The sequence below is a fragment of the Arcobacter sp. CECT 8989 genome (genome assembly GCF_004116715.1).
GTDB lineage: Bacteria > Campylobacterota > Campylobacteria > Campylobacterales > Arcobacteraceae > Halarcobacter.
This window is the reverse complement of the sequence record NZ_PDKE01000015.1, coordinates 1-57,671: the sequence shown is the minus strand read 5'-3', so window position 1 is coordinate 57,671 and position 57,671 is coordinate 1. Positions and strand designations below refer to the sequence as shown.

General features: G+C 25.3%; 46 protein-coding genes and 1 pseudogene (1 of these 47 running past the window's edge). 39 read left to right on the top strand and 8 right to left on the bottom strand.

All coding sequences use genetic code 11. From position 1 onward, the window contains the following. Positions 1-1,148: the 3' portion of a tyrosine-type recombinase/integrase gene (locus CRV02_RS12925; protein WP_129090675.1), read on the top strand. It extends 724 nt beyond the left edge of the window; 1,148 of the gene's 1,872 nt are visible here — the last part of the coding sequence; its start codon lies off the left edge, out of view; its stop codon occupies positions 1,146-1,148. 10 nt (positions 1,149-1,158) lie between these two features. Beyond that, positions 1,159-2,436 (top strand): SH3 domain-containing protein, encoded by a 1,278-nt coding sequence (locus CRV02_RS12920; RefSeq protein ID WP_129090674.1) that lies wholly within the window; start codon positions 1,159-1,161, stop codon positions 2,434-2,436. A 2-nt stretch (positions 2,437-2,438) separates the two neighbouring features. Here CRV02_RS12920 and CRV02_RS12915 read toward each other — a convergent pair whose 3' ends face one another. After that, the gene (locus CRV02_RS12915) at positions 2,439-2,690 is read right to left on the bottom strand and encodes a helix-turn-helix domain-containing protein (RefSeq protein ID WP_129090673.1); all 252 of its coding nucleotides are present in this window, start codon (positions 2,688-2,690) and stop codon (positions 2,439-2,441) included. A gap of 95 nt (positions 2,691-2,785) precedes the next feature. Between CRV02_RS12915 and CRV02_RS12910 the strand changes: the two genes are divergently transcribed. The 6 genes from CRV02_RS12910 to CRV02_RS12885 all read left to right on the top strand — a co-directional run bounded on the left by CRV02_RS12910 (position 2,786) and on the right by CRV02_RS12885 (position 7,067). Next, positions 2,786-3,355 (top strand): hypothetical protein, encoded by a 570-nt coding sequence (locus tag CRV02_RS12910; protein ID WP_129090672.1) that lies wholly within the window; start codon positions 2,786-2,788, stop codon positions 3,353-3,355. Positions 3,356-3,363: 8 nt separating this feature from the next. Beyond that, entirely contained in the window at positions 3,364-3,879 is a 516-nt protein-coding gene (locus CRV02_RS12905) for a hypothetical protein (RefSeq protein WP_129090671.1), read from the top strand. An 11-nt stretch (positions 3,880-3,890) separates the two neighbouring features. Continuing rightward, the gene (locus tag CRV02_RS12900) at positions 3,891-4,319 is read left to right on the top strand and encodes a hypothetical protein (protein ID WP_129090670.1); all 429 of its coding nucleotides are present in this window, start codon (positions 3,891-3,893) and stop codon (positions 4,317-4,319) included. A 72-nt stretch (positions 4,320-4,391) separates the two neighbouring features. Beyond that, positions 4,392-5,540 (top strand): hypothetical protein, encoded by a 1,149-nt coding sequence (locus CRV02_RS12895; RefSeq protein WP_129090669.1) that lies wholly within the window; start codon positions 4,392-4,394, stop codon positions 5,538-5,540. Between the two features lie 2 nt (positions 5,541-5,542). Beyond that, complete coding sequence (locus CRV02_RS12890) at positions 5,543-5,806, top strand: hypothetical protein (protein WP_129090668.1); 264 nt, start codon at positions 5,543-5,545, stop codon at positions 5,804-5,806. 1 nt (position 5,807) lies between these two features. Next, positions 5,808-7,067 carry an FtsK/SpoIIIE domain-containing protein gene (locus CRV02_RS12885; protein ID WP_129090667.1) on the top strand — a complete coding sequence of 420 codons (1,260 nt, stop codon included), beginning with the start codon at positions 5,808-5,810 and terminating at the stop codon, positions 7,065-7,067. Between the two features lie 73 nt (positions 7,068-7,140). Here the strand turns inward: CRV02_RS12885 and CRV02_RS12880 are convergent, their stop codons facing one another. Both CRV02_RS12880 and CRV02_RS12875 read right to left on the bottom strand, forming a co-directional pair. Further along, positions 7,141-9,078 carry an SMEK domain-containing protein gene (locus CRV02_RS12880; RefSeq protein ID WP_129090666.1) on the bottom strand — a complete coding sequence of 646 codons (1,938 nt, stop codon included), beginning with the start codon at positions 9,076-9,078 and terminating at the stop codon, positions 7,141-7,143. A 290-nt stretch (positions 9,079-9,368) separates the two neighbouring features. After that, positions 9,369-9,908, bottom strand: a complete 540-nt coding sequence (locus CRV02_RS12875; protein WP_129090665.1) for a hypothetical protein — start codon at positions 9,906-9,908, stop codon at positions 9,369-9,371. 151 nt (positions 9,909-10,059) lie between these two features. Here CRV02_RS12875 and CRV02_RS12870 point away from each other — a divergent pair, with 151 nt between their 5' ends. The 5 genes from CRV02_RS12870 (at position 10,060) to CRV02_RS12850 (ending at position 15,456) form a co-directional block, all read left to right on the top strand. Then, entirely contained in the window at positions 10,060-10,284 is a 225-nt protein-coding gene (locus CRV02_RS12870) for an AlpA family transcriptional regulator (RefSeq protein WP_129090664.1), read from the top strand. A gap of 156 nt (positions 10,285-10,440) precedes the next feature. Continuing rightward, on the top strand, positions 10,441-11,199 hold the full coding sequence (locus CRV02_RS12865; protein ID WP_129090663.1) for a Lin1244/Lin1753 domain-containing protein: 759 nt from the start codon (positions 10,441-10,443) through the stop codon (positions 11,197-11,199). A gap of 39 nt (positions 11,200-11,238) precedes the next feature. After that, positions 11,239-11,466, top strand: a complete 228-nt coding sequence (locus tag CRV02_RS12860; RefSeq protein WP_129090662.1) for a hypothetical protein — start codon at positions 11,239-11,241, stop codon at positions 11,464-11,466. Continuing rightward, positions 11,459-11,653 carry a hypothetical protein gene (locus CRV02_RS12855; protein WP_129090661.1) on the top strand — a complete coding sequence of 65 codons (195 nt, stop codon included), beginning with the start codon at positions 11,459-11,461 and terminating at the stop codon, positions 11,651-11,653. Before CRV02_RS12860 ends, CRV02_RS12855 begins: the two co-directional genes overlap by 8 nt. Positions 11,654-11,664: 11 nt before the next feature. Beyond that, positions 11,665-15,456 (top strand): conjugal transfer protein TraG N-terminal domain-containing protein, encoded by a 3,792-nt coding sequence (locus CRV02_RS12850; protein ID WP_129090660.1) that lies wholly within the window; start codon positions 11,665-11,667, stop codon positions 15,454-15,456. Between the two features lie 212 nt (positions 15,457-15,668). Here CRV02_RS12850 and CRV02_RS12845 read toward each other — a convergent pair whose 3' ends face one another. Next, complete coding sequence (locus tag CRV02_RS12845) at positions 15,669-16,076, bottom strand: gamma-glutamylcyclotransferase family protein (protein ID WP_129090659.1); 408 nt, start codon at positions 16,074-16,076, stop codon at positions 15,669-15,671. Between the two features lie 9 nt (positions 16,077-16,085). After that, entirely contained in the window at positions 16,086-16,922 is an 837-nt protein-coding gene (locus tag CRV02_RS12840; protein ID WP_164969004.1) for an AraC family transcriptional regulator, read from the bottom strand. Positions 16,923-17,238: 316 nt separating this feature from the next. On the opposite strand from CRV02_RS12840, the pseudogene CRV02_RS15145 reads away from it, so the two are divergent. From CRV02_RS15145 to CRV02_RS12825, 4 genes and pseudogenes are all read left to right on the top strand, one after another. Further along, positions 17,239-17,594 (top strand): annotated as a pseudogene (locus tag CRV02_RS15145) (type I restriction-modification enzyme R subunit C-terminal domain-containing protein); the annotation flags it as partial. 35 nt (positions 17,595-17,629) lie between these two features. Beyond that, a complete protein-coding gene (locus CRV02_RS12835) occupies positions 17,630-18,745 on the top strand; it encodes a DUF262 domain-containing protein (protein ID WP_258239308.1) in 1,116 nt (371 codons plus the stop codon). Next, positions 18,732-19,925 carry a DUF3696 domain-containing protein gene (locus CRV02_RS12830; RefSeq protein ID WP_129090657.1) on the top strand — a complete coding sequence of 398 codons (1,194 nt, stop codon included), beginning with the start codon at positions 18,732-18,734 and terminating at the stop codon, positions 19,923-19,925. The genes CRV02_RS12835 and CRV02_RS12830 overlap by 14 nt, the downstream gene beginning before the upstream one ends. Further along, a complete protein-coding gene (locus CRV02_RS12825; RefSeq protein ID WP_129090656.1) occupies positions 19,919-20,845 on the top strand; it encodes a hypothetical protein in 927 nt (308 codons plus the stop codon). The genes CRV02_RS12830 and CRV02_RS12825 overlap by 7 nt, the downstream gene beginning before the upstream one ends. Before the next feature lie 668 nt (positions 20,846-21,513). On the opposite strand, the gene CRV02_RS12820 is transcribed toward CRV02_RS12825, so the two are convergent. Further along, the gene (locus CRV02_RS12820; protein ID WP_129090655.1) at positions 21,514-22,116 is read right to left on the bottom strand and encodes a site-specific integrase; all 603 of its coding nucleotides are present in this window, start codon (positions 22,114-22,116) and stop codon (positions 21,514-21,516) included. Between the two features lie 358 nt (positions 22,117-22,474). Here CRV02_RS12820 and CRV02_RS12815 point away from each other — a divergent pair, with 358 nt between their 5' ends. From CRV02_RS12815 to CRV02_RS12710, 22 genes are all read left to right on the top strand, one after another. Beyond that, positions 22,475-23,071, top strand: a complete 597-nt coding sequence (locus CRV02_RS12815) for a ParA family protein (protein WP_129090654.1) — start codon at positions 22,475-22,477, stop codon at positions 23,069-23,071. A gap of 1 nt (position 23,072) precedes the next feature. Continuing rightward, a complete protein-coding gene (locus tag CRV02_RS12810; RefSeq protein WP_129084439.1) occupies positions 23,073-23,351 on the top strand; it encodes a hypothetical protein in 279 nt (92 codons plus the stop codon). 1,272 nt (positions 23,352-24,623) lie between these two features. Next, positions 24,624-34,592 (top strand): chitobiase/beta-hexosaminidase C-terminal domain-containing protein, encoded by a 9,969-nt coding sequence (locus CRV02_RS12805; protein ID WP_129090653.1) that lies wholly within the window; start codon positions 24,624-24,626, stop codon positions 34,590-34,592. Beyond that, positions 34,592-42,040 carry an RHS repeat-associated core domain-containing protein gene (locus CRV02_RS12800; protein ID WP_129090652.1) on the top strand — a complete coding sequence of 2,483 codons (7,449 nt, stop codon included), beginning with the start codon at positions 34,592-34,594 and terminating at the stop codon, positions 42,038-42,040. Before CRV02_RS12805 ends, CRV02_RS12800 begins: the two co-directional genes overlap by 1 nt. A 965-nt stretch (positions 42,041-43,005) precedes the next feature. Continuing rightward, positions 43,006-43,386, top strand: a complete 381-nt coding sequence (gspG, locus tag CRV02_RS12795) for a type II secretion system major pseudopilin GspG (RefSeq protein WP_129090651.1) — start codon at positions 43,006-43,008, stop codon at positions 43,384-43,386. 8 nt (positions 43,387-43,394) lie between these two features. Beyond that, positions 43,395-43,916 (top strand): hypothetical protein, encoded by a 522-nt coding sequence (locus CRV02_RS12790; RefSeq protein ID WP_129090650.1) that lies wholly within the window; start codon positions 43,395-43,397, stop codon positions 43,914-43,916. Continuing rightward, positions 43,906-45,123 (top strand): type II secretion system F family protein, encoded by a 1,218-nt coding sequence (locus tag CRV02_RS12785; RefSeq protein WP_129090649.1) that lies wholly within the window; start codon positions 43,906-43,908, stop codon positions 45,121-45,123. The genes CRV02_RS12790 and CRV02_RS12785 overlap by 11 nt, the downstream gene beginning before the upstream one ends. 3 nt (positions 45,124-45,126) lie before the next feature. Continuing rightward, positions 45,127-45,795 carry a hypothetical protein gene (locus tag CRV02_RS12780; protein WP_129090648.1) on the top strand — a complete coding sequence of 223 codons (669 nt, stop codon included), beginning with the start codon at positions 45,127-45,129 and terminating at the stop codon, positions 45,793-45,795. Continuing rightward, a complete protein-coding gene (locus tag CRV02_RS12775) occupies positions 45,782-46,705 on the top strand; it encodes a hypothetical protein (RefSeq protein ID WP_129090647.1) in 924 nt (307 codons plus the stop codon). Before CRV02_RS12780 ends, CRV02_RS12775 begins: the two co-directional genes overlap by 14 nt. Next, positions 46,698-47,090, top strand: a complete 393-nt coding sequence (locus tag CRV02_RS12770) for a hypothetical protein (protein ID WP_129090646.1) — start codon at positions 46,698-46,700, stop codon at positions 47,088-47,090. The genes CRV02_RS12775 and CRV02_RS12770 overlap by 8 nt, the downstream gene beginning before the upstream one ends. A gap of 1 nt (position 47,091) precedes the next feature. Continuing rightward, positions 47,092-47,619 (top strand): hypothetical protein, encoded by a 528-nt coding sequence (locus CRV02_RS12765; RefSeq protein WP_129090645.1) that lies wholly within the window; start codon positions 47,092-47,094, stop codon positions 47,617-47,619. Continuing rightward, positions 47,603-48,073, top strand: coding sequence for a hypothetical protein (locus tag CRV02_RS12760; RefSeq protein ID WP_129090644.1), 471 nt, complete (start codon positions 47,603-47,605; stop codon positions 48,071-48,073). Before CRV02_RS12765 ends, CRV02_RS12760 begins: the two co-directional genes overlap by 17 nt. Next, positions 48,070-50,055: a secretin N-terminal domain-containing protein gene (locus CRV02_RS12755; protein ID WP_129090643.1), complete on the top strand. Its 1,986-nt coding sequence runs from the start codon at positions 48,070-48,072 to the stop codon at positions 50,053-50,055. The genes CRV02_RS12760 and CRV02_RS12755 overlap by 4 nt, the downstream gene beginning before the upstream one ends. Then, a complete protein-coding gene (locus CRV02_RS12750) occupies positions 50,045-51,550 on the top strand; it encodes a GspE/PulE family protein (protein ID WP_129090642.1) in 1,506 nt (501 codons plus the stop codon). The genes CRV02_RS12755 and CRV02_RS12750 overlap by 11 nt, the downstream gene beginning before the upstream one ends. 2 nt (positions 51,551-51,552) lie before the next feature. Further along, entirely contained in the window at positions 51,553-51,945 is a 393-nt protein-coding gene (locus tag CRV02_RS12745) for a hypothetical protein (protein WP_129090641.1), read from the top strand. Further along, positions 51,942-52,451: a type II secretion system protein J gene (locus CRV02_RS12740; RefSeq protein WP_129090640.1), complete on the top strand. Its 510-nt coding sequence runs from the start codon at positions 51,942-51,944 to the stop codon at positions 52,449-52,451. The genes CRV02_RS12745 and CRV02_RS12740 overlap by 4 nt, the downstream gene beginning before the upstream one ends. Positions 52,452-54,238: 1,787 nt before the next feature. After that, positions 54,239-54,529, top strand: coding sequence for an RHS repeat-associated core domain-containing protein (locus CRV02_RS12735; RefSeq protein WP_164969002.1), 291 nt, complete (start codon positions 54,239-54,241; stop codon positions 54,527-54,529). A gap of 10 nt (positions 54,530-54,539) precedes the next feature. Continuing rightward, positions 54,540-55,061, top strand: coding sequence for a hypothetical protein (locus CRV02_RS12730; protein WP_129090638.1), 522 nt, complete (start codon positions 54,540-54,542; stop codon positions 55,059-55,061). A 31-nt stretch (positions 55,062-55,092) separates the two neighbouring features. After that, positions 55,093-55,368, top strand: coding sequence for a hypothetical protein (locus CRV02_RS12725; RefSeq protein ID WP_129090637.1), 276 nt, complete (start codon positions 55,093-55,095; stop codon positions 55,366-55,368). Positions 55,369-55,450: 82 nt separating this feature from the next. After that, complete coding sequence (locus CRV02_RS12720; RefSeq protein ID WP_129090636.1) at positions 55,451-55,798, top strand: hypothetical protein; 348 nt, start codon at positions 55,451-55,453, stop codon at positions 55,796-55,798. Positions 55,799-55,895: 97 nt separating this feature from the next. After that, positions 55,896-56,171 carry a hypothetical protein gene (locus CRV02_RS12715; protein WP_129090635.1) on the top strand — a complete coding sequence of 92 codons (276 nt, stop codon included), beginning with the start codon at positions 55,896-55,898 and terminating at the stop codon, positions 56,169-56,171. A 108-nt stretch (positions 56,172-56,279) separates the two neighbouring features. Continuing rightward, entirely contained in the window at positions 56,280-56,603 is a 324-nt protein-coding gene (locus CRV02_RS12710) for a hypothetical protein (protein ID WP_129090634.1), read from the top strand. 55 nt (positions 56,604-56,658) lie between these two features. Here CRV02_RS12710 and CRV02_RS12705 read toward each other — a convergent pair whose 3' ends face one another. Together CRV02_RS12705 and CRV02_RS12700 are read right to left on the bottom strand one after the other, a co-directional pair. Continuing rightward, positions 56,659-56,970: a hypothetical protein gene (locus CRV02_RS12705; protein ID WP_129090633.1), complete on the bottom strand. Its 312-nt coding sequence runs from the start codon at positions 56,968-56,970 to the stop codon at positions 56,659-56,661. A 4-nt stretch (positions 56,971-56,974) separates the two neighbouring features. After that, complete coding sequence (locus CRV02_RS12700) at positions 56,975-57,202, bottom strand: hypothetical protein (RefSeq protein ID WP_129090632.1); 228 nt, start codon at positions 57,200-57,202, stop codon at positions 56,975-56,977. Between the last annotated feature and the right edge of the window lie 469 nt (positions 57,203-57,671).

Here is a 57,671-nt window from a genome sequence, read left to right as displayed (position 1 = left end):
GAGGGATTAGTGATAAGAGTATTAAAAGTTATATAGGCTCTTATATTGTTATAAACGAAACATTTCCTCATAAAAGAATTGATGAGATTACTTTACAAGATTTAGAATACTTAGAAGACATCGTTATTCATCTTCCAAAGAACAGAAAAAAAGGCAAGCTAACAAGAGAGCTTCCAATTCTTGAACAAGTTGATTTTGTGAAGAAAGTTTTAGAAGAAAGGGATAATGATATTTATGATGAAAAATATGAAGACTTAGAGACTCTAAGTGCTGATACTATTAATAACTACTTTGATAGGATAAAATTTTTCATAAGCTTTTGTTCAGAAAAATATCAGTTTAAAAATCCATTTAATAAACTTGTGATGGAAAGTTTTAGAGTTAATAAAGATGCAAGTTTAGATAAGTTTCCTTTATCTGATGATGATATAAAAATAATATTTAATGAGTTTGATTACCTAAATAAGAAACTTTTCTTTACATTGAAGAATAATCCTTTAAAAGTCTATGGTATCTTCTTTACATTGTTTTTAGGAATGAGACCATCTGAGATAGGTCAATTAATGGTTACAGATTTAAAAACAACTACAAATAAAGATGATGAAACAATTTATTATTTAGAGGTTTCAAAAGAGGACACAAGTAAAAAGAAGACATTAGCTACTCAAAAGAAAACTAAAACAAGATATTCAAAAAGAAAATTACCCTTAACTAAAATATTTTTAGAGGATTTGAAGTTTTTAGATTTTGTAGAGCATAGAAAAGCAAATAATCATGAGTTTATATTTATTGATAAAGAGATAGAAGAAAAAAAGCTAAAAGAAGCAATTAAAAATAATGTAAGAAGATGTGAAGATACATTTAACAGTAGAATCAAAAAGTTTTCAAATGAGATAGAAGACTTAGATAAAAAATCTTACTACTCATTAAGGCATTCATTTGCTAATAAGATTAAAATGGTTCCCGAGACACTGCGAGATAAAAGAGGAGAGTCTTTAATGGGTCATACAAGAAACAATTCAGAGCTATTTAATCGATATGGGAATAAGTACTTTGAACCTGATTTCTTGTATGAAATTTTAGAGACTGTGGAGTATGGTGAGTTGAACCTTGAAAAGTTTACAGAACAAATAGAAAGGTTATTTTAAAGAGGATACTATGGCAAAAATAAAAATACCAGTATTAGAAAATACAGCATTAAAACAAATGCATATGACATCAAAGTTATTTGAAAATTCAACATTAAGCCAAATGAATACAATCTCAGAACAGTTTAAAATTGCAACAATGCCCTTGACTGATATTGGAATAGCAACATCAAAGTTATTTGAAAATTCAACATTAAGTCAAATGAATGCAATTTCAGAACAGTTTAAAATTGCAACAATGCCCTTGACTGATATTGGAATAGCAACATCAAAGTTATTTGAAAATTCAACATTAAGTCAAATGAATGCAATTTCAGAACAGTTTAAAATTGCAACAATGCCCTTGACTGATATTGGAATAGCAACATCAAAGTTATTTGAAAATTCAACATTAAGTCAAATGAATGCAATTTCAGAACAGTTTAAAATTGCAACAATGCCCTTGACTGATATTGGAATAGCAACATCAAAGTTATTTGAAAATTCAACATTAAGTCAAATGAATGCAATTTCAGAACAGTTTAAAATTGCAACAATGCCCTTGACTGATATTGGAATAGCAACATCAAAGTTATTTGAAAATTCAACATTAAGCCAAATGAATACAATCTCAGAGCAGTTTAGAATAGCAACTATGCCTCTATTTGATATAGGACTTGGAACATCAAAATTATTTGAAAATAAATCGTTATCTCAGTTGGAAAATAAATTAAAATTTATAGCTGAAAATATTACTCCTATCTCAGAAGTTGATATAGAAAGAATATCAAAAGCTGAAAATAGTGATGTTTTAGTTAATTATAATAATTCAATTGAAATTCTTGAGGATTTAAGAGTTGAAACACTTAATAATAAATTTAGAATTGAAGAATTGAATGAGAAACTTGAAGAACTATTAAAGGTAATACAGAAACAAACAAATAGTATAGTTTATAACTTACTTTTAAGTTTAATAGGTGCTATTATCTTTACTTATTTGATTCAACCAATTATAAATAGTTTTACTTTGAATAAGACACAAATTAATAAAATACTATTACCTGAAATAAAGCGGGTTTTAAATCCAACAAACCTGTCAAAATATAGAGTTGTTGTTGTAAAATCTTATTTAAATGTCAGAAGTAAGCCTAAAATAAAGTCTAGTATAATCTTTCATCTTTCAAATGGGGATTTAGTTGAAATAGTAAAGAAACAGAAGAATTGGACTTTAATTAAAAAATATGACTCAGAGTATGAGACAATTATTCAAGGTTGGGTTAGTACTCGATACCTATTACAAATAAAATAGACTTAGTATAAAAAACTTTCAATGGGGGTTTTAAGTGCTTTTGAAATCTTATATAAGTGCTCTAAATTAAAATGTTTATCATTTTTATTATTTTCACAATTAGAATAAAAGGCTATGGATTTTATACCAATTTCCAAAGCTAACTCTTGTTGTGACAAACCTTTTTCTAACCTATACCTTTTTACTTTACTTGAAATAGTTTGATAAAAATTATTGATTTCTTCTTTTGTACTATTACTAAATTCAATTTCCATTAATTTATCCTATGGGATTAAAATAAGTGTAAACTATATTAAGATAGAATCTAAAAGTCTTTATCCTATAGGATAAATAAAATAAAAGGGAGAAAATGAAAAAACTAATTTTAGGTTCAATGCTATTAGGAAGTAGTCTGTTTGCAGAAGTAAACATTCCACAAGTTTTAACAGATAATGATTTTGAAACCTATGAGTTTCAATTGTTTGTTACAAATACAAAAAATGTACATATTACAAAAGATATGACTTCGAAGATTGTTTTTGAGGGTGATGTAGAAGATTACTATAAAAACTACAATGAAATAAATGAAAAGAAGTTCAAAGCAAGCGAAGAAGTATCTAAAAGACTTGTAGAAGTAAATCAACAATTAGGTAATGCAGTTTATTTTAAAGATGTGCAGTCACTTAATAACTTAGGAGTAGCTACAATAGGAAGTATTGCTTTAAACAGTGTATTAGGGTCATTTTTGGGAGATGATACTTATGTTCAAGTATTAGACTTTTATGAAGATGAAAAAAGAGTAACAAGAGTGATTAAATATTTAGTTTCAGATGATGGATTAGATAAAGATGAATACCAGTTAGTATTTAATACAACCAATGATGAGAATTATCACTTCCGTAGTGGGGCAATCACTCGATTATCTACAAGATTATTTTAAGGACAACTATGAAAAAAATATTAATATCAACTTCAATATTAGCAAGTTTAATTTTTACTGGTTGTGCAACATCACAAAGCAATAATACTGCAAAGTCTAAAAAATCTTTTAACTTTAAAAAAGTAGCTAATAGTGAGACTATTTATAAAGCTTCATATACTGAACAAGGTAAGGTTCATAATGTATATTTTTTAGTTAAAGCAACTATGCAAAATATAAAAAAAGAAGCAAGAAAAAAAGGTTATAACTACTTTCAAATTGTATCTCCAAAGGCTATAAGCAATTTTGATGGTTTTCCTCTTACAGATGAAAAAGCTTTAGCTTCTTTTCTTAATCCTCAAATGTCTATGCCTACAAAAGGCTTAAACTTTTTAGAGACAAGAAAAACTTTAATGGATAATCAAAATTCTCAAAATACTGTTAATGTACCTCTAACAATCTTTCAAGATACAAAGTTTGATTTAGTTGTGAGACTAGTAAAAGAGCCAAAATTTGATGATATTGTGTGGAATGTAAATAAATAAAAAGGAAAGAAATGAAAAGAATTATATTAGGTCTAAGTTTATTAGCTTTACAAGTGTTAGCTATTGAATGTACAGAAAAAGAGTATGCTCCTTATTTTAATAGTGATAAAGAGCAAAGATATATGTATTCATATACTCATTCAAGTGATGATTCTGATGTTGTAATAGATAAAAAAAGTATTGTTTATGATGAAAAAAATAAAAAAGTAATATCATGGGTAATCCATCAAAATATAGCTCACAAGAACGAAGGTACAGTAAATGTTAGACAGGAGTTTAATTTGCAAAATAATTCGGTTAGAGTGTTAGAAAGTGTAAGTTATGATTGTGAAGGTAATGTATTACATAGCAGATACAAGGCAAGTGATTGGCATTCTATCTCTCCAAACTCTGGATATGAATATATGTTGAAAAGTATAAAGAAATATCTAAAAATATAATGGGATTTTTTAATTAACTTAAAAAGTCCGATTTAAAACCCAATCGTCTATTTCTTCATAAAGGAGAAACAGATGAACGGATACTACTCAAAAAAACTACAACAATCAAAAAGATACAAAGAACTACAAGAAAATATACAACTGTATTATGAATATTCACTAGAGAAAGAACATAAGCAAAAAAGCTATTTAAACTCTCATAAATTTATTAACTCAAAAACGGGTGAATGTGTAAATATTAAATATGATTTTGAACAAAAATATAAAGAGTATTCCAAAGTGGTCTATCAAAGAGCATTAAGCATCCAAGAACATGCCAAAAGAGAATTTGAAAGTCAAAGTATGGCAAGTGCATTTATTACCCTTACATTGCCCTCACAGTATTATCCCTTTAAAAGTGTGAAGACAAAGAAAGGAAGACTTTATGTTTCAGAGAATGAAGAGTTTGCATTTGATAGCTTAAAAGAGGCTGTAAGTGCTGGGTATAAAGAACTTCAAAAAATATATCAAACTTTTTATAAAAGAGTGAAGAACTTAACAGATATAAAATACATCAAGTCCGTAGAATTCTCAAAACAAATGGTTCCTCATATTCATCTTGTTTTATTTTTTTCCTTTGATAAATTAGACCATGTAAGAGGAACATTTAAAAGAGTAGTAGAGCATTTTAATTTAGATAGAACAGACTTTCAAGAAGTAAGCTTTAAAGCGAATCTAAATAATGCAGCCAAGTACTTACTTAAATATATTACAAAAGATTTAAATAGTGGTTCAGATGTATTTAAAATGAGAGTTTTTGATGGTGCTAAAAGGTTTCATAAAATAAGAGTTTTAACAACTTCTCAACTACCCTTAAATGTCTTAGTTTATAAAAAAATTTATAATTCCGTTTCAAATATAGAAAAAAATAAGATTAATTTTAAAATTGATGATAATATTAATACAGTGAAAGAGAAAATAGATAAAGAAGTCCAAAAGTTAGGCATTCCAATCTATTTATACTTTCAAGATAATTTCTCTATTGAAAAAACTATTATTAGTAGTAAAGATAGAAAAGTTATCAAATATGGTAAAAGAAATTCATTAATAAAAGTAAGAATAAAAACCATTAAAGATGGTAATACTTATAAGATTAGAGAGTTTCAAATAAAGTATATGGGTACAGAGATTTTCAGAAAGGAAAGATATGTAAAACAAATTAATTATGATAGGAGGATTTAGATATGACAAGTATCACAATCAACGGAAAAATTATGACAGTTCTTGAAAAAGAATATGAAGATAAGGTAACAGTATATGTACAGTTTTTAATGGAAAGTGAATCAAGAGGAATGGAAATTTTAAAGGTAAAAATTACACAAGAAGTAGATATTCAAAAACTTCAAAAAGATATGATAGTTTCAATTCCTGTTAGTATCAGTTCTGTTAATGGAAATATGTATTACTCACAAGTATCTGACATTAAATATTTAAAAGAGATGAAATGATATGTTACATCTTATTAGATTGTTTATTTATGATTTAGCAAGATGTTGGGCTGTTTTACTTTTGGGTCTATTTTCAGTAATTTATTTTATTGAAAATGGAGCAGCCATAGAACTACTAGAAAAGTATCAATACTTAGTTTTAGTATGTATGTCAATAGTGCTTATTGAGAGATTGATTCATTTTATGAGATATAAAAGATATATCCAACTTCCCTATGCTTTGAAGCTTTACAATAGAGTAAACAATGAGCAAAAAGAATCAAAAATTTATTTAGATAAATTCATTAAATACGATAAAAAAACTCAAACGATATATTTTAAAAATAGACTTGCAATAGATAAAGAAGCTTATCTTAATGCAAAACATCAAATAGTCCATCTTTTAGGCTATGAAGACAATAAAGAAATAGAACTTGAAATAAAAGCTTTTAATAAAAAAGAGATAGCAATAAGGTTATATAAGCTACCTATAAAATTTGATTGGAGCATTGATTATTTAAAAGATAAAAATCTGTATTTAGGTCACTCAAAAAAAGGAGCTTATTACTTGCCTTTTGAAAATATGACTTCCTCTATTTGTTGCGGTGAATCAGGGGCGGGGAAATCTAACTTTTTAAATATGCTAATTTATTCACTATTACATAATTTAAAATATATAGAACACTTAGATTTTATTGATTTAAAAGGAGTAGAACTTAGTAGGTATAAACTTAATAATACAACTTTTACCGATAAAATTGAAGAAGTCGATACCTTACTTGAAAATCTTAAAAATGAGATGGATAAAAGATTTGATGAAATGAAAGAAAAAAATCATTTAACTTACAATGGTAAATTTAGGATATGTTTAATTGATGAGATAGGAAGTATATCAACAATAAATGATAAGAAATTAAAAGAGACTAAAGAAAGAATACAAAATAATTTAATCTCACTAGGACAAAAAGGTAGGGCAGCAAGAGTTTTAGTATGGGTGTTTTCTCAAAAAATCGATAGTTCAAGTATTTCTACTAACTTATTAACAAACCTCCAAGCTTCTTACTTATTAAAATCCACAAGCCAGTTTAATATCAATAATGCAATAGGTTTACAAGAAGAAATAGAGGAAATTACGAGAACAAGAGTTCAAGATTTCAACAAGGGAAGAATGATATATAAGGATGGACTAACAAGTGAGAAAGTATTACTTCAAACACCTTATTTATCTGAAAGTGTTCAAAACTCTATGATTGAATATTTTAGAGAGTTTATAAACAAATAGTTTGCACATTAGGGAAATGGCTTTGCCATTTTCCATGTGCTTTTATCTTATTTTATAAAAAGTATCAGATAAGTTATTTAGTATATATTTCTTTAATGTAATAGTTTTTATTTACTTTATAGAATAAAGATTCCTTATTGTTTTTTCTTTTGTAAATTCTATCAGATATAGAGGACTTTATTAAATATAAAGAATGATTAAAAAAATTTAAACTCAGATAAAATTCATTATCTTCTTTATCGAAATCATTTGAATCGCAATAAAGAAACTCATAATCTTTTTTTTGAATCCATGCCCTTAATAATGCAGAGTAATTTGAACCTGCTCCATCTCTATCATATACAAGTAATTGTAGATTATTATTAATATATTTATATTCACAGTTAATTAAAAAATGATTTTTAAATTTTTCTCTAAAAAATTCAATTTTTCTATCAATATCAAATTGAATAATTTCTTCAAACTCAAATCTTTTTTTTTCACTATGACTAAAAGCTATAAAATTTTTGAGAGGATGGATAGTTAAGTCTAAAACTGTATCATAGTTATCAGGTAATTTAAAAATAGGAAGAAGTGTTTCTTTTTTTATATCATATTGGTAGATTGATTTTGAATATCGTGAATACTGTAGTAATCGATTTTCTGTATCTCTAATGAGTATATTAGCATTTTCTTTTAAAATTAGGGTTTTATATATAAACGGTATATAGTTAATGAGTTTCCAAATAGTTACTTCTTTATTTTCGTTCAATGTTATGACTTGAATAGTTTCATTATGATTTATTAATTGGTAGTCTATAATTGGAATATTGTTAGGATTAATTAATATAGACATTACATTACATGAGATATTAGTATCCCACAAATATAAATGATATTTGCTTTGAGATAATATATATCTATTATTAAAGAAAGTTTTTATATTATAAACTTGTTCACTTATACCACCTAAACAAATTTCATCTTGAATTATATAGTCCATATCGCTATTAAGTATTACTAGTTTATTATCAACTGTATCGTTTGAAGAAACAGAAACTATAATGGATTGTGAATTGACTGTTTTAATATTTCCATAACCAATAGATACAGCATAGTTTTTTTCAAAGTTAATAATCTTTTGTATATCTTCAAATAGTCTTTGAATCCTTTCAAAATCATAACTATCAAAAAATAGACTTTTTACTTCTAGCATATCTAAATTGTTAATTAAGTAAGTAGTAAAAAGTTTGTATTTAGTATCTTCTTTTAATATAATATAATTAGATAGAACATTCATAGTATCATTATCAATTGTGTTTAAGAATTGAGATGCTTTAATCAATAACTGTAAATCATCGGTATTTAAATTTTCTTTTCCTAATTTTATTTTTTTTAAGATATTATTTATTTTTTCATTCGTGATTTCGTATTGTAAAAAAGCAGATTTTTTTATATCAAGAACTTTTAAATTTATATTATTTAAATGTGAATAAAGTTCATTAAGTAAGCTTTTAGGGTTATCTATATTTTCAAATTTTAAAATATTTTTTTCAATATATTGATAAATTTTATTTATGTGATGTGTATCTTTAATCTTATTAATTCTTGTGTTTAAGTCTGAAAAATCTATTATTTGTTCTTTCGAAAAATAAGTGAGCTCTTTAAATGTTCCATAGTTACTTAGTTTCTTTTTTAAAATTAGAATAAATAACTTATCAAAATTATTATACAAGCTTTCTTTTTCAAATTTTTCAATAGTGGTACATATTTTCTTTTTTGAGTTTGTACTAGTTATTTGAAAACATATTTTATTTTTATAGTCTCCTAAATCTATAGCTGGGAAATTTTTTTGCTTAATATTTAAATCTTCTAAATTGTAAGAATAAATTAGATTTAATAAACCACAGAAAAAATGTTCACTATAGATGTTTAAATCATATAAATTAATTTTATTTGAATATTCAATTACAATAGAGATATAAGCTAACTTTTTTTTTATTTCTTCAATAAGTTTTTTTCTTTTAAACATTTTAAACCAATTTTTTAATCTTTAATAAGTTAATATTTTAGTTAAAATTTAATTATGTGATACTTTGGTGTGATACTTTTAGAAAATTAAACGATAAAAATGATAGAAAGCCCAAAATAAGGTCTTATTAATTGGGACTTTTGTAATGGTGGAGATGTCCTACACTAAAAGTTATTCTAAAAAGCCTAAAATAGGCTTTTCAAATTTATATTTTAAATATGGTACCGTAAAGATTACCGTAATAAAAACAAATATTAGTTTGATTCCATATAATGAAAATTAAATAAGTACTATTTTAAGTTAATATTTTTTTTAACAAGAACATAAACTTCAATGTTTGAATATTTATTTTCAATAAGTTGGTAAAGTGATTTTTGTTGATGTTTTGTTGGTGCTTTAAATATTCCAAATATTGTAGGGTTGTAAAAATCGTTTTGTATTTTATCGAGAACAAATTTTTTTGCATTTTCTAATTCTAGTTCTGGTTTTTCTTCATTAATTTTTTGAAAGAAATATAAAAAATCCTTAATTTCAACTCTATAGAAATTTTCTAAAAATGTTGTTATCTTGCTTAAGTCAATATTATGAGTTACAAAATCAATTAATTGTTCTTCTTGATTATTATTTTTGAATAGTAAACTTTCTAATTCATCTACATTAAAACCTTTAATTACTTCAAGTTTTCTAATTTTACCAGTTTCTAAAAATTCTTTAATTTCATTTTCTGAAAAGTATTTTTCAAGTAGCTTGAATATTACTCTAGTTTCTTTCCATCTGTAATAACTTTTTTCACTAATACCTAATAAATTTGAAATAAGTTTTCTATCCATTTATTTTCCTTAAATAGTCTAATAAATATAAAATTATAACATTTTATTCCCATATTGTCTAATTTAAGTATATGATAAGTTTTGTAAGGCTAATATCCTCATATAGACAATTAAAATTATTAATTGTTCTCATATAGTCTAAAGGAATTGAATGGAAGAGAGATTATTAAGAAGAAAAGATGTACAAAAAATTGTACCTATTTCAACTGCATCAATATACTCGAAGATGAAAGATTTAAAATTTCCTCAGGTGTATAAGTACGGAGGTACAGCGTTTTGGAAACTAAGTGAAATACAGGAATATATTGAAAAAGGAGAAGAGTATGTACATCAAAAATTAGAAAAACAAAAAAATAAATTAGAAAAAGTAAGTTAATAAACTCCCTCTTTTAAGACTTTGCGAGACATAAAGAGAGAGATAATTAAATACCAACTAAAGGTTTTAATCGACTGCATCATATCTAATATTAATATATTAACTGCTTATCGATTATTCAAAATACAAATATCAAAGTTAAATGAAAGAAAAGTGATGAGTAAAACAGTCCCTAATTTTCTATTCCCGACTAATTTCAGGAATGGAAAAAATATAAAAAGGCTAATAAAAGATTTCAACGTTCAGGGATATGGGATAGCTGTATACCTGCTTGAAACACTCGCAGAAACGGAAGGACATCAATATCCACTCAGTGATATTGATTTGCTCGCTGATGAGATGAAAGTGAGTGTACCAGTTATCAATACGGTCATTAACACATATGGCTTGTTTCAGATAGTAGAAAATGAAGATGGTAGTTTATTTTTTTCTAGTCAACTCAATGATTGGCTTGAACCATATTATAGGCAAGTTCAGCAAAGAAGTATGGCAGGAAAACTAAGTGCAGCTAAGAAAAAACAAAAACAGCAAGAACAACTCAAACAATTAGAAATGAACTTAAGTGATGATAATTTAAGTCAACAAATAAACTTGAGTGAAAGTGACTCAAGTCAACGACCGTTAAACGACCGTTCAACAATTAATAAAATAAATAAAAAAAAAAATAAAGAAAAAAAGAATCTCTCTGATAATTTCAGAAATTTCAAAAAAGAATTACAAGGTATAGAGATAAGATTCACTCTACCTTATCCATTTGAAAATTTTTCAAAAAATACAGTTATCAGGCTTAAAAAAATAGGTTATCTTCACAATGAGTCGATTAATAAAGATTTGAGTACTGAGCAAGCTCATATTGTATGGGAATACATGTTTGAAAAAAGAGAAAAACTTTTAAAAATAATAAGTGGCAATTAATTGTAATCGTACACATAATAATATGAAAAAAGGAAAGAAATGAATAAGAAAATATCAAAATGGGGAATTAAAATAGGTAATTTTTTAATTAATTTAATTAATTTCAATATAGGAGTTATGTTCGGAGCATATTTGATTTATAACTCTAGAGTAGAAGAGGGGTATGCAGTTGTTTCTGTATCTCTTATAATCTTTTTATTTGCTGTTTTAAATAACGCAAAAATGGAAAAAGAAGCATTTGAAAAAAAGGGGATAACTAATGTCTGAAAGAAGCAAAACTCTTAATGTGATAAAGAGAGATCCTATATCAACTATTAAAGCAGCTTATCTACTATTGTCTTCGATTAATTATCTGGTAGAGTCTAATGGAGCACCTGAAAACTCAGGAGAAACTATTAATATAATTGATTCAATTTTTTATGACGCAATTGCTGAAATTGAAAAAGATAAATAAGAAGTAAATTAATGGATGAATTTTCTATATATGTGTTAGGTGATGCAGATAGTTATTTCTTTGTATTTAACTCAATTGCTGCACTTATACAGTCAAATTATATTGAATTTGCAATTGCAATGGCTCTTATGGTTGCTACTATAAGATCAGGACTAGCCTTTTCAAAAGCGGACCCTAAAACTGGTGTTTATTCAATAATACTTATGATTGGATTATTTTCTGCTGCATTGTATCCTACCACAACTGCTCATATTATAGATGTAAGGCAACAAGGACAAAATAAAACCTATACAAAAATAGATAATCTTCCTTTTGCACTTACTTTTCTAGCAAGTAGTGTATCTACTGTTCTAGTACCTGTTGCTGAAATAACTGAAGTTGCTTTTAGTAATACTGAAAATAGTGCTACAAAAGTTGGTCTAGGTAAACAGCCTGAAATGATTAGTAACTTCATGAAAGTTTCAAATTTCATTAATCAAGAAAGTGCTAATTATCCACTATCTTTTTTTAAAAATGCATTTAAAATTTATACAAAAGAATGTGCAATGTCAACATCACATATTCCAGATGTAGGGCTTGATTATTTCATAAAACCAAGTCAAGATATTGTTGATCATATTAACCCAATTACTTTAGGTATACCAAGTTCTGCATATACAAATACTACTTTTAGTGATGGAACAGTTACTATACAAAAATGTAACGATTTATACAATTACATTGTTGATAAAAGAGCTTCAATTGAAAGTTTGATAGAGAAGAAATTTAGTGAAATTAATAGTGATATAGATTATGAAGCTCATAAAGAAGAAATTGCAAAAGGTTTATATGAAGCAGGTATTAGAGTTGGAGATATCACTTCTACTTTAGGAACATACTCTGAAAACCTTAAAATTAGTATGCTTAACTATGCACTATCGCAGACACTAGAAGAAACAATTACTGATTATAAATATGACCTTCCAGGAATAAGTGGAGATTTAATTGATTACTCAGTTAATAAGAGTAGTTACCAAATGCAAACTGATGGTTTAGGTTCTTGGGCTTGGACTAATAAAATGGCTCCTTTAGTAATTCATTATATGTTGATTTTTTCTTATGCTCTATTTTTATTTGTAATACCAGTTGCAATGGGAATGGGTTTTGAAAATTCTAAAAAAATGCTTATCAATTATTCAATGGGTATTATTGCTATTCATTTAGGATATCTTTCAAGTACAGTTGCTAATTCAATTGCACTTTATTATATGGAAAAAAGTGCAACAAACCTTATCTTTGAACTTGGTAATAACTTAATGGCAATGAATTCTATTCCTGCTTTTAATGCTAATGCAAGTGAAATGGCAGCTATATCTGGAATTCTATTAATATCTTCATATTTCCTTGGAACAGGTATTATTTTAAAGGGTGAAACTGCTGCAATGCAAGGTATCATGAATACAATTGGTAGTAGATTTAAAAATGATATGTTAAATGCAGCACAAGATATGTCAAGTAAAAATGCATATGATGAAGTAGACCAAAAAGCTAAAACTGATGCAAGAAGATTTCTTGATCAAAATGGATTTAAGTCACCAATTGGAGTAGATGAAGTTGCATATGCCAATGAAATAAAAAGAGGGCTAGAAACTATAGGTGGAGGCTATGGTTTTGCAAGTGCTTCACAAGGAAATTCATCATTTGAATCTGATTATATGTCAGGTGTTGCGAATAAAAGTGCATCTGCAGCAGTAGGAACTGCAACTGTAGGTTCAAGGGTTTCCACCACTGAAGCAATTGATAGTGGTATAGCAACAGGTAATTTAGAGGCAGGTAAAATGTCTGGTTTAGCAAGTTCTTTAAAACAAATTGGTGGTGATTCTCTTTTTGATGCATCAAAAACTGGAACAATTGCTCAAAACAAAGATCAAGTAGCTAATTCTAGTGCTTTATCAAGTAAATTTGGTAAAGACTTAGAGGGTACTTTAAATGGGTTATCATATGATGAAATGGCAAGTGCTGAAAGTAATAGTAAATTAGCAGGAAGAGTTGGTGGATCTAAAGGTTATTTAAATCTTGGAAAAGATGCTTTTGATAAAACTGCAGAAAATGCTGAATACATGGCAGAAAGTAAAGCTAGAAGTACTCAAGCAACAATTTCTGGAAAAGGTGGATTAAGAAATGCAGTAGCATTGGATGAAACTGGTGCAGAAATTAAAGCAGGGACTGATAAAGGTTCAATTGAACAAAAAGCTCAAATGTTAGAAGAAGCAATGGGTAAAGGTGTTGCAAAAGGAGCTAAGTCTTTAGCTGAAGCAATGGCTTCTATTGCAGGTGTATCTAGTGCAACACAATTTGGTAAAGAAATAGGTTTTGCAAATAAATTAACAAGTGAAAATGCACAAAGCCTTTATAACCAATTACTAGATACAAAAGATGCAAATGGTAATAACTTATTTAATAAGTCTGATTTAGCAGATATGTACAATAGTAAAGGTGATTTAAAAAGTGGAGCAGAATTAGCATCTTGGATTTCAGGAAAACAAGCAGGACATTTAAGTGGGATGCATGGACTTGCAATTGGAGATAAAACTGTAGGACTTGCTCTTGGAGAACATGATGTAAGGGTAGCTTCAACAGATGCATCTACAAAAGTAGATACTTCATCTACTAAAAATGCATTAGATTCAAAAACTTATGGTTCTGAAGTAAAATCAGTTCAACAACTTAATCAATTAACTGATGCCTACAATAAGCTAAATTCCTTCAATAATGATATGCAAATTAAAAAAGGTTTACCTGCAAGTGAACAGAACCCTGAAGCACTTGAAGCTTTTGGAAAATTTATAGATAGTACAAGTTATAATAAAGAAGTAATGGCAAGTGCAATACCTGAAGCTGCAACAGTCTTAGGAGAATATGGACCAGAAACACTTGCTGCAATGGCAATAAATGCTGCTACTGGAAATCCTATTGGAAAAGGATTAAAAAAAGGTGCAAATTTATTTAAAAACCCTGTATCTAATAAAACTGTAGACAGCTCCAATCAAAAAGGCAGTAACACAAGCGATACCCAAGATGATAAGTCCTTCAATAATGACCATGATGACTCCTTAAGAAATTATACTAATCATGAAAGTATAACAAAAAATAACATTGATGGCAATAGCGGTGGAAGAAATTCACTAATGGGTAAAGGTGGTTTATATGGATTTGCAGCAGCAATTGGTCATCAATTAGCTATGAATAATGGCGATTTTGGAGCAACAATGACAGCTATTGGTCAAGAAGTAGGTTCAACTTGGAATCAGTTTAAAAATGATGTTAGTAGTCATGGTATTTTTCAAGCAACAGGTAATCAAATTGGTGATGCAATAATAGGTGAAAGTGCAAGGATGCAAGTTACAAATGCATTTTCTCAAGGAAATACAGCTCAAGCTTTTGGAATTACAGCAGGAGGTATCGCTGATAATGTAACTGGGTTTGTTGGTGGAGTTGCGAATATGGGAGTTAGTGGTTTTCAAGCAATTACTTCTGATGCATCTTACGCACAATCATTTAATCAAAATGCACAAAGTTGGGCAGGAGGAACTGATTTAGCAGGAACAATTGCATCTAGTAATATTTCATCACCAACTGCAAATGCATTATTTAGTAATGGAAATACAACAATTGACAACCCAGTTGTATCAAATATCGAAAGAGGTATTTCACAAGATGCACAGTATGCACAATCAAGTAAAGAAGCAAATATTGAGCTTATTGATCAAATGACAGTATTAGCTGACGCGCTTAAAGATAACACAAATAAGGAAAGGAGTTAACTAAATATTTAAAAGAGACTATCTAGAATTTTGTGTTAAAGTTTAATAGTACTAGACTTTTGGGACTATTAAACTTACTTATTTTAATTTGTACCAAAAAGTACAGTTTGATGAACTTATGTTTTTTTACTTGGTTTTCGTCCAAGATACTAGATAAACAATATATTAAAGTTAATTAAATACAACAAATGTATTATTAAGAGGTATTTATATCATTCTGGTATTGGTAAATTATATTTATCCATGCACTTAACAAGTGATTCAAAATACGTATAATTACTTTCATTTTCTGCTGGAGGATTTAATAAAATACAGCATAGAGTTGCAACTTGTTCTTTATCTTCAGTTTTAACCATAACAGCTTCTGCTACATAATTAGTTAAACCAGAATCTTTATATAGCTTATCAATTTCTTCATATGTTAAAGAGTAAACTATTCCATAAGCATTTGAGTTCTCATCCCTTAAAAGAGTAGCCATTTTTCCTACTCTTAGTTTATATCCTTTTGCACAAGCTAATATTTTCTCTCTTGGTTCAACACCTTTGCTTTTTAATATCTCTTCATCCATATATAAACCATAAAAAAATACTTTATGTAATCTTTCTTTCGTGTTGTTCATTATAATCCTTTATTCTTCAATTGGTAGTTGGAGTCTATGTAAAATTCTATCTTGGTACTGCTTGGGAGTAACTGCAACAATCTTTTTAAAACATTTTGTAAAGTGAGATTGATCAAAGAAGCCTAATGAGAAACAGACTTCATTTAAGGGAAGTTCTTCTTTTATTAAATCTTTTGCTTTATTTATTTTTGCATTTATTAAATATGCATGTGGCGTTAAATATACTGTTTTGTTAAATAGCCTAATAATTCTATATTGATTAATATTAACTTCGTTAGAGATTTCTGATAAAGTTATATTTTCATACACGTTTTTGTCTATAAAGGCTTTTATCTTTTCTACCTTTTTGTTATTTTCATCTAAATAATTTTCTTCATAAGAACATACTTTATCAAATAGTTTAGATAAAAAGAGTATAAGTTTGCCTTCCTTCTCAAGATAAAAAGAATTAGAAAATAAATATTTATTTAACTCTATATATTCAGAGTAAAGTTCTGGTGAAGCTAATATTGTTTTTTTAAAAGGTATAAACTCTTTAATTTCATCATTAAAGATGTATTTTTGAATTTCTAGACACCACTTAGGATCTAAAAACATCATATGATATGTTCTTGCTTGTTTCTCAATTGGATTACAACAATGAACTTCAAAAGGATTGATTAGTAATAAAGCACCTTTCTCTAATCTACAAATGCTATCTTTACAAGTAAGCTCAGTAGGGCCATCTTCATTTGCTCCTATTGAAATAGTATTATGGGAATGCTTAACATAACAAACATCACTTACTTTATCATAACGTGATTCTATATATGGCATTTTATCATCTTTAAAGAAGAAACTTTCCAATTTATCTCCTACAATAGTTATTAAAAAAATATTATTATAGTACATTAAAGTTAGAATGTATAGTAAAAAATTGCACACAATATTATAGGTTGTTGAACTAGTTTTATAACTCATTTTTGTGTCTTATTCAGTATTGACAGATCACAAGTTTCAAACAGAAAACCATATCTTTTATTGTCGTGCATATCCGGATTGTATTTCATTGCTTTAATCCTTGTGATCTGAAAGTATTTGTCTATATAATAGGGGGTCATTCCAATGTAAATAGAATGACCTCCATAATTTAATTAAAGGGATTAGAAAATGGCAAGAAGAGAATATATATGAAGCTCAACTTGAAGATTTAAAAATCATCATTGAAGCTGAAAACTCTGATATTTATGATGTCATAGCTCATATTTTATTTGACCTTGATATTAAAACAAGAGGTGAAAGAGTTATCGCTGTAGAGAACTTTAAGTTCGTTGAAAATACCATAATGATAAAGCCAAAAAGTTTATTGAATTTATCTTAAATAGATACCAAAAAGATGGTTTGAAAGAGTTAGCTGATATAAATCTTTCTATACTTGTAAAACTAAGTGGTATTGATAGAAGTAAGTTGAAAAATTCATTTGGAAAATTTAATATAAGAGATGAGTATTTTGGAGTACAAAGGGAGATTTATAGATAAAGTTAGATAAAATGCTATTAAATAAAAGGACATAAATGCTAGAAGATATTAAATTTGATGAAAAAGAAGAATTTGAACAAAATGATTATATAACTAGACCTTTTTCTCCAAAAGATATTAAAGTAACTAATTCAATAGTTCTTTTACCTTCAATAATAAATAGATTAAATTTTGGTGAAATAGATTTAAGCCCTGATTTTCAGAGAAATAGTGATTTATGGAATAAAACAAAGATGAGTAGATTAATAGAATCAATATTATTAAAACTACCTTTACCAATTTTTTATTTTGATGTTAGTGACCCTGATAAATGGTTAATTGTTGATGGATTACAAAGGTTGTCTACCATAAAAAGATTTTTTGTTGATAAGAAATTAAAATTAAGTAATTTAGAATTTCTTACACATTTAGATGGAAAAAGTTATGATGACCTTGATAGGTCATTAAAAAGAACAATTGATGATACAGAATTAATAACTTACCAAATAGAAGCACAAACACCTAAAGAAGTTAGATACTCAATATTTCATAGAATCAATACAGGTGGAATGACCCTAAATGCACAAGAGATAAGACAAGCTTTAAATCAAAAAGGTTCAAGTGTAGATTTTTTAAAAGAAATATGTGAGAATGATAAGTTTATTAATATTGTAGGTGTTAGCCCTAAAAGAATGCTTGATAGAGAACTTGCATTAAGATTTATTGCTTTTAAGTTAACAAGCTATAAAGACTTTAGTTCAACTAAAATGGGTGCATTTCTTGATGATGCGATGGAAAAACTTGATTCAATTGAAGATAAAGAAGAGTTACAAGAACTAAAAATAGATTTACTTGAAACTTTAGTTTTTACAGTACAAATTCTAGGGGAAAATCATAGGTTTAGTAGAGCTATTGCTAGTGAAAAATTAACTAAAACTTTAAATAGGTCTTTATTTGACGTAATAACAATCTGTTTTAGTAATCTTAAGGAAAAAGAAAAACTTTTAAAAAATAAATCAATTTTCTTAGATAAATTAAAAGAAATGCTTCTTGATGAAAAAGGTGTTTTTTATAAAGCAATTACAGAAGGGACAAGTGATAGAACATCAGTAGAAAATAGATTTATTGAAATGGATAAGTTAATTTCAGAGGTTATTAATGAAAAAAATTAAAAGTGTAAATATAAAAAATTTAAAGATATTAAAAGATGTTTTTATTGAGTTAGGTAGTTTAACTCTTATTACAGGAGTTAATAGTAGTGGTAAATCAACTTTTATTCAAGCACTTTTATTATTAAAGCAGAATCAAGATTCTTTACAAAAAAAGACAACTAATATGATGTTAGAAAAGACATTAGGCAACAATGAAAGTAAGGAGCTTGAGGAACATATAAAAGATATTTTAAAAAAAGAACAAGATAAACCAATAAATTTAAATGGAGAGTATTTACTATTAGGAGAGAGAAAAGATGTCTTCAATCAAACAACTTATGATGAAGATATTGAAATAGAATTATTTATTGAAGATTTAGGTAAGTATAAAATATCTTGTAAAAATAAAGATTTAATAGTAAATTTAGAAACTGATGCAAAAATTCCAATTGAATCAATTATAAACTTATTTGCTGAAGATTTTCAATATGTAAATACAGATAGAATACAACCTAATACAACATATTCATTATCTGAACAAATAGTAAGGAAGAATCTAATAGGTCTAAAAGGTGAATATACTGCACATTACTTAGATGAAAATAGACATAAAAAGTTATCCATAGTAGATTTAAAACATAAAAATGCAAAGACAGATTTTTTATTAGAAAATGTTTCTTTATGGTTAAGTGAAATAAGTAATGGAATTGAAGTTTTAGCTAAAAAGTATCCTGATATACAAAAAGCAGGTTTATCTTATAAATATACATTTGGTGCTGATGTTACTAATGAATATACTCCTATGAATGTAGGCTTTGGTATAACTTATGTTTTACCAATAATAGTATCTATATTAAAATCATCAAGAAATGATTTATTAATCATAGAGAATCCTGAATCTCATCTACATCCTGCAGGACAATCTAAAATTGCTGAATTATGCTCTTTGGCTTCTACAAATGGAGTACAAATAATTATAGAAAGTCATAGTGAGCATTTTTTGAATGGACTTAGAGTAGCTACTAAAAAAGATATTTTAAAATCAGATGATGTAAAAATATATTACTTTGAAAAAAAAGATGAAAAAATGTGCTCTGAAATATACCCTTTGAGTATAGATAATAATGGGAATATAAATGAAACTTGGCCGGATGGCTTTTTTGATGAATATAGAAAAAAATTAGATGAACTGATATGGTAGATTTTTCAACTTTTAATGAATTATCTATTCCTTTTGACGATGTGAGTGATATAGAAAGCTCCTGTAACAATTTTTTTAAATTACTTGCTCACCTAAATGAAAAAGGTTTGTCTAGAGTTAGGATGAGTGAGGATTTTAAGAATTATCCTATTTTGAAAGATAAGACACTCTATGAATATTTTGGAACAATTAATAGTGTGAATTTTAAAGATAGATTACGGGAGTTTTTAGCTAATGAAGTAATTAAAATTGAGACACCGCTTATTACTGATGTAGAGAAAGAAGAAAATAAGATTCTTGAAAAACAATATTTTTATAGATCAAATGACACTTTAGGTGGATTAGCTTGTTCTGATGTATGGGATACCTTATCAATTAGTTTTAATAGTTCAGAAGAATGGGATACTCCAACAGTAGAGTTAGAGAAAGAAACTATTAAAGAAGAAACTATAGAAAAAACAAAAATAAATGTTAAGCATTCTTCTAAAGTTGAACATTTAGAGATTCATTCTACTTTTTTTGCCGAAATTGAAGATGAATTTAGATTATCCATTACTAAAGATAATATTTGGGAAAAAAGAAATGAGTTTTTTCCAAATAAAATAGAATTGTGCAAAGAAGTTGAAAAACAATTAAAATCATTAGACTCTGTGATTTTTAATCAAGCAATAGGAATATTAAGAAATATTGAATTAGGAAAGAAAAATCTAATAGATTATAGTCATAGTGGGGAAAGTCAAACAGTAAAAGATTGTCCTAAGTTATCAGGTTGTAGAAAATTTACAATTAATGAAGAAAAAGTATATTTTGATAATCACATAAAAAGTTTATCTAACGCAAATAGAATATATTTCTTAGAAAAAGATGCGAAAATCTACATTGGATATATTGGAAAGCATTTACCCACAAAAAAACACTAATAATATTAATCTGGCCACACTTTATAGGACACTAAATATTGAATAGTCTTTTCAACAATCTCTAAAGATTTTTTGAACAACAAAATCACTCTTTAAGTCATAAGTTTAAAGATTCATCTAATCTACTTTCAAATAATATTGCTAACTGTAAAATAGTTAAAGACTAATTCCAAATGGCATTGTCTATTTTTTAGAAGACTTCTGAATAGCTATATATAGAAGCCTGAGTTTTAGAAAAAGTACTTTTTATTTTAATAAGCTTTTTAAACTGTCTATGAATCGGCTCAATAATAGTAGTATATTGACTATCTAACTAATGTATCTTTGTGTTGTACTAACATTTTTATTTATGGTTATGTGAGTATTTTTGAGATTTTTTATTTAAATCTTTAATTAATAAAATAACTAATATAGCTACAGAAAACATTGTAACAGCTAATATATACTCAGTCATTTGTAACTTCCAGTTTTTTTAATAGTTGTTTCACTTTTAAATGTAAGTAAATTATACCTATAATTAAAATGAAAAATCAAAAAAAACTGCTGATACTTGCAATAATAAACTTTCTATTATTAGTGTTCCCTTGATTATCCAATCATCTATAATAAAAAACTCTTAGTAAAACCTATGAAAGTTTTATATAATAGTTTTCTTAGAGATTACAACTTTATCTAACCAAAGAATTTTTTATTTGATCATCAGTTGGTTTTATATATCCAAGTGTTGTGCTAACATTTTTATGACCAATAAAATTAGAGATAATCTTTATATTAATAGATTTACTTCCCATTTCAGTAATTAAGCCTTGTCTAAATGAATGTGAAGTGAATCCTTCTCCAAGTATTTCTTTCATTTTAGAGTTTACCTGTTGTATAAAAACAATATTATTAATACCTGTTTTTTTACTTGTACTTTTATGTATGATTTTATTTGAATCATCTTCTATAGTAAAGTCAAATAACTTATTAATCTCTTTTTTAAAAGTAGGAGTTAAATATACCTTTCTTTCACTTGAAGTTTTTGAAATGTATATTTTAATCATTTCATTTTTTAATAGGTTTTTTACATCAATTATTTTTAATTCTTGAACTTCATTAAGTCTTAGTCCACAATAGTATAAAAATATAAATGTTCTTAGAAGATTTATTCTTGTATTTTCTCTGATTGAATCATCACCTCTAACATAAGACATTAATTTTTTAAATTCTTTTTCAGTTATACTTTCTTTTATTCTTTTTACTTTTATTTTCTTCACTTCTTTTAACTTCATTTTAAAAACCTTATAATTTATTTTATTTATTTACATTTTATAATGTTTTGAATTTTTGCAATTTATAAAAAGCTCTAAATGTACCTAAAAATGGTAAAACCTTATAAAATACTGGAATTTATAAGGTTATTGACTTTAGATATTTTAATTTTAAAGCATTTTATATCTTCTTTTAAAACTAATACTTTGATATGTATTTAATCTATCTACAATCGTATGATTCAATTCATTTATATTCACATTAAAGTAGAATATATAAAATATAATAGTTGTATAACACTATATATGTTATTATATTAAATATAATATTAATATAAAATATATATTTTTATATAGAAAAAATATAAAAGGTCCTATTATGTCGATTGTAGTTTATAGTATTAAAGGTGGAGTTGGTAAAACTACACTATCAGTTCAATTAGCACAAATGTTAAAATATACTTATGTAACAAATGATTCACACTCATCTGCTCATAATTTAATGCCTGAAGAAAAAGGCTTCTTAGTTTCAAAAGAAGATTATGATGAAATACCTTTTGATAAAAATATTGTATATGATTTTGGTGGATTTAAAGACTCTAGAATAAACGATATAATCAAACAATCAAAAGTAATAGTAATTCCTACACTAACTTCAATTGTTGATGTACAAGCAACATTAGCTACTATCAAAGATGTAATAAAGCTTAATACAAATATTTTAATAGTAATAAATAGAACAAGAAGCAATAATAAAGCTATTGAATTAAAAGAATATCTCTCTGAAGAGCTATCAAATATTAATCATAACATTAATTCTAAAATAGTTTTTGTGAGGGATTCATCTGTATTAGAAGATAGTTTATTTGATTGTGAATATATTGAAGATAAAGCAGGTACAAATAGATTTAAACGTCATATTTATAGAAATGCAATAGAAGATATGAAGTTATTAAATAAGTCATTGGAGTTGTAAAATGGGTTATGGTGATAAGTTAAAACAAAATTCTGCAAAAATACAAACTAATGAAAATGTATTAGATAATAAAAAAATCAAAACTAAAAAGCCATCAGGAAGACCTAAAAAAGCAAATGATGAGGTTAGAAATGTTGCAATACCAATTGCTCTTAACCAAAAAGAAAAAGAGTGGATAGAAAAACAAGCTTTAAATATGTCAAAAGAGATAGGTATAAAAATTACTACATCAGCTTGGATGAGAATGGTACTATTAAAAGATATGGATAAAAATAGTTAATTACTAAGGAATAGACAGAAAAGAGGAAGGTTTAGTAAAACAGTTCGCCTAAAAATATCTATCCTTAGATGTTCAGTGTAATTTTAGCGAATTATTAAAGACTTGTAAAGTATATGTATTGGACTGATAAAGTAATTTGATTTATGATCTTACTATGGCTATAATTATTATTCAAAAAGATTAAAAATGCTAAAAATATTAACTAGAATTTTATTTGCAGCTATTACATTTTGATAAGAGAAATAAGTACTAAAAAAATAATAATAGAAAAAAAGGTTTATTGTATGAACTCGCTTATTGCATTTATTCCAATGTTAATTCTTGTATTTATTGGTATAACATATACTTTAGGTCACAATGAATATTTAAAACAAAATAAGAAAGGTAATAGAAAATAAATTGAAATACTTAAATAAATATACTATTATCTTTGTATTTTGATAGTTCCATCAGCAATTCTTTTTAATATTGATGATAAAAATGCATTTTTTATGGGATGGCTTTTATTTATTAGTGGACTTTTCTTTGCTTTTTTACTTTCAAATGAAAAAAGAAATAGGAAAATCATAATTTTTTTTAATAAACTATTTTAATACTCTTTACAAGAATAAAACTTTTTGATAGAATTACATTGAACATCTAAGGATAGATATTTTTAGTCGAACTGTTTTACTAAATCTTCATCTTTTCTATCTATATCTAAGTAGATATCTCTTCTCTTAGATTTCCAAGGAATCTATGAAAGTTTTATATTATCTAAAGAGAGTTTTTTCTGAAACTAATTCCTTAATAATTCTTTTTCAGCGCAACCAAAATTACTTATTTTAAACTCTGCATATTCTCCAATGATTATATATACTAGTCTTTTTAAGTCTATACATTTAATAATTATTATTGTGTTTCTCTTATTTTCTTATAATCAAAAGTTTATCTTTTAATTCAGAATTATAAAGCTCTCTTACCTTTTTTTTAAGAGTTAATTGTACTTAAAAAATATATTTATGGTTACAAATAATTATCTTTACAATATTATAAAATTTTCTTATTTAAGATACTTACTCTACTTAATTAACTAATATAAATTGAAGGAGTTCCTCCTCCCTCTTTATATCAAATGAAGATTTAAGTATTAATGTATTTTTTATATATGTAGTTAATCTAAAATGTCAATTTTATTAATAATTTATATAATTTTATATTATTTATAATTTTTTACATAATTTTTGACAAATTTATGATAATATACAAGCAGATTTTTTTTAGGATTTAAATATGTTATATAAAATTATTTCTTTATTGTTTTGTTTTTCATTTAGTCTTGCTGCAACAACTTATGGTCAGATAGAAGATAATTCAATACTAGATGTTATTCCAGCCCCTATTATTAAAGATATTCCTTTTTCAACAAAATTAGATAATGTAGAAGTAGAAGTAAATGGAGAGGTAGGGGCAAAGGTATTTGTAAATGGAGTATATGCCATAAGAAAAATTTCCTTAAATGGTAAAGTAAATGTTCCTCTAGATACAAGTGGTATTGATGGAAATAAAGATTTTTCTATAACATTAATAGATTATTCAGGTAATGAAAGTGAAGCTTTTAGTTTTACAATATTAAAAGATACCGTGCCCCCAAATAAGCCTATGTTAACACAAACTTTTACTCATACAAATAAAGATAATATAGAAGTAGAAGTAAAAGGAGAAATAGGAACAAAAGTATTTGTTAATGGTAAAGATACAAATAAAGTTATAGCTTCAAATGGAAAAGTAAAAGTAACACTTGATACAAGTGGTCAAGATGGAGAAAGGTCAATTAGAATACAACTTAAAGATAAATCATTAAATTGGAGTTATCCCCTTTATTTAATAGTAAATAAAGATACTTTAATACCATCAATGCCGTATACCCAAAAATTACCTGTTTCAACAAATTTAGAAAGTCTAAATATTGATTTAGTTGGAGAACCTGAAGCAAGAATTGTAATTAATGAAATTGAAACAAATACTTTTTTTGATGCAAATAAAAAAGCTAATATAATTTTAGATACAAGTGGAATTGATGGAGATAAAGAGTTTAATATTTTTCAAGTTGATAAAGCAGGTAATCAAAGTGAATTATTAAAGATAATTATTATTAAAGACACTTTATCACCTATCAAACCAATATTAACTGAAATAGCACCAAAATATACAGGAGCTAGAAGTGAAGTAGTAGAGGTTAATGGAGAAATAGGAGCAAAAGTATTTGTAAATGGAATAGATACTAATAAGGTAATAGCTTCAAATGGAAAAGTAAAAGTAATACTTGATACAAGTGGTCAAGATGGAAATAAAGTATTTAATATTACATTAAAAGACTCCTTGACAAATGAGAGTGAAGCCTTAACTTTTACAATTGAAAAAGGCTCATTTATAGTAAATAATAGAATAGAGGCTATTAATTTGCTTAATTCTTTAAATGGAGATAGAGCAATAATAAATGGGAAAATATACACTCATATAGTAAAGAATAATTTAGATTTCTGGACAGATAATCCTAGTGGAGATGGACAAGAATTAGCAACTGAAATTTTTACAAAAGGAGATAGAACTAATTTACCTACAATAACTCATGATTTAATTGTATTAACAAAAAAACTTGGTAATCATTCAAGATATACAAAAAATGGTATTAGATATGCACAAGATGAAAACTTTTATCAATGGTTTTATAATAGCAATAGTATGATAACAAACATGATCAATTATAATGATTGGGAAACAATAGAATATGATAGGGATAATTCTTTAGGTGCTAGAGATTTTATTGAAACAAAAACTATTAAAAATCAAAGTATTTATAATTTTTTTGTAAGAGATTCTACTCCAAGTCTAGAATCAATTAATTTTCATTCTAAAGAAGTAAATAATATTGCACTACCTACTATACCAAGGCAAGATTATACTAAAGAAAAAAGAAAATTTGTCTTAGATTCTAATGATACTCCTTATTTAGCTTATAATGAAAATAATGTTATTAAAATTTTAAAATTAGTAAATAATGAATGGAAATTAATTTTAGAAGAAAAAGTTACTCATAATATGAAGTATTACTCACTTTCTACTTCAGTAAGTAATGAATTATATCTAATATATAGAGATACCAATTATCTGACAATTAAAATATATAACTTAAATACAAATAAGTGGGAGTCTACTTTTTATGGGAAAAATGATTTATTTTTCTCTTCCATGAAAATAGATTCAAAAGGAAATTTATATATTAAATGTGATCATAATTCTTGTTCTAAAAATATTTATAAATATGATAAATATAATAATAAGCTTGATCTTTTTGCAACTAAAGATGATTATGCTAGTGAATATAACCCCACTGACGTGATTATTTTAATAGATGAATTTGACAATTTATATACAAGTTATTTTTCTTCTTCTTCTGAAGGTACTAAAACTATAATAAAAAAGTATAATCTTGAGTCTAAATCTTGGGAATTAATTAATGAAGTTATTGGTCGATTTATGAATAGAGATATTGATAGTTTTGGAACAATAAATATGTTTAATAGAACAAAAAATTATAATTTAAAGAAATATAATATTCAATTGGAAGAAAGTTCTAATTTAGAACAAAGTGGTTATGTTGACTTAAATAATAGAGGACCTATTATATTCTCTTATAAAAATATTTTTAGATTAAAAAGTTTAAATAAAAATTTAATTGATATAAGAAGCGATACTGAGTTAGTAAACATCTATAATAAAAATAATAATTATCTAATTTATAAAAATAAATTATTTAATAAGACTATTCTTAATAATGAAATTTGTTTCCAAGATAAAGAAGGTAAATATTTAACAAAATCTGGATTAATTATTAATAGTTTACCAAAAGAAGTAAATTGTTTAAATGCAATAAATAGCAATAATATATTAGAACTTGATGATATGGTAACTGCTACAAATTGGGAGAATGTAAAAAATAACCAAAAAATAAAAATAAAGGATAAATTATATACTCATTTTTTTAATAGAGCAAAAAAATTAGATTTTTGGACAGATAATCCTAATGGAGATGGACAAGAATTTGCAACAGAAATTTTTACAAAAGGTGATAGAACTAATTTACCTGTTATAACCCATGAGTTAATTGTATTAACAAAGAAACTTGGAAATGACCTAAAATATACAAAGAGTGGGATTAAATATAAAAAAGATGAAAACTTTTATCAATGGTTTTATTCTAAATCTCTTTCTTATCCTTTAATTGACTACAATGGTAAGTGGAAAATATCTAGCAGCTATGATAATGATAGTGGTATAATAAATAGAGAGTTTCTATTAGATAATAATAAAAAAGTTTATGTTAAATATATGAAACAGAATAAACTATATATTAAGTATTATAATAATGAAAATGATTCTTGGGAAAGTATTCCTTCTTTACCAAATGACTTAGATTACTCTTTTTCTTCTAGTTCAATTTTATTTAATCAAAATAACGAGTTACATGTATTTTATAGACAAGGATACTATCTTAATGGGAATTATTATCATAAATTAAAAGTTTCAAAACTTAAGAATAATCAGTGGATACAAGTAGGTGAAAATGTAGATAATAGATTAAATAAACTTTATAATAATGGAAATATTTTAAGTTATAACAATGAATTGTATGTACTTTACAAGGATAGAGCTTCTCACTTAAAAATAAAAAAATTTAATGTAACTACAAAAAAATGGGAGTCAATAATTTATAACAGTGGTATTGCATTTAGTAATAATGAAATGACTTCTCAAATAGATTCAAATAGAAATATCTATATTAAAACTTATTATACGAATAAAGTACTTATTCACAAATATGACTTTACTTTAAATAAGATTATTTTAATTGCTGATAAAAAAGTATTTGAAGAAGATAGTTATAATTTAGCTAGTGGAATGTCATTATTAATTGATTCTTCTGATAATCTTTATCTTGGAGGTGTTTTAAAAGATGCTGATTATAACCTTAAATTTGTATTAAAAAAGTATGATATTAGTACAAACAATTGGATAAAAATTGCAGAAGATTATGCTTCCAGTCCAAAAACTTTTCTTGCTTTAGATTCTCTTGATACGATTTATAAGCTAGGTGATAATAGGGAAGGATTTATAACAACTTTAAATAAAGAAAATAATTCATTTAGCAATGTACTTAACACAACAATGCGCTATAGTGGGATGATTTTACCTAGAGGCTTTAAAAAACATAATATCCCTTATTTACTATTAAATAGACAGTTACTTATACCAAGTGTTTCTTTTACTAATTTATATGATGATATACCTTTTGAGATAATTACACAAAAATGGGTATCTGATAAATCTATTGAGATGAGTATAAAAGGAAGTCCTTTTAGTCAAATAATAATTGATGGGATTAATAGTGGTAAAAAAATACCAGAAAGTGGGATTTTTAATTTTAAAACAAATTATGTTAATCGAAAAATAAAAATCAAGTTAATACGCCCTTCTTTAATAGAAACTAAAGAAAAAGAAGTTTTTATACAAATAGATAAAGAAAAACCTATATTGAATAATAATTCAACAATCCTAAATAACCAAGTAAGTAGAAGTAAAATGCAAAAAATAGCTTTTACTTATAGTGATGATTTATCAGGTATTGATTTATTAAATAGTACATTTAAAATAAATAATAATATTTATCCTATTACATCTTTAGAAAATAAAATAGAAAAAGAATTTGAAAATGGAGAATATAATGTCTTTATTAAGTTAACAGATTATGCTGGAAATGAAAAAGTCGAACAGATAAATTTTACAATAGATACAATAAAGCCAAGTAAAGCAATATTCCCTCAAACTCCAATTCAAACAAACAAGGATAGTACAGAAGTCGAAGTAATAGGAGAAGTAGGAGCAAAAGTATTTGTTAATGGCAAAGATACAAATAAAATTATACCTATTGGGGGAAAAGTAAGAATAAGTTTAGATACAAATGGGGCTGATGGATACAAGCATTTTACTATAATGTTAAAAGATGTTGCAAGTAATGAAAGTGAAGATGCAAAGTTAGTCATTCAAAAGGAAACAATAAAACCAAATAAACCAATGTTGTTAGATACCCCTATCCAAACAAACAAAGATAGCATAGAGATAGAAATAATAGGAGAAGTAGGAGCAAAAGTATTTGTTAATGGTAAAGATACAAATAAAATCATACCTATAGAGGGAAAAGTAAAAATAAATTTAGATACAAGTGGAGCTAATGGATACAAGCATTTTATTGTAATGTTAAAAGATGCTGCAAATAATGAAAGTGAAACATTAGAATTAATATTAAGTAAAGGTCCTTTTGATATATCTAGCAGAAGTGATGCTGTTAGTTCTTTTGATCATTTAAATGGAGATACTGTCGAAATAAATGGAAAAATCTATACACATATAGTAGAAGATGAATTAGATTTTTGGACAGACAATGCTCAAGGTGATGGTCAAGAATTTGCTACAGAAATATTTACTAAAGGAGATATTTCTAATGTACCTAAAATTACACATAAATTAATTGTATTAACAAAAAAATTAAATGGATATAATAAATTTTCTAAATCAGGTGTAAAATCTGTTATAGACGATAGTTTCTATCAATGGCATTTTTTTGAAAACCCTGAAGTAACCTCATTCAAAAAAAGACCAATAAAGTGGGAATCTATAGCAGATAAAGAACTTTTAAATAATCCAACTAATACAAGACTATTCAAGATAGAAAAAGAACTATATAGAGTAGAAAAAATTTTCTATAAGGAAAATAGTTTTAAATTAAAAAAATTTGAAAATAATAAATGGGTACAAATAGGTATACAAGAATTTGATCTTGATTTTAATAGAAGTATATATTTAGAAAAAAATAAAAAAGGAGAATTGTTTTTTACATATGTAACTAATGAAAGTTACAATAAAAGATTAGTTATACAAAAATTTTCAAATAATAAATGGACATTGCATAGTCTTAAAGGTCTAAGTACAAGAGTAACCTTAGATTCATTCAAATTAAATAAAAATGATGTACCATATATCGTTACATATAATAATTCACAAGATGCTATTGTTATGAAATTTATCAATGATGAATGGATTAATGAAGGTGATAGTCTTGATCGTCTGGTATTTAAGTCTTCTATTATATTTGATAAAGATAATATTCCTTATGTAGCTTATTTTGATTATGGTAATAATAAATTAAAGATAAAAAAGTTTATAAATAATAAGTGGAAGATAGTCCAAGAGTTTTTACCTGATGATAATAAAATATTTCAAATTGAAAGTTTACAAGTCGATTTTAAAAATAATCTTTATTTAATGTATACTGATAATGAGAGATACATGATTATGAGATTTGATGGGATAACATGGATTGACATTTTAAAAAGTTTATATCTTAATAAACGTGAGATTTCTAAAATTTCTTTTTCAGTAGGGAAAAATCCTTTTTTAGCTTATACTAATAAGTATAGAATAACTTATGTTAAAGAGTTTAATAACAAATGGAATGATATTGATTATATAAGTGAAAAAGAAGAAAATCCAAGACCCACTAAAATTCAGATTTTATCTGACAATGAAGAATTGTATATTTATTACAATATTAACATATCAGGAGCATCTAAAAACAGGAATAATATAAAAAAAGCACTTATGATGAATAAGAATTTAATAGATTCTCATTATGCAAATGATTTTAATAGTTTATATAAGGAAGGAAAAACTTCTGCCCTTCTTAATAATAGAGTTTATTTAAGAGAAATTATTAATGATGAAATATGTTATAGAGATGAATTATATAATTATTATAATTCATCAGGTAAGATTATTTTAGATGTAAATAATATGCCATCTAACATTACTTGTAAACTTTACACTAGTCCCATATATACCTTAAAAAATAGAACAGAAGCTATTGAATTTGAGAATGCAAAAAATAATCAGCAAGTAAAGATAAATGGAAAAATTTATACTCATATTGTAAAAAATGGCTTAGATTTTTGGACAGATAATTCTGAGGGAGATGGGCAAGAATTTGCAACAGAAATATTTACTAAAGGAAGTAGAAAAGAACTTCCTTTAGTTACTCATAATTTAATTGTATTGACTAAAGAGTTAGATGAATATGATAGATACTCATTAAATGGTAATAAATCAGAAATCGATAATAGTTTTTATCAGTGGAATTATATAGAAAAAGCTGATCTCTCAACCATAGCTGAAAAGAATATGAAGTTTGAAATAGTAGGAAAAGAAGATTTTACAGCCCATTCTTCTCAAAGGCCTAATATAGTTATTGATAAAAATAATCTTCCAATTGTTATTTATCAAAATTATGATGATTCTACAAAATTATATATGAATTATTATAATGGTAATTATGGACAAGGAACTAATACTATATCAAGAGGTGAAGCTCACTATTCCTCAATTAGTTATAAAAATGGAGTATTATATGTTGCATATATAGATAAATCTTACTCTAATAAAATAATTGTTAAAAAATTTGATGGAAATAGCTGGTCTAATATTGGAATAAATCCATTGTCCAAAGGAGAAGCTAAGAGTATATCTATAAATGTTGATAATAATAACATTCCTTATATTGCATACACAGATAAAAGTAATTCATATAAAATTGTAGTAAAAAAATATGATGGACAAAAATGGGAACGTGTAGGTAATAACGTATCTTCATCTACTGTTGGTTCTTTAGCAATATCAATTGACAATAATAATATCCCTTATATTGCTTATTCTAAATCATCAGATGCTGGAAGAATATCAGTTAAAAAGTTTAATGGTACTTCTTGGAAAAGTATAGGAAATTCAATTACTCCTGCGTTAAGTGGTAATCTAAACTTAAAAATAGATAATGAAAATAATCTTTATTTATTATATACAGATGGAGAAAATGGGGGTAAAATAAGTGTAATAAGGTACATGAATTCCTTGTGGGAACGTATAGGACAAGAGCATCTTTCTATGGGAAGAGTATATTATTCATCATTAGATTTAGATAAAAATGGTAATCCTTATATTATATATTATGATAAAGTATCTAAAAAAGTTATAGTTAAAAAGTTTAATGGAACTAAATGGAAAGAAATTGATGAATCTCAAAATTATTCAAACTACGAATATCCTGATGACACTGATATTACAATTGATAAAAATGGTATACCATATATAGTTTTCGCTTATGGAAAATATGGAGAAAAAAGAAAACTAGTAATAAAGAGGCTTAAAAATACTTATTATTATTATAAAAATTTGATTGATATAGAATTATTGAATTCACCAATTATTGAAAATATACCTTTAACTACAAATAAAGAAACTGTTGATGTTCATATTAAAGGAAATAAAGAAGGTGAAGTTGTTTATATTAATGGAAAAATTTCAAATCTAATACTTAATAATTTAAAGAAAGGGATATTAACTTTAGATACAAGTGGAAAAGATGGATATAAAGACTTCAGTATTACGTTAAAAGATCCAATATCAAGTATGTTTAGTAAACCATTTGATTTTAGTATTTACAAAGACCTAACTTCTCCTGAACTTATAAGTGGTTGGCCATCAAAAGGTAGTAAGGTAAAATTAAATAGCAATAATGAAATTGCAATATACTATACTTTTTCAGATGTAAGTCTTGACTCAATCAAATTATTTGATAATAATGGAAATGATATTACAAATATAGCTGAAGTAGAGAATAATGGTATTTCATTGATTTTAAATCCACTTATAGATACAAAATATAATTATAAAATTATAGCAACAGATATTTATGGAAATGAAACAGTAATTGATTTAGAATTTAATGCAAAAATAAATAAACCTAAGACAATTGCAAGTAAAAAAAGTGGAAAATATAATAAAATAGTGAGTGTAGATTTAATTAGTGATAGAGAAACTACTATCTACTATTCACTTGATGGTTATCCTCCTATAATAGGAAATTTAAATACATACTCTGGAAAGTCTCCTATAGAAAATATTTCTATAAGTAAAACCACAAATTTACAATTTTTTGCAGTTGATAATAATGGAAATGAAGAAGCTATAAATAGTGAAATTTATAAATTTGGAGAATTAGAAGAACCTAATATTAATTTAACACCTATTTATAACTCAGTAGTAAAGCAAGTTGAACTTAAATGGAATAGTCTATCAGATGTACAAGAGTATAAAATTTATAGAGTATTATCTTCTTTAGAATGGGAACCTTTTATAGATAACAGGAATAAAAAACTACCTACTTCTACAATTTACTTATTAGATTCTTCTGTTACAAATAGTTTTATTGACAAAAATATAGATGAAGGTAGTAGTTATTATTATGCAATAAGTAAAGTTAATAAAAAAGGAGTTGAAAGTCTAATATCTGAACCTACATTAATTACCGTTTTGCCAAATTCAAAACCTACATCGATAAGTGATTCTATAAAAAGATCTAAAAATTGGTTATATGAAATTCAGAATAAAGATGGTTCATGGGGAGATAATGAAAATTTAAAGTTATTATTTACTACATCAGTTTTAGATGCATTAAGTCCTTTTAAAGATGAAAATAAATTTTCAATTTATAAAGGATTATCTTTTATTCAAAATAAGTTTACAAATAATAATGATTATTTATCAAGAAAAATAATTACTCTGAATAATTATGGATTGTATATAGATGATAATATTTCAAAGTTAATATATAGTGGATATGGATCAAAATCAACTATTTTAGGATGGGGCTTACTTAAGTATTTAGAACCAAGTCCATATGACACAATTTTAGCTTCTAAGGCTCTTAATAGGGCTAAAAGAAGTCTAGAAAGATATAATGATTCTATAGAAAATCTAAAGCTTTCATGGATGAAAGATAAAAATAATCAGTATTGGGGATGGACTTCGAAAGGAGATACAAATATTTTTGTCTCATCCTCTGTGTATAATTTACTTGAATCTGAAAAAAGTGAATATAAATGGATTACTGAGTCCCAAAAAGATGATGGTTCTTTTGGTAGTGGATTGTTAGACACAATAGGTGTATTATTAAATTTACAGCTCGACAATGTCAAAAGAGAAAAAGCTTTAAATTATATAATATCACAACAAAATATTATGGGAAACTATAATAATGATCCTTATCTAACAGCACTTTGTTTAAAAGTATTATATTATGAAGGAATTAAATAATGAAGGCATTAAATAAAAAATTTCTAACTGTATTATTTCTTGTATTGAGTTTAATTTATGTGCCTACTTCTTTTGCGAATGAATATTTATCTGAGACAAAGGAAATTAATTTTACTTCAGAACTAATAGAATTAGCAAAAAAATTAGAACATAATCCAATAAAAATATATAATTGGGTTTATAATAATATTGAATACGAAAACTATCAATTATCTAGAAAAAATGCTCAAAGCGTATACTGGACTAAAAGAGGTAATGAGTGGGATCAGTCAACATTACTAATAACTCTTTTTAGAATTTCTGGGATTCAATCAAAGTATACAATTTTTAAAGATCATATATCTCCTTTGTCAAATAGAAATGTAATTGTAGATGCTTTATTGCCTATTCAAAATTATAGAGGTAATAGTGTAAGTAGTTCAAAAATTTGGACTTCGTTAGCTCCATGGAAAAAAGATTATAAAATAGTCGAAGGGATTGACTTATTTCCAAATAAAGATATTCCTAGTGAATTAAAAATAGATTTTGATGATTATATAAGTAGCATCAAGCAGCAGAGCACAGTAGAATTATTTGAAGAAAAAATCCAAAACTATTTAACTATAAACTATCCTTCAAAAACATTAAAAGATGTTGGAAGTAAAAAACTAATTAAAAAGAATAGTTTATCTATTTTACCTCTTAGTTTACCAAAAGGTGTGATTTCTAAAAAAGAAAAAACTTCTTATTCTCAAATTCCAAGTGATTATAAAGTAAAAGTAACTTACTTTTTAAAGAGAAATAATCCTTCAAAAGAAATAGTACTTAAACATATTTTTTATTTACCTGAAATAGCTACTTCAAGGATAACTGTTGATTTCTTACCTAATAGCTTAAGTGACAAAAATAAAATTAAGCCATATGGACTTATTACAAAAACACCTGCAAATATTGCTAATGTTAAGGCAGTAATAAAAATAGATGGCCAAATTGTAGCAAATAGTACTTCTTTTAAAACTGGTGAAACTTTTATCGATGCCCAAAAAACTGCTAGTAATGAAATTATAGATAGGAAACCAAAAGAAGTAGGAACAACTTTATCTTTAGGTTTTGATACTTTAAATATATCTGAAAAACAAATTGAAAAACTAAAATTAGAATTAAATGAAATACCAACATCTGTCTTAAATGATGATAATACAAAAGAGGAATATTTAGGAAGATATATTTATATATTAAATAGTGAATTTAGATTAAGAAAATATAATGCAGTAACAAAAACAACAAATTATTTAAATGCTGAAAGAATTTATTACGATACTTCAGTTTCACCTACAAGAGTTTATACCTTTTTTAAAAATCTTGAAAATAGCATAAATGAGAAATATTTACTTCACTCTTCAATGGAAATTGATGCAAGTGGGTTTGAAGGTGGAATTAGAAAAATAAAAACAGATAAATATTTATCATGGAATGATGATTTTAGTAAGTTTTGTAGGAATATTTATTCATATACTGTTTCATTTGATGAAGGAAAGATTTTTGAAGATTGGCAAAGTACTCCTGGTGCAAGTACAATTAAAACTTTTATGGTTGCCAAAGAACAGGGTTTTCCAATTTATACTCTAACAAAAGATGACGTTATTAATGGTAAGCTAAATCTTTTAGAAGGTCAATATATAAATAAACATGATTCTGGATTCATTCAAAATATTATTAATCATTTAGTAAATAAAGATGCAACTGTAATAGTTCCTGGAACAAAAATTTTATATGAAGGTTTAACTTTGACTGGATATATTTCCTTTTCCAAGACTTTTGATTCATATTTATTTAATAGTAATGAGGGTGGAGCATCTAATAATGTTGCAATAGCATTTCCTACAAAACAAGAGTCAATACAAATAGATCAGCAAGAATACACTCAAGAACTTACCGATAGTGAAACTTCTATTAATAGTAATACTAATGAAAATACAGTTGCTGTAACTGAAACAAATGAAAATGTAAATCGTGAAATCTCTCCTGATGGGGATCCTATTGATATGCTAACTGGAGAATTTTACCAAGTCGAGAAAACAGATATATCTTTAAAATCTACAAATAAAAATATATTAGCATTAAAAAGAACTTATAAGTCTCAATTACATTACAATGGAATTTTTGGCTATGGATGGGCTTGGAATCATATGGATAAAATAGTTCATTTAGAAAATAATTCTTTTCTTTATATTGATGAAAGAGCAAGATTTTCAAAAATAGAAGAATATTCAAATGGTAGCTTTTCTTATCCAAAGGGAGCAAATTATACTATAGAAAAAATAGGCGAAAATTACAAAGTTAATAATTTTGATGGAACTTCAAAATTATTTAATAAAAATGGACTTTTATTAGAAAAAAGTGATAGAAACTTTAATAAAATTATTTTTCAATATAATGAAAAGCATAATATTTTTAAAATACGAGATAATCATGGAAGAGAACTTGTATTTAATTACAATTCTAATGGTAAAGTAATATCTGTTACAGATAATACAGGCAGAGTTATAAATTATAGTTATGATGAAAATGATTTAATTTCTTTTACGGATCTCTTAGGAAATACTACAAAATATGAGTATTTAAAAAATCAAGAAAATAGCGCAAAAAATCACAATATGAGTAAATACATTTTACCTAATGGCGATTATCTAAAAATCTCATATTATAAGAATGATCAAGTGTCTCACCATACAAATAAAGATGGGAACACATTTAATTTTCAATATAGTAGATATAATAAATACAGTGAAACTTGGAATGAGGCAGGTTTCTATAGAAAAGTATTTTTTAATGATAATGGTGATGTTGTAAGAATAGACAAAAAAGATGGAACAATAGAATTAAAAGAATATGATGAAAATCATAATATGATCTCTTTTACTGATGGAAATGGATTTAAAACTAGATATTCTTATGATAATAAAAGAAATTTAGTTAACAAGACTAACGCAAAGGGAGGCAATTGGAACTGGGAATACCATTCTGCATATAATAAAATTATTAAAAAAACTGATCCATATAATAATGTAACTCTTTATGAGTATGATGAGAGAGGGAATCTTACTAAAGAAATAGATCCATATTTAAATGAAACTATATTTATAAATGATCAGTTTGGTAATCAGATAAAAATTTTAGATGCATATAATAATTTTATAGAAAGGGAGTATGATTCTACAGGTACAAATTTAGTAAGATTAACTGATAAAAATGGAAATACTACTGTCTATGATTATGATGAAATAGGAAATCAAACTTATATAACAAATCCTAAAGGTGGAATAAAAGAATTTGAATATAATCATAATAATCAAATAGTTAAAAAAATAGATGAATTAGATAACACTACTATTTTTGAATATAATGAAAATAGAAAATTATTTAAAAAAACATTAGCTAATAAAGCTATATATAAGTATGAATATTCAGTTGCAAAAGATATTGTAACTGGAAATCTTTTATCTAAAATAATTAATCCATATGAAAATGAAAAAACTTTTATCTATGATAAGCTTGGTAATAAAGTTAAAGAAGTTGATTATAAAGGAAACTCCACAAAATATACGTATAATGAATTGAATAAAGTTTCCTCTAAAACTGATTCAAATGGAAACATAACATATTATACTTATGATGGATTAGGAAATATTACAGAAGAAAAATCGTCAAAATTTGTTGATGATGAATATGTGGATGTTATAACAAAATATACTTATGATAAAGCAGGTTATTTAAAAAGTAAAACCCTACCTAATGGTTTAGTTTATAATTTTAAATATTTTAAGAATGGTCTTTTAGAAGAAGAAAAATATACCTTTGGAAATACTACCTATATTAAAGAATATAATTATAACAAGCTAAATAAACTTAGCAGGGTTTTTGAAAGTGATGGAGATAATCTTCAAAGAGAAACAATTATTGAATATGATAAACTTCAAAGAAAAATAAAAGAAATAAACCCTAATGGTATTATTACTACCTTCTATTATGATGCAAATTCAAATCTACTTGAAAAATATGTATCAAACATGCTGGTAGAAAAATATACTTATAATAAGTTGAATAAAATTGCTTCCAAAATAGATGCAAATGGGAATGTTACAAAATATGCATATAATAAAAAGGGACAATTGATTTCTAAAATAGATGCTTTAAATAATAGTTATTTATATAGCTATGATAAATTAGGTAATTTAGAAGAAGAAATATTGCCAACAGGACACTCAAAAAAATATAAATATAACTTGTTAGGTAAATTGGAAAAGAGTACTGACCAAGAAAATCATAGTAGATATTTTGACTATGATGAAAACTCTAATCTTATAAAAACTACAGATGCAAGAGGTAATTCAACATCTTATATTTATGATTCTTTGAATCAACTAGTTTCGACAATTGATCCAAATAATAACTATTCTACAAAAAGTTATGATGAATTTGGAAATATCACTTCTGAAGTAAATGAAGAAGGGAATACTATTGAATATAAATATGATATTAATAGTAATCTTATAGAGAAAAGGATAGTTTTATCATACTCTGAAGTATTAAAAACAATTTATTCTTACGATAAATTGAACAGATTAGTCTCTATTTTAGATCCAAAAGAAAACTTAACTCTTTATGAATATAATATCTTTAATGAACTTGTTTCTGTCTCGGATGCATTGGAGAATAAAATATCTTATTTATATGATAAAATGGGTAGAAAAATTAAAGAGATAGATGCAAAGGGAATATCAACAAATTTTGTCTATAATGACTTCTCAAGGTTAATAAATACTTATCAAGCAGCTTCAACTGAAAGTGAAGTAAAAATAGAATATACATATGATAATTTAGGTAATCTGTTATCAGAAAAAAGAGGTTCTATTGTTACTTCTTATATGTATGATAAGTTAAATAGAATAATCAATAAAAAGGTAGATAATAAATTAACTTTATCACAAACATATGATAAGCTTGGAAATATCGCTTCATTAACAGATGGAAACAATAATACTACAATATATGAATATAATGGGAATAATAAGTTAGTAAAACAGATTGATGGAAAAGGTAATAGTTTTATATTTAATTATGATCAAAATAATAATCTTATTTCTCAAACGACATCAGAAGGTTTACATATACTAAGAGAATATGATAACTTAAATAGACTTATTACAGAAAGTTTAAATGGAGCAAAATCTGAATATGTCTATGATAAAGCTTCAAGGGTTGTACTTGAAATCAATCATAATGGAATAATTACAGAAAATGTATATGACTCTATAGGAAGACTTGTTTCAAAAGTAGAAGCTAAAAATACAAAAGAGTTAAAGAAAACAAGTTATAAGTATGATAAAAATTCAAATATTGTAGAGATTTTGGATGCAAATAAAAATATTACAAGTTTAGAATATGATAAATTAAATAGAAAAATAAAACATATTTACCCTACAGGAGTATATCAAGAATTTAGCTATGACAAAAATTCTAATTTAAAAACAACTATTAAAGAAGATAAAAATAAAATTGAAAACTTTTATGATAGTTTAAATAGATTAATAAAAGTAGAAGTAAATGGAAGAATTGAGCAGGAGTATGTTTATGATTCTTTATCTAGGTTAGTTTTAGCAAGAGATCATAATCAAAATCAAAAATTAAATAGTCTACAGCTTGAGTATGATAGTTTTAACAATATATTAAAATCAACACAAAATGCTAGGGTAGTAAATAGTACTTATGATTTAAACTCAAACTTAATAAACTTAAGTGCAAATTCATATGAGATATTAAATAGTTATGATAAAGTAAATTCTTTAACTAGTATTAGCTTAAATAATCACGAGATTGCGAACTTTGAATATGACAAGGATAATAGGTTAGTAAAAACAAATCTATCAAATGGAATATCTTTAGATATAAATTATGATTTAAGGTCAAGAGAAGAAAGTAGAAATTATAAACAAAACACTAAAACAATTTATTCTCAAAATACAAAATATGATTTAAATTCAAATGTAATACAAGAAGATATTGTAAATACAAATCAAAGTATTATAAAAACATATGAATATGATAGTTTAGATAGATTAACAAAAGACTCTTATAAAAATCATAACTATAAATATGATAAGTTAGGTAATCAAGTTTATACTACACAAAATGACTTCCAAGAAACAAGAAAAGTAAATGGAACTAATGAATATATAGATATAACTAGTACAGATATTGAGTATGATGAAGTAGGAAATGTAAAATCATATAAAAATAAAAAATTTGTATATGATTACTTAAATAGACTTATAGAAGTAAAGAATGGTTCTCAAACAATTGCAAGATATACATATGATGTACTAAATAGAAGAGTATCAAAAGAACTTCTAAATGAAAATAAAACAATTACATATATCTATCATAAAAATCGAGTAATTCAAGAGTATGAGAATGATTCTCTTACAAATTCTTACGCTTATAGTGAATATATAGATGACCCAATAGCATATATCTATAATGGAAATACCTACTACTACCTAAAAGATAGACAATACTCTATTCAAGCTATAACAGATAGTTTAGGAAATATAGTAGAAAGTTACTCTTATAACTCATTTGGTATAATGACCATGAAAAATTCAAGTTCAAATGTTATTTTAAAATCCAATGTAAATAATACTATAACATATACAGGAAGAAGATATGATAGTGAGTCTGGATTGTATTATTATAGAAATAGAATGTATAGTCCTAACTTAGGAAGATTTATATCAAAAGACCCTAAGGGTTATATAGATGGTATGAATCTATATGCCTATGTTAAGAATAATCCATTGAAGTATTTGGATGCGTTTGGGACAACGGCAGTAAAAAGATTTGATGGCGGATATGTAAGTTATAGTATAAGTGGAAGAACAGATGATTATTCAGTAAATTATGATAATGGTAGTGGATTTGGAAATAGTGGAGATACAGATTTTAGCCATGATGATGTAGGACAATTTACAACAAAAAATAACTTAGCTGGTATGACAACTGCAAATTGGGACTCAGGAAATTATACTGAATATAATAATGGCATTAGTGTGTTTAAGGATAATGCTATATCCACTATCATGATTGAGAATAGAAATGCAGTTGATAGATCTGTTAATGAGTTTAGACCAAATATGACTTCAGTAATGAATGATACAATCTATGGTGGACAAACGACATATGAAAGACAGAAAAATGCTTATGATATGTTTGATAAAGTTTCTGTAGGAGCAGATATTGTTGCTGAGGGAGCCACTGCCTTAAAATTTAAAAAAGTTGCAATTGTAGCTTCAATTATATCAGTAGGAGCAACAACAATGAAACATCTCGTTGCTCCTGAGAAAAAGTTAAATACAAAAATACTAAATGATTATATACCTTATCCTTATAAAGCAACGGAGTTGAATTAAATGAATTGCATTAAATGTACTTTTAAATTTATATTATTATTTATTACATTTAGTTGTATTTTCATACAACTATTAGGTATTTTTGAAGTTATGGATATTAGTTCTGAAACTTCAAAACGATATTTAATTATAGCAATACCTGCAGCATTATTATCTCATAAAATTAAATGTAGTGCTAAAAAAGGAACCTATTTTTATAAAGTAGTAGAGTTTTTTGATCGGGAAAATAAATAATATGGTTCAGGTGTAACGATAACCTAAAGTTTCATAAATAAGATTGCAAAATGTAATTAATTTAATTATAAAAAAATATCTAGATTAAAATACTTTTATTTTACGGAAAGAGCATATGAAAGTATGTCTACAGGAACATTGTTTTTTGAGGAAGTTAGCAGTTATAATACAACTAAAAGTTTATTGGAAAGTTTAAAATGAATGATTTATTTAATATAAGTTCTAATACATATTTGTTTATTATGGTATTTATCACAATTATAATGTACATAAGTATTAAAAAATATAAACCTTATTTTAATACAAATATTATTTATTATCGTAGTTGTTTATTAATATCCCTATTTGTAGGACTAATTAATGGCAGTATTTTTCAAGATGGATATTTAGCAGGTTTTTTCTATGTTCAAGAATCAAAAACAATTACTCTGTTTACGTTTATTTTACTTTTAATTTATTTTTATATATTTGTTTTTCTTTGTAGAAAAGATAAAGAATATTGAATTAATGTTTATATCGAAATTTTGTGACAAATAAATTCAAAAATTCTTTTGTCTAAATAATAGAATACAAAAATTTCATATAATTCCTAATAAAATTTTAAATTATTATTTATATCAGATATTAGAATTTCAAAATTTTTAAATTTATAATTAATATGCAACTATTTTATTTTATATAATAATTTTTTTAGCTAAAATCTATCTTTATTAATTACAAAAGGAATATTTGTGAAAAAAGCTTTTTCATTGATGGAGTTGATGGTTGTTATTATTATTTTAGGATTATTGGCAATGTTTGTTTTGCCAAACTTAGTAGGTAAAAGTGAAGAGGCTAAAGAAAAGCTTACTTGTATACAAATGAAAAGTGTCAGTCAAGTTTTAAAAATGTACAAGATTGATAGAAGTAATTATCCAACTACAGAAGAAAAACTTGATATATTGGTCAAAAACAACTACTTTGAAGATGGAAAGATACCAAAAGATTCTTGGGATAATCTCTTTGTATATATATCAAATGAAGATGGAAAATCTTTTGAATTAATATCATTTGGTCCTGATAAAAAAGAGGGTGGTAACGATGATATTTACTATTCTAAGTGTAACAAATAGGAATATGATTGAAAAAATCATTTTCACTTTTGGAATTAGTCCTTGTTCTTGTTCTTGTTGGGATAATATATAGTGTCTTTTTACCCAAAATTAAGATGATGAGTCTGAAAAAAACAGATATTACACTTATCAATCTAAAGTCATACTTACTAAAACAAAAGTTTAAAAACGAACTAGCATTTAAGTGTGTAGAGAATAGTTTGAATTGTTTTATTTATATTGATGGTAAGTTAAAACCTGATTTGACAATAAAGCATTTTTTTGAAAGAGAACCCATAGTATATAAGTATAATAAAAGCATGAATCGAATCTCATACGGATATTTGAAGTTTGACACTTTTGAAGAATTTAAAATTGTATTTCAACTAGTATTCAATCAAAATAATCGACACAAAGATTTAATAGTACAGACAGATAAAGAGGTATTACTTTTTAATAGTATTCATGAAAAGCCAAAAGAATTTGATTATTTGAATGATGTTGTATCTTATCTGGACAGCCTTGAAACTGAGGTGAAGAATGCTTTTTAAATATAATGGGATAGATAGTAGTGGCAAAAAAATATCTTCAAAAATAGAAGCTTTTTCTATAGAAGATGCAAAGGCTAAATTAAAAGTTAAAAAAATCATTTTTAACAAACTTCATGAAGAGAAAAAAAGTACATTTTTAAGTTATGATTTTAGAAAAAAATCTAATATAAAAGCAAGTGCCTTATCTGAAATTAGTCGTGATTTAAGTATATATTTAAACTCTGGGATTCCATTAGTAAGTGCAATTAAGTTAATCAATGAACAATATAAAAATGACAAAAAAATGAATACATTTTTTGAATCAATATCTATTTTTCTAGATGAAGGGAAAAATTTCTATTCTGCTTTAGATTTACAAAAAAGCATAAAACTTCCAGAATTCTATAAACAATCCATCAAAATAAGTGAAAATGGTGGATTATTAAAAGTTGTTTTAGCTGAACTAGCGACCTTTTTAAAAGAACAAGAGCGTGTTAAAAAGCAGATGATTACAGCGATGGCATATCCAAGTTTTATTTTGCTTGTATCTTTATTTGTTGTTGGATTTATGTTAAGTTTTATTGTGCCAAAGATTACAGCAATTTTTACACAATATGATCAAGCTTTACCAAAAATTACAACCTTAGTGATACTTCTAGGAAACTTTTTTTCAAATAACTATCAGATACTTTTTTTTGGATTGATTAGTTTCATAATATTATTTATATATCTATTTGAAAAATCAAAAAATTTTCATTTTTTTGTGGATAGTTTTTTATTGAAATTACCTTTTTTAGGTAAATTGGTAGAATTGAGTGAATTAAGTCGTTTTTCTTATATGAACTCTATTTTGATTCGTTCAGGTGTACCAATTGTACAATCTTTTAATTTAGGTACAAATATCATAAAGAACAGTGTTATTAAAAAGGTATTTCTGGAAGCTTCAGCTAAGGTTGTTGAAGGTAAAAGGCTCTCTGAAGCTTTAAATTCAAGTGAAATATATAAAGTAGATAGTTCATTTATTCACGCAATTGCTATTGGAGAAGAAACCAGTGAGTTGAGTAAAATATTAAGCAATCTAACAGAACTTTATAATGAAAATAGCAAAGATAGAATTGCTATTTTTTTAGCTCTTTTAGAGCCTGCTTTTATGCTTTTTATTGGTTCTATTATTGGGTTTATTGTTATAGCGATGCTCCTACCAATATTTTCTATGAATTTGGGCTAAATTATGTATGTACAAAATAAAAAAGCAATTGTATTAGTTATCACTTTGATGTTTATTATGGCAATAAGTGCCTTGTTAATCAAAAATCTCAATGATGCAAATAGTTATATAGAAGAATCAAATAGTGATACTTACTATATAAAATTACTTATAAGTGTTGATAATATAAAAAATGAGTTTTTTGATTACTTCTTAAAAAATAAAGAACAAATACCTTTGTTATTGGAAGACGAATCACTTCAAGAAGGTGTAGATTTGGAGTATGGAGATATAAAGGCAAAAGTAAGTTTTAAAAAGTATGAAGATAGATATGATATTAATGACTTATCAAAAAAAGATAAAGTTAAAATAAAAGAAATAGAAAACCTTTTTTTAGATAATAATGTTTTTGGTTTTTCTGTTTTTAAAAACTTGGTTGTATCATATATTAAGAAGTATGGGAATATTGATAATTTTGAACAAATAAATACTCTTATAGAACTTTTTATTGAAAAATCAGATAGTGATGATATAAAAACTATACAAGACAATTTGAGTTTTATTAATACTGAAAAAAAAATAGCAATAATAGGACATCTTGATATTACACATTCTAATCATCTCGTTATTAGTAATTTTATTTTTGATATAACAGATAAAAAAATCAAGGGGTTTAATATTGCTTTTAAATAAGAAAAAGAAGATACTATTTTTAACTAAAAAATCTTATTTTAAAACTTTGGATAAGGTAGATATTATTTTGTCTCCTGAATTTTATTGGGTAAGAGAGTTTGAAATTCCTGTTAAAAATAAAAAAGATGCTTTGGTATTTTTGCCTAATCTTTTTAGTGATGTTTTGCCTTTGGGTGATTTTTCATTTTTTGCAATGAAAAAGTCTAAACATCATTTTTTATGTTTTGCATATAAAAATTCAGAAATCTTAGCTGCTATTAAAAATGCCAATTTACAAAATATTCAAGTAGGTAATATCCATTTTGCTCAATTAGAATTCTCAAATAAAAAAGCACTTTATTCAAATACAGAACAGTTTATTTACACAGAGGATGAAATATTAGTAAAAATACCATTTCCTTTTGAGAGTAATAGTGAAGATATCAATTCTATGTTGAAAGAACATATTCTTTCTAAGTACAAAATAAGATTGAAGTTTTATTCATCTATTATTGATGTAAAGTACATTAATAGCATAGGTATTGTAACTTTGATTTTGATATTTTTAAATATATTTCAATATTTTATAATCAGTAAGAATATTTCTATTTTAGAAAGAAAAGAGCAGAGTATAAAAAAACAATATAATCTCCCAAGTACTAGTTTTGAAACAAATGCAATTTTAAAAAGAATGAAAAAAAACTTTAATGCTAATAATAGTTTACGCCAATCAATAGGATATATCTTTGATTATCAAAAGAGGGATAATAAAGCAATTATCAAAAGAATTGATTTTGATGGAAAAATATTTCAACTTGATATTGATAATGTGATTCCAAGTTATTTTAAAACTTACTTTACAAAAAACTTTAAAATAATTAAACAAAAGAGAGAAGGTAGTTTGATGAAAGTAGAGTTAAAATATGAATAGAATAAATCCAATATATATATTAATAATCCTATTCCTTCTTCTTTTTTTATCCTTTATATACTTAGGTACAGAAAAAAGTAAGTTAAAAGATATTCAAAGTAATTTTGCACATGAAATACTTACTGCAAAAGATTTTCGTATACTTAAAAGTAACCATCAAGATAAATCAAATTTATTATCTAAAATAAAAGGACTAAAATCTAATACTCCATTTAGAAAAGAGAATATACAAATAATAAATGAAGGTAAATATATAAAAGCTTTAATTAAAAGTAATAATAAAGAAGTATTAAATAAATTTTTAAATCAAATTTTGCAAGATAGATTTTTAATAAAAAAACTCACTATTACGTCAAATATGATTAGTTTTGAGATGGAGAAATAATATGAAAAAAGTATTAAAAATTATTCTTTATATATTGTTTTTTAGTTTCTCTTTTATCTTGTTCTTACCAAAAGAGAATCTTTATTTTCTCTTTGAAAAAGCATTAAAGAAAGAGGAAATTATTATTTCTCAAGAGTTAATAGATGATAAGTTATTGTATTTAAAAATAAGCAATGGAAATATAATATATAAAAGAAAACCCTATGCAAAATTTGAATCTGTAAGTATCTCAACTAAATTTTTTTTCTCACATGCAAAAATAACTAATATATTTTTTCTAAATAAAAATAGTAGCAAGTATGAGAATCTAATTGATATATTATCTATAAATTATTCTATTATTAATCCTTTGAATATCACAATCAAAGGAATAGGGAAGATGGGTAAAATGACAGGAATCATAAATTTGAAAGAAAAAATAATCACATTAGAGTTAGAACCATCAAGATTAGTAAAAATTGATTTTAATTATTTGTTTAATAATTGGAAATTAGTTAAAGGAAAATATTATTATGAATATCAATTTTAATTTTGTATCTAAATATGTATTTACTCTAATGTTTTTATTTTTAGTAAGTTATATTCTTAATATTATATTGTTTTTGATACTTCCTAAAGTGGGAGTTGATTATATTATTGAAAACCGTTATAGATTTGCTTTTCGTGATTATGATTATTTATCAACTTTTGGATTTAAAAATACACAAATAAAAACAAAGCAAGTAGTTACTAAACAAAAAATTTATCCTTTTCTTTCCAAATTGGAGCTTAATGCAATTTATTCAAAAAGAAACGGTTTAGGTTGGATAGTGTTAAAAGAGAAAAGTACAAAAAAAAGCCATATTTTGGCGTTAAATGATAGTTTCAAAGGCTATCAACTTAAAAAAATAGACAAGTTACTTGTAATATTTGTAAAAGACAAAATAGAATACAAATTAGAAATAAATAAAGATAAATTAAAATATAAGGTTATGAAAAGATGATAAATAGTTGTTATAAAATAAAGAAAATTAGTATATTAAAAGTATTTATATTAGTAGTATTTTTATCTTTAAATCTTTTTGCCAAGAAAGAGCCTATTGATATAAGTTTTAAAAATCTAAGTATTGAGGATTTGATAAAAATTACTTCAAAGATTATTAGTAAAAATATTTTATTAACAACAAAAGTGAGTGGTAATGTTGATTTTATCACAAATAAACAGCTTTATGATGAGGATATTTATAATATTTTGATTTATGTACTTGAGTCAAAAGGCTTAACAATAGTTGAAAATCATGGTATTTTACGTATTGTAAAAATGCAAGATAGCTCTAAATACAATCTTCCTGTACTTGCAGGAAAAAATAAAAATGGGTACGATCAAATGGTGACAAAAGTTTTTTCTGTACAATATTCAAATGTAGAATATATTGCTTCTAAAATACGACACCTTATTTCAAAGTCTGCAAAATTAGTTACAGATAAAGAATCTAATGTGATAGTTATAACTGATTTTGAAAGTAATATAGAGACTATAGAAAAGATAATAAGACTCATTTCAAAAGATGCAAAAAAAACAGTTCGAAGTATTAAATTAAAAAATATTCAAGTATCAAGTGCAGAAACAACATTAAAAAATATTGCAAAGTCTGTTTTTGATGAAAAAATAGAAAAAGAAAAAGTTATCGTACTTGCAAATAAAGATGACAATTCAATCTTACTTGTTGGAAAAGAAAAAAATGTCGATTTTTTAGAAAAATATATTAAAAACGTAGATAAAATTGGAAGTTTAGCAGAACGAGTTGTTAATGTTATTACTTTAAAAAATGTTGAAGCAAAAAATATGATAAAAATAATTGAAGGAATAATCAATAAAAAGAAATACATTGACCCTGACAATAAACCTTATGTTTCAATTGATGAGGAGATAAATGCCTTAGTATTGGTTGGACCAAAATATGAAATAAGATACATAAAAGAGATTATTTCAAAACTTGACCAAGAGAGATTTCAGGTTTATGTTCAAGCAAAAATCATAGAAGTTAGTGCTAATAAGATACATAATTTAGGTATTAAATATGGATTGACTGCTGCAGAAGCAACGAGTAATGGAATTTTTACACTTGGTGCAAATCTTGGAGGGAGTGTAAATGCTCTAAGTTCTGGCCTTGAATCTTTATTAAACTTTAATACAAAAACATTAAATTCAGGGATAGCTTTAGGTGCGACATTAAATTTGTTAAAAAATAATCAAGCCATAGATATAGTTTCAGAACCATCAATTTTATGTATTAACAATAAAGAATCCTCAATATATGTTGGAGAAACAAAGTCTTTTCAAACAGGTACAACAACAACAGATGGGGGAACGACTAATAATACTTTTCAAAGGGAAGATATAGGTTTGACTTTAAAAGTAAAACCAAGAATTTCAGATGACAATAAAGTTACTTTAGAGATAGAGACGATTTTAGAAGATGCAAAAGAGCTCAAAGATGGACAAACAAATCCAGATACAAGTAAAAAAGAGGTAAAAACTACCGCAATAGTATCAAATGGTGAAAGTGTTATTATTGGTGGACTTATAAAAAATAAATCTGATATGATAGAAGATAAAGTTCCTTTTTTAGGTGATATTCCTGTTCTTGGAACATTATTTAAAAATACAAAAAAAGCAGAGGATAAAATAAATCTAGTAGTTATTATGACACCTTATATTGTACCAAACAGTGAAGGTTTAACTTTTGTAAGAGAACAATTAACAGAATTAAAACTACTTGAAGATCAATATACAAAAGATTTAGAAGTAAGATTAGTACAAAGACATTTAGAAATTATGAAAAAGAATAAGGACTTAGAAGATAAAAAAGAGGAAATAGAAGAGGAAATAGAAGAAGAAATAGAAGATTTAAAAGATAATGATAATAAATCTATTCATGAGAAACAAATGGATATGATAATGGGCAAAAGCCATGAAGATTAATGAAAAACATTATCCTTCACTTTTACCTTATGAACATGAAGGTTATGAACTTGCATTAAAAAACTATGTACTTTTTTCTCAACTTGAAGACAAAATAGTTATTTGTCTTAATGAAAAACATATGAGTAAAGCATTAGATTATTTATCAAAATTTGATTATGAATATGAAGTAATCTTTTTAGATGAAATATCTTTTGATAGACTCTATAATCATTTTGTTGAAATACGTACTGATAAACAAATGAATAGTATCCAAAAAGAGCAAGAAGATGCATCTTTTGATGATGAAGATTTTTCTGTTGCAGAGTTTTTGAAAAATAGTTCAGATATTTTAACTTCAGAAGAATCAGCACCTATTATTAAATTTGTAAATTCGTTGTTTTATCAAGCAATAAAAAAGCGTTCAAGTGATATCCACATAGAAATGCATGAGCACAAAGGTGAAGTACGATATAGAGTTGATGGTGTTTTATTTAAGCATGTTGAACTTGAGAAAAACATAATGGCATTGGTAATAAGTCGTATAAAAGTAATCTCAAGCCTAGATATTAGTGAAAAACGTGTTCCTCAAGATGGAAGAACACAAATTAAAATTGCTAAAAAAGTGTTAGATATTAGGGTATCTATCTTGCCTACTTTTTATGGAGAGCGTGTAGTAATGCGTATCTTGATGCAAAGTGAAGATATTCCTACTTTAAATGAATTAGGCTTTTCCTCTCATATAACAAATAGTCTAGAAAGTATCATGAACAATAGCTATGGGATGGTATTAGTAACTGGACCAACAGGAAGTGGAAAGTCTACAACTCTTCATGCTTTATTACAACATATTGTTGATAAAGAAAAAAATATTATTACTATAGAAGACCCAGTAGAATACAAATCTGATGAGATTAATCAAATACAAGTAAACTCACAAGTAGGCTTAACTTTTGCTAGTGGATTACGATCTATTTTACGACAAGACCCAGATATCATTATGGTAGGAGAGATTAGAGACAGTGAAACGGCTTCTATTTCAGTACAAGCAGCTTTAACTGGTCACTTACTTTTTTCTACTTTACATACAAACAGAGCACCTGCTGCTATTTCAAGACTTGTAGATATGAAAGTGGAAAGATTTTTATTGACATCATCATTATTGGCAGTTTTAGCACAAAGGTTAGTTCGTAAACTTTGCCCTTCTTGTAAAGAAGAAGATGATTTAGCTAAAGATTATAATGAAATGTTTGATATTCCAGCTGATACCAAAATATATAAATCAGTAGGGTGTAAACTTTGTAATTTTACAGGATATAGTGGTCGTGTTGCTATTGGAGAACTCTTTTTAGTCGATGATAAAATTAAAAAACATCTTCATACCAATCTTGATGATAATGACTTAATGAATTTAGCCATAGAAGGTGGTATGCAACCTCTTGGTGAGCAATTAAAAACTATGTTAATAGAAGGAAGTACATCCTTTGAAGAAGCTATAAGAATTGGTATAAAATAAAGATGAAAAAAGCTCTTTCTCTTATAGAGGTTCTTATATCTATCATTATTATAACAATAGTTATTGGCTCACTTATTAAAATCGAACAAAATAACTTATTTATTATAGAAAAAAGTGATGTAAATAAACTAAACCAAGCTTACATAAGTCTTTATTCCTTAAATTATCAAGTAAGTGATAATAGAAACAAAAATCTCATCATAGATGAAAATCTAACACTAAATAATGAAGAGCTAAAAAAACAAACGAAAGCCACAAATATAACTATAAAAAATAAAACTTTGGATACAAAAGAGTTAGAACACCCACCTATTTCTTTTACGACAATAGAAAGTACATATTCTATAAAGAACAGTATAAAAAAGAAGTTTTATACAATAAAGATAAATAAATGAAAAAAGCTTTTACTTTAATAGAGTTCCTTATAAGTATCACACTTTTTTCTCTTATTCTTGTTTTTTTATATAAATCCTTAGACCTTACAAAGCAAAGTAACTTTTTCTATGAAAAAAAACTTAATGCACTAGAATCAAGTAATAGACTCAAATCCATACTTTATGAAGATATTGCAAAAGCAAAAAATATTGAAATAACTTTTGATAGATCCTCAAATACAATTTTAAAGATACAAACAAATGATATGTATCATAATCCTTTTTATAAATATGTTACATATATAATCTCACAAGATAAAAATTTACTTCGAATAGAGAGTCTATATAAGTTCAATGAAGGAGAAGTATTAGATTCTTTTTTCAATGATGCTTTCATAGATAAGCTCGACAGTGATATTTTCAAATTTAAAGTTTCTCAATCAAAAGAGAATAAAAAAATATACTCTATTTTTCTTCAAAAAAAAGACGAACCTATAGTTTTTTTTAATACTTTAATTCTAAAGTAATTAAAATCTACTAGAGTCATATTTTCTATTAATAAGAAAATTACTATTGCTCTAAAGTAATAAGTGTAATTGCTTCAATTATAAACATTATGACTCCTTATTTACAATATCAGATAAAGAAAAAAGGAATATAAAATAAACTATGTAAGTTATAAATAAACTTTTATCTTACTTTGTTTTTACATTAATTTTAACTCCTGAAGAAAGCTTCTATGAAAGCAATGCAAAGCAAAAATTGTTGTTATTTGTAAAATTTATAATCCAATCATTATTTATCCTTTTGTTATTCTATATTACTAAAAAAACATATATACTTGTTTTTCTTCTCATTATTTGAACGTAAATATAACTCCAAAAATCAATAAAATTATTCTCGTTGAAGTAACATTTACATCATTAATATTAAAAAGTAAGGATATAAAAAAGTAAAAGAATAAACCTAATAATGTAATTATATAAGTACTTAATTTTATTTTATTTTTTCTGTATTTTAATCCTTTAAATGATTCATTTTTCTGTACAATAGAATATAAAAATTAAGTATTTTTATAAGATTATATTGTATACTTTAATAAATATAAATAAGGATAATTTAAATGGCTATTATAGAGATATTTACACTTATTTTACTTTTTATTGGAATTTTTTTAGCAATTGGAAAATATGATTATAATACAGATAAAATGAAAAAAATCTAATAACAATTACATAAGAAAGATTACTGTTTTTGAGTGAAAAAAGTTGTTCAATAGTCAAAAAAATTAGAAAAATATCTTACAATTTTATTGGAATATGTGTTAAAAATGTATTATTATCTGAAGACTTTTTTTGCAGAATTTCTTATCAAATAATTAATCAAAATGTATATACAATTAATACAAAATTCAATCTAAAACAGGATAAATATCCACATGTATTTTCTATTATTTAGAGTTAAAAGACAACATTAAAAAACTTGATTTTATTTAATACTATGTCTTTATATAACAATACTAATACGTGTATATTTATAATATACTATGCACATGTAAGGGGAAATTTATATTTCAAATGCATTTTGTGAAAAGAACAATAAAACTATTATGAATCTAAAATATTGCACTATTATATAGTATATTATAGTATAGAGTTAGAAAACACTAGTAATGTGCGTACAGTATAGTATACTATATATATAGTATATTATGGTTTACTTTAGTAAATTAATATTAATCACACGAAAGTAATTTACTATAACTAAAATAAGAACTTATAAATTAAGTTAAATATAGCTTTTAAAATGACATAGAGTACTCTAAAATCAATTTTAAATGATTTTTAGTATATTGGCTAACTTTGAGGGGGAAAAGCTTTATTTCCAAAATATATACATATATCATTTAATCAATTTTAATATAAATTCATGATTAAAATAAAAAAATACCTTTTATCTTGATAGTTTTTTTGATAAAAAAATTAATAAAATAATTCATATTAAATGCAAAAATAAAGTTAGTTTTAAAACGTAAATATTAGAAAAAAGTATTATTTTTTTTGTAAAAAGTTTGAGATAAAACCCTACATTTTTTTAAATTTTAAGTAAAAATTTGAGTTATTGTTTTTTATGTTTAAATCTATGCTCTACAAAATTGCTTGAAACATATTCATTTACGTAGTTTATATTCTGCATATCAAATAAATCTGCAATATATTTCTTTGAGATATTTATTGAAAATTTAATTTGTCTTCTCTCTTCCTCTTACTATGTTAAAGATAGACAATACTCTGTTCAAGCCATAGCAGACTCTTTGGGAAATATTGTCGAGTCTTACTCTCATAATAGTTTTGGTATACTGACCATAAAAAATTCAAGTTCAAATGTTATTTTAAAATCCAATGTAAATAATACTATAACATATACAGGTAGAAGATATGACAGTGAGTCTGGATTGTATTATTATAGAAATAGAATGTATAGTCCTAACTTAGGAAGATTTATATCAAAAGACCCTAAGGGATATATAGATGGTATGAATTTGTATGCTTATGTTAATGAAGTATTTGGATGCATTTGGGACGACGGCATATCAAAGATTTGATGGAGGATATGTGAGCTATAGTATCAGTGGAAGAACGGATGATTTTACAGTAAGTTATAATAATATTAGTGGATTTGGAAACATTGGAAATATTGATTATAGCCATGATAATGTAGGACAATATACAACATATAATAGAGATGCCAATATGACAGCAGCAAAATGGGATAACGGAAGTTATACTGAATATAATAATGGAATAAGTATATTTAAAGAAAATGGAGCAAGCCCTATCGTTTTTAATCCGAGTTTAGAAATATCAAATAGAGACTTGTTCATAAATGAATTTGCTACACAAAGTACAAGGGTTTTACCAACTGAATATGAGCAGAGGAAAGCTGCTTCTGCAGCATTTTCTAATCTTTCACTTGCATTAAGTGTAGGGTCTGAATTGACCAAAATATCAGTTGTTTTAGCTCCTTTAAGTACTCCTTTGGGTATAGCTGGTTCTATTGCTGGAGGAATTTCTTATACTTATGATCCAGATAAAAACTTTTTTAAAGATTCAAGTCAAGCTAAAATAATGGGATAGAAATGATACAGAATAGTAGGAGTAGATAAAGATGTATAATGTTATTGCCTATATAAGTTTTTTTGTAGTTTATATTGCTATTTTTACTGGAATTATACATTTTTTTGTGTATTCATTTGATAAGGATATAGTTTTACTTTTAAGTGCCATTATCCTTGGTTTTGGACAAATTTATCATAAAGTAAAAACCAAACCAATAAGCCAAGCAATAAAAGAGTTTTGGAATGCAAAAGTTAATAATAAAAGAAATACTTCTCAAGAAGATACTCCCAAAACATATGAAGAGTACAAACGAAATAAAAAGTAGAAATTTGGCAAACATTAAAAATAATAAGAATATTTAAGGTATTAAATTAGATGAATAAGTTATTAGGATTAAAGGATAATGAATGAATCATAGTTTTTTTTTAATTACTTTTTTACTTTTTTTAGTCTTATTTTCTTTAGCACTAAAAAAAATATTAAGAGGAAGAAAGATTGAGCAAAGAATAAGTAAAAAGTTAAATGAACATGGAAAAATAAATGGATTGTTTGGTATGGTTTATTATACAAAAGAAAGACTTCCATGGGGGAGTTTTTCAAAAGATTATAACAATTTTTATGATGAAGATGATAGTGAAGAAATAAAAGAATTAAAAACATTATGGATTGTAAATGTAAAAGAATTTCGGAAAATTATGTTTCTTGTTTTATTGGATGTCTTTATTATAATGATATATTCATATTTAATAGCTTGAAATTCAAAAATCTAATTATTGAAAAAAATATTAATGATAGTGCGAGTCAAGTTAGTAACAATGGATTGGATATGTTCCAAAATAGGAGTAAGTAGATATGTATAATGTAATAGCATATATAAGTTTTTTTATATCAAATATAGCAATATTAGTATTTATTGGAGGCTTTTTCTTTTATTCACTTGAGACTAATGTAAATTTACTTTTAAGTGCCATTATCCTTGGTTTTGGACAAATTTATCATAAAGTAAAAACCAAACCAATAAGCCAAGCAATAAAAGAGTTTTGGAATGCAAAAGTTAATAATAAAAGAAATACTTCTCAAGAAGATACTCCCAAAACATATGAAGAGTACAAACGAAATAAAAAGTAGAAATTTGGCAAACATTAAAAATAATAAGAATATTTAAGGTATTAAATTAGATGAATAAGTTATTAGGATTATAAAGGAATACAAATGAGCCAAGGAATTTTTTTAGTATTGTTTTTAATTTTTATTATTTTATTTGTATGGTTATTAAAAATATATTTCTCTGCTATGAAAATTAGTCTTAAATTAAATAAAAAGTTAAAAGAAACAGGAAAAATATCTGAAAAATATTTTGATTCTATAAATTATACAAAAATGAGGCTTCCCTGGGGAAGTTTTTCAAAAAATTATGATAATTTTTATGATGAAGATGATACAGAAAAAATAAAAGAAATAAAAAGCTTAGCTATTTTAACGATAAAAAAATTCAATAAAATATTAATATTTGTATTGTTAGATGTATTTATTTTGATACTTGTAGTATTTTTAAGATAAAAACTCAAATCTGTAAAAGCTTAAAAAAAGGGGTCAGGTGATAACGATAATCTTATCAAATACTTCTCCTAATTATCTTATTGACTGCTAGCTGAGATATACCGATTATTTTAGCAATTACATACTGAGAATACCCTTGCTCATATGATTCTAAAATATACTTATTTCTTGTTTGATTATCTGTAACTTCATCAAACAGTTTTTTTAGTTTTTCTGTATTTATTTTTTTCTCAATATCTGGTGCTTCCACTAAGCTTGAAGCTTTTATTAATTCTTTTAAATCTTCACTATCTATATCACAATCAAAAAAGTCTTCTATTTCATCGATATTTTGCCCATGTGTTTTTACTATCCATGAATTTTGCAAATATCTAGGTACTCTCTTCTTTAAAAAAATAGTAACTAGAACTATAAGGATAATATTCTATTTTGTCAACCATTTTTGCTTTTAATGGGTTTTGTTCAATATCTCTCATAAGTATATAAAGGTATGCTTCATTTGCCACATACCATGATTTAAATCTTCCTTGCCACAAATGTTCACTTCTTTTATACTTTTTATTAAAGTATATTGCGTATGTAGCATTTAAATATCTCATAAATTTTGAAAGATTTTCTTATTTTAATACAAATATTATTTCTTATCGTAGTTGTTTATTAATATCCCTATTTGTAGGAATAATCAATGGCAATGTTTTTCAAGATGGATACTTAGCAGGTTTTTTTATGTTCAAGAATCAAAGATAATCATACCATTTACATTTATTTTACTTTTAGTTCATTTTTATATATTTGTTTTTCTTTGTAAAAAGATAAAGAATATTGAATTAATGTTTATATCGAAATTTTGTGACAAATAAATTCATAAATTCTTTCGTCCAAATAATAGAATATAAAATTTCATATAATTTCTAATAAAATTTTAAATTATTATTTATATCAGATATTAGAATTTCAAAAATTTTTAAATTTATAATTAATATTCAATTATGATGTATATTTTAAGAATGGGTCTATTTATTTAATTTTCAAATAAATCAGGTATAAGATAGTTAGATAATTTACTAT

What these genes read in the sequence shown, in the direction of transcription:
- CRV02_RS12830 (WP_129090657.1), top strand. Translation starts at nt 18,732, where the DNA reads ATGAAAAAAATTAAAAGTGTAAATATAAAAAATTTAAAGATATTAAAA.
- CRV02_RS12860 (WP_129090662.1), top strand. Translation starts at nt 11,239, where the DNA reads ATGAATAAGAAAATATCAAAATGGGGAATTAAAATAGGTAATTTTTTA.
- CRV02_RS12755 (WP_129090643.1), top strand. Translation starts at nt 48,070, where the DNA reads ATGATAAATAGTTGTTATAAAATAAAGAAAATTAGTATATTAAAAGTA.
- CRV02_RS12885 (WP_129090667.1), top strand. Translation starts at nt 5,808, where the DNA reads ATGTTACATCTTATTAGATTGTTTATTTATGATTTAGCAAGATGTTGG.
- CRV02_RS12745 (WP_129090641.1), top strand. Translation starts at nt 51,553, where the DNA reads ATGAAAAAAGCTCTTTCTCTTATAGAGGTTCTTATATCTATCATTATT.
- CRV02_RS12890 (WP_129090668.1), top strand. Translation starts at nt 5,543, where the DNA reads ATGACAAGTATCACAATCAACGGAAAAATTATGACAGTTCTTGAAAAA.
- CRV02_RS12750 (WP_129090642.1), top strand. Translation starts at nt 50,045, where the DNA reads ATGAAGATTAATGAAAAACATTATCCTTCACTTTTACCTTATGAACAT.
- CRV02_RS12920 (WP_129090674.1), top strand. Translation starts at nt 1,159, where the DNA reads ATGGCAAAAATAAAAATACCAGTATTAGAAAATACAGCATTAAAACAA.
- CRV02_RS12820 (WP_129090655.1), bottom strand. Translation starts at nt 22,116, where the DNA reads ATGAAGTTAAAAGAAGTGAAGAAAATAAAAGTAAAAAGAATAAAAGAA.
- CRV02_RS12815 (WP_129090654.1), top strand. Translation starts at nt 22,475, where the DNA reads ATGTCGATTGTAGTTTATAGTATTAAAGGTGGAGTTGGTAAAACTACA.
- CRV02_RS12770 (WP_129090646.1), top strand. Translation starts at nt 46,698, where the DNA reads ATGAATAGAATAAATCCAATATATATATTAATAATCCTATTCCTTCTT.
- CRV02_RS12760 (WP_129090644.1), top strand. Translation starts at nt 47,603, where the DNA reads ATGAATATCAATTTTAATTTTGTATCTAAATATGTATTTACTCTAATG.
- CRV02_RS12805 (WP_129090653.1), top strand. Translation starts at nt 24,624, where the DNA reads ATGTTATATAAAATTATTTCTTTATTGTTTTGTTTTTCATTTAGTCTT.
- CRV02_RS12875 (WP_129090665.1), bottom strand. Translation starts at nt 9,908, where the DNA reads ATGGATAGAAAACTTATTTCAAATTTATTAGGTATTAGTGAAAAAAGT.
- CRV02_RS12870 (WP_129090664.1), top strand. Translation starts at nt 10,060, where the DNA reads ATGGAAGAGAGATTATTAAGAAGAAAAGATGTACAAAAAATTGTACCT.
- CRV02_RS12725 (WP_129090637.1), top strand. Translation starts at nt 55,093, where the DNA reads ATGTATAATGTTATTGCCTATATAAGTTTTTTTGTAGTTTATATTGCT.
- CRV02_RS12865 (WP_129090663.1), top strand. Translation starts at nt 10,441, where the DNA reads ATGAGTAAAACAGTCCCTAATTTTCTATTCCCGACTAATTTCAGGAAT.
- CRV02_RS12740 (WP_129090640.1), top strand. Translation starts at nt 51,942, where the DNA reads ATGAAAAAAGCTTTTACTTTAATAGAGTTCCTTATAAGTATCACACTT.
- CRV02_RS12880 (WP_129090666.1), bottom strand. Translation starts at nt 9,078, where the DNA reads ATGTTTAAAAGAAAAAAACTTATTGAAGAAATAAAAAAAAAGTTAGCT.
- CRV02_RS12720 (WP_129090636.1), top strand. Translation starts at nt 55,451, where the DNA reads ATGAATCATAGTTTTTTTTTAATTACTTTTTTACTTTTTTTAGTCTTA.
- CRV02_RS12835 (WP_258239308.1), top strand. Translation starts at nt 17,630, where the DNA reads ATGCTAGAAGATATTAAATTTGATGAAAAAGAAGAATTTGAACAAAAT.
- CRV02_RS12785 (WP_129090649.1), top strand. Translation starts at nt 43,906, where the DNA reads ATGCTTTTTAAATATAATGGGATAGATAGTAGTGGCAAAAAAATATCT.
- CRV02_RS12700 (WP_129090632.1), bottom strand. Translation starts at nt 57,202, where the DNA reads ATGAGATATTTAAATGCTACATACGCAATATACTTTAATAAAAAGTAT.
- CRV02_RS12905 (WP_129090671.1), top strand. Translation starts at nt 3,364, where the DNA reads ATGAAAAAAATATTAATATCAACTTCAATATTAGCAAGTTTAATTTTT.
- CRV02_RS12845 (WP_129090659.1), bottom strand. Translation starts at nt 16,076, where the DNA reads ATGAACAACACGAAAGAAAGATTACATAAAGTATTTTTTTATGGTTTA.
- CRV02_RS12895 (WP_129090669.1), top strand. Translation starts at nt 4,392, where the DNA reads ATGAACGGATACTACTCAAAAAAACTACAACAATCAAAAAGATACAAA.
- CRV02_RS12850 (WP_129090660.1), top strand. Translation starts at nt 11,665, where the DNA reads ATGGATGAATTTTCTATATATGTGTTAGGTGATGCAGATAGTTATTTC.
- CRV02_RS12900 (WP_129090670.1), top strand. Translation starts at nt 3,891, where the DNA reads ATGAAAAGAATTATATTAGGTCTAAGTTTATTAGCTTTACAAGTGTTA.
- CRV02_RS12780 (WP_129090648.1), top strand. Translation starts at nt 45,127, where the DNA reads ATGTATGTACAAAATAAAAAAGCAATTGTATTAGTTATCACTTTGATG.
- CRV02_RS12855 (WP_129090661.1), top strand. Translation starts at nt 11,459, where the DNA reads ATGTCTGAAAGAAGCAAAACTCTTAATGTGATAAAGAGAGATCCTATA.
- CRV02_RS12825 (WP_129090656.1), top strand. Translation starts at nt 19,919, where the DNA reads ATGGTAGATTTTTCAACTTTTAATGAATTATCTATTCCTTTTGACGAT.
- CRV02_RS12800 (WP_129090652.1), top strand. Translation starts at nt 34,592, where the DNA reads ATGAAGGCATTAAATAAAAAATTTCTAACTGTATTATTTCTTGTATTG.
- CRV02_RS12715 (WP_129090635.1), top strand. Translation starts at nt 55,896, where the DNA reads ATGTATAATGTAATAGCATATATAAGTTTTTTTATATCAAATATAGCA.
- CRV02_RS12910 (WP_129090672.1), top strand. Translation starts at nt 2,786, where the DNA reads ATGAAAAAACTAATTTTAGGTTCAATGCTATTAGGAAGTAGTCTGTTT.
- CRV02_RS12915 (WP_129090673.1), bottom strand. Translation starts at nt 2,690, where the DNA reads ATGGAAATTGAATTTAGTAATAGTACAAAAGAAGAAATCAATAATTTT.
- CRV02_RS12765 (WP_129090645.1), top strand. Translation starts at nt 47,092, where the DNA reads ATGAAAAAAGTATTAAAAATTATTCTTTATATATTGTTTTTTAGTTTC.
- CRV02_RS12810 (WP_129084439.1), top strand. Translation starts at nt 23,073, where the DNA reads ATGGGTTATGGTGATAAGTTAAAACAAAATTCTGCAAAAATACAAACT.